This is a genomic window from Leisingera sp. JC11, assembly GCF_040704725.1.
Lineage (GTDB): Bacteria > Pseudomonadota > Alphaproteobacteria > Rhodobacterales > Rhodobacteraceae > Leisingera.
In genome coordinates this window covers 1-56,294 of sequence record NZ_JBFCVS010000005.1, presented here as the reverse complement: position 1 = coordinate 56,294, position 56,294 = coordinate 1, and the positions used below count along the sequence as shown (strand labels likewise).

General features: G+C 65.3%; 50 protein-coding genes and 1 pseudogene (1 of these 51 running past the window's edge). 21 read left to right on the top strand and 30 right to left on the bottom strand.

Annotation, left to right across the window (positions count from 1 at the left end; genetic code table 11):
* From dctP to AB1A62_RS07040, 7 genes are all read right to left on the bottom strand, one after another.
* Nucleotides 1-657: the 5' portion of a TRAP transporter substrate-binding protein DctP gene (gene dctP, locus AB1A62_RS07070; RefSeq protein ID WP_366660826.1), read on the bottom strand. Its footprint begins 405 nt before the window's first position; the window shows 657 of its 1,062 coding nt (coding positions 1-657); its start codon is at nt 655-657; the stop codon falls past the left edge of the window.
* A gap of 65 nt (nt 658-722) precedes the next feature.
* The gene (locus AB1A62_RS07065; RefSeq protein ID WP_366660825.1) at nt 723-1,673 is read right to left on the bottom strand and encodes a proline racemase family protein; all 951 of its coding nucleotides are present in this window, start codon (nt 1,671-1,673) and stop codon (nt 723-725) included.
* Nucleotides 1,664-2,623 (bottom strand): dihydrodipicolinate synthase family protein, encoded by a 960-nt coding sequence (locus tag AB1A62_RS07060; protein WP_366660824.1) that lies wholly within the window; start codon nt 2,621-2,623, stop codon nt 1,664-1,666. The genes AB1A62_RS07065 and AB1A62_RS07060 overlap by 10 nt, the downstream gene beginning before the upstream one ends.
* Nucleotides 2,624-2,688: 65 nt before the next feature.
* A complete protein-coding gene (locus AB1A62_RS07055) occupies nt 2,689-3,411 on the bottom strand; it encodes an amino acid ABC transporter ATP-binding protein (RefSeq protein WP_366660823.1) in 723 nt (240 codons plus the stop codon).
* A complete protein-coding gene (locus AB1A62_RS07050) occupies nt 3,408-4,070 on the bottom strand; it encodes an amino acid ABC transporter permease (protein ID WP_039175009.1) in 663 nt (220 codons plus the stop codon). Before AB1A62_RS07050 ends, AB1A62_RS07055 begins: the two co-directional genes overlap by 4 nt.
* A gap of 11 nt (nt 4,071-4,081) precedes the next feature.
* Nucleotides 4,082-4,744 carry an amino acid ABC transporter permease gene (locus AB1A62_RS07045; RefSeq protein ID WP_366660822.1) on the bottom strand — a complete coding sequence of 221 codons (663 nt, stop codon included), beginning with the start codon at nt 4,742-4,744 and terminating at the stop codon, nt 4,082-4,084.
* Between the two features lie 73 nt (nt 4,745-4,817).
* Nucleotides 4,818-5,618, bottom strand: coding sequence for a transporter substrate-binding domain-containing protein (locus AB1A62_RS07040; RefSeq protein WP_039148525.1), 801 nt, complete (start codon nt 5,616-5,618; stop codon nt 4,818-4,820).
* Nucleotides 5,619-6,019: 401 nt separating this feature from the next.
* On the opposite strand from AB1A62_RS07040, the gene AB1A62_RS07035 reads away from it, so the two are divergent.
* Nucleotides 6,020-7,915 carry a methyl-accepting chemotaxis protein gene (locus tag AB1A62_RS07035; protein WP_366660821.1) on the top strand — a complete coding sequence of 632 codons (1,896 nt, stop codon included), beginning with the start codon at nt 6,020-6,022 and terminating at the stop codon, nt 7,913-7,915.
* A 233-nt stretch (nt 7,916-8,148) separates the two neighbouring features.
* Nucleotides 8,149-9,838 (top strand): annotated as a pseudogene (locus tag AB1A62_RS07030) (methyl-accepting chemotaxis protein).
* Nucleotides 9,839-9,904: 66 nt separating this feature from the next.
* Here the strand turns inward: AB1A62_RS07030 and AB1A62_RS07025 are convergent.
* From AB1A62_RS07025 to AB1A62_RS07015, 3 genes are all read right to left on the bottom strand, one after another.
* Nucleotides 9,905-10,900 (bottom strand): hypothetical protein, encoded by a 996-nt coding sequence (locus tag AB1A62_RS07025; protein WP_366660820.1) that lies wholly within the window; start codon nt 10,898-10,900, stop codon nt 9,905-9,907.
* A 163-nt stretch (nt 10,901-11,063) separates the two neighbouring features.
* The gene (locus tag AB1A62_RS07020) at nt 11,064-13,277 is read right to left on the bottom strand and encodes an NADP-dependent isocitrate dehydrogenase (protein WP_366660819.1); all 2,214 of its coding nucleotides are present in this window, start codon (nt 13,275-13,277) and stop codon (nt 11,064-11,066) included.
* A gap of 292 nt (nt 13,278-13,569) precedes the next feature.
* Nucleotides 13,570-14,034: an SH3 domain-containing protein gene (locus AB1A62_RS07015; RefSeq protein ID WP_241477463.1), complete on the bottom strand. Its 465-nt coding sequence runs from the start codon at nt 14,032-14,034 to the stop codon at nt 13,570-13,572.
* 252 nt (nt 14,035-14,286) lie between these two features.
* Here AB1A62_RS07015 and AB1A62_RS07010 point away from each other — a divergent pair, with 252 nt between their 5' ends.
* From AB1A62_RS07010 to AB1A62_RS06985, 6 genes are all read left to right on the top strand, one after another.
* A complete protein-coding gene (locus AB1A62_RS07010) occupies nt 14,287-15,273 on the top strand; it encodes a D-glycerate dehydrogenase (protein WP_366660818.1) in 987 nt (328 codons plus the stop codon).
* 42 nt (nt 15,274-15,315) lie between these two features.
* The gene (ggt, locus tag AB1A62_RS07005; RefSeq protein WP_366660817.1) at nt 15,316-17,097 is read left to right on the top strand and encodes a gamma-glutamyltransferase; all 1,782 of its coding nucleotides are present in this window, start codon (nt 15,316-15,318) and stop codon (nt 17,095-17,097) included.
* Nucleotides 17,098-17,247: 150 nt separating this feature from the next.
* Entirely contained in the window at nt 17,248-18,651 is a 1,404-nt protein-coding gene (locus AB1A62_RS07000; protein ID WP_366660816.1) for an FAD-linked oxidase C-terminal domain-containing protein, read from the top strand.
* Nucleotides 18,652-18,752: 101 nt separating this feature from the next.
* Entirely contained in the window at nt 18,753-19,766 is a 1,014-nt protein-coding gene (locus AB1A62_RS06995; RefSeq protein ID WP_366660815.1) for a VOC family protein, read from the top strand.
* Between the two features lie 522 nt (nt 19,767-20,288).
* Nucleotides 20,289-20,576: a hypothetical protein gene (locus tag AB1A62_RS06990; RefSeq protein ID WP_366660814.1), complete on the top strand. Its 288-nt coding sequence runs from the start codon at nt 20,289-20,291 to the stop codon at nt 20,574-20,576.
* A gap of 219 nt (nt 20,577-20,795) precedes the next feature.
* Entirely contained in the window at nt 20,796-23,303 is a 2,508-nt protein-coding gene (locus AB1A62_RS06985) for an FAD-dependent oxidoreductase (protein ID WP_366660813.1), read from the top strand.
* 88 nt (nt 23,304-23,391) lie between these two features.
* Here the strand turns inward: AB1A62_RS06985 and AB1A62_RS06980 are convergent, their stop codons facing one another.
* Nucleotides 23,392-24,297, bottom strand: a complete 906-nt coding sequence (locus tag AB1A62_RS06980) for a LysR family transcriptional regulator (protein ID WP_366660812.1) — start codon at nt 24,295-24,297, stop codon at nt 23,392-23,394.
* A 91-nt stretch (nt 24,298-24,388) separates the two neighbouring features.
* On the opposite strand from AB1A62_RS06980, the gene AB1A62_RS06975 reads away from it, so the two are divergent.
* Both AB1A62_RS06975 and AB1A62_RS06970 read left to right on the top strand, forming a co-directional pair.
* Nucleotides 24,389-24,610, top strand: a complete 222-nt coding sequence (locus AB1A62_RS06975; RefSeq protein WP_366660811.1) for a hypothetical protein — start codon at nt 24,389-24,391, stop codon at nt 24,608-24,610.
* Between the two features lie 114 nt (nt 24,611-24,724).
* The gene (locus tag AB1A62_RS06970) at nt 24,725-25,321 is read left to right on the top strand and encodes a class I SAM-dependent methyltransferase (protein WP_366660810.1); all 597 of its coding nucleotides are present in this window, start codon (nt 24,725-24,727) and stop codon (nt 25,319-25,321) included.
* A 359-nt stretch (nt 25,322-25,680) separates the two neighbouring features.
* On the opposite strand, the gene AB1A62_RS06965 is transcribed toward AB1A62_RS06970, so the two are convergent.
* On the bottom strand, nt 25,681-25,869 hold the full coding sequence (locus tag AB1A62_RS06965) for a hypothetical protein (RefSeq protein ID WP_366660809.1): 189 nt from the start codon (nt 25,867-25,869) through the stop codon (nt 25,681-25,683).
* 182 nt (nt 25,870-26,051) lie between these two features.
* Here AB1A62_RS06965 and AB1A62_RS06960 point away from each other — a divergent pair, with 182 nt between their 5' ends.
* The gene (locus AB1A62_RS06960) at nt 26,052-26,957 is read left to right on the top strand and encodes a LytTR family DNA-binding domain-containing protein (protein WP_366660808.1); all 906 of its coding nucleotides are present in this window, start codon (nt 26,052-26,054) and stop codon (nt 26,955-26,957) included.
* A gap of 73 nt (nt 26,958-27,030) precedes the next feature.
* On the opposite strand, the gene AB1A62_RS06955 is transcribed toward AB1A62_RS06960, so the two are convergent.
* The 7 genes from AB1A62_RS06955 to AB1A62_RS06925 all read right to left on the bottom strand — a co-directional run bounded on the left by AB1A62_RS06955 (nt 27,031) and on the right by AB1A62_RS06925 (nt 32,012).
* On the bottom strand, nt 27,031-27,468 hold the full coding sequence (locus AB1A62_RS06955; protein ID WP_366660807.1) for a lipocalin-like domain-containing protein: 438 nt from the start codon (nt 27,466-27,468) through the stop codon (nt 27,031-27,033).
* A 188-nt stretch (nt 27,469-27,656) separates the two neighbouring features.
* Nucleotides 27,657-28,247 (bottom strand): phosphohydrolase, encoded by a 591-nt coding sequence (locus AB1A62_RS06950; RefSeq protein WP_366660806.1) that lies wholly within the window; start codon nt 28,245-28,247, stop codon nt 27,657-27,659.
* A 238-nt stretch (nt 28,248-28,485) separates the two neighbouring features.
* Nucleotides 28,486-28,785: a carboxymuconolactone decarboxylase family protein gene (locus tag AB1A62_RS06945; RefSeq protein WP_366660805.1), complete on the bottom strand. Its 300-nt coding sequence runs from the start codon at nt 28,783-28,785 to the stop codon at nt 28,486-28,488.
* Between the two features lie 123 nt (nt 28,786-28,908).
* On the bottom strand, nt 28,909-29,244 hold the full coding sequence (locus tag AB1A62_RS06940) for a carboxymuconolactone decarboxylase family protein (RefSeq protein WP_366660804.1): 336 nt from the start codon (nt 29,242-29,244) through the stop codon (nt 28,909-28,911).
* Nucleotides 29,245-29,318: 74 nt separating this feature from the next.
* On the bottom strand, nt 29,319-29,975 hold the full coding sequence (locus tag AB1A62_RS06935; protein WP_366660803.1) for a DUF938 domain-containing protein: 657 nt from the start codon (nt 29,973-29,975) through the stop codon (nt 29,319-29,321).
* The gene (locus AB1A62_RS06930) at nt 29,975-31,045 is read right to left on the bottom strand and encodes an FAD-binding oxidoreductase (RefSeq protein WP_366660802.1); all 1,071 of its coding nucleotides are present in this window, start codon (nt 31,043-31,045) and stop codon (nt 29,975-29,977) included. The genes AB1A62_RS06935 and AB1A62_RS06930 overlap by 1 nt, the downstream gene beginning before the upstream one ends.
* A 4-nt stretch (nt 31,046-31,049) precedes the next feature.
* On the bottom strand, nt 31,050-32,012 hold the full coding sequence (locus tag AB1A62_RS06925; protein ID WP_366660801.1) for an aldo/keto reductase: 963 nt from the start codon (nt 32,010-32,012) through the stop codon (nt 31,050-31,052).
* Nucleotides 32,013-32,148: 136 nt separating this feature from the next.
* On the opposite strand from AB1A62_RS06925, the gene AB1A62_RS06920 reads away from it, so the two are divergent.
* From AB1A62_RS06920 to AB1A62_RS06910, 3 genes are all read left to right on the top strand, one after another.
* A complete protein-coding gene (locus AB1A62_RS06920) occupies nt 32,149-32,508 on the top strand; it encodes a hypothetical protein (RefSeq protein WP_366660800.1) in 360 nt (119 codons plus the stop codon).
* A 3-nt stretch (nt 32,509-32,511) separates the two neighbouring features.
* On the top strand, nt 32,512-33,750 hold the full coding sequence (locus AB1A62_RS06915) for a biotin/lipoyl-binding protein (RefSeq protein WP_366660799.1): 1,239 nt from the start codon (nt 32,512-32,514) through the stop codon (nt 33,748-33,750).
* 93 nt (nt 33,751-33,843) lie between these two features.
* Nucleotides 33,844-34,428, top strand: a complete 585-nt coding sequence (locus AB1A62_RS06910; RefSeq protein ID WP_366660798.1) for a hypothetical protein — start codon at nt 33,844-33,846, stop codon at nt 34,426-34,428.
* A gap of 40 nt (nt 34,429-34,468) precedes the next feature.
* Here the strand turns inward: AB1A62_RS06910 and AB1A62_RS06905 are convergent, their stop codons facing one another.
* The 8 genes from AB1A62_RS06905 to AB1A62_RS06870 form a co-directional block, all read right to left on the bottom strand.
* Entirely contained in the window at nt 34,469-34,819 is a 351-nt protein-coding gene (locus AB1A62_RS06905; RefSeq protein ID WP_366660797.1) for a VOC family protein, read from the bottom strand.
* Nucleotides 34,820-35,047: 228 nt separating this feature from the next.
* Complete coding sequence (locus AB1A62_RS06900) at nt 35,048-36,121, bottom strand: BMP family ABC transporter substrate-binding protein (protein ID WP_366660796.1); 1,074 nt, start codon at nt 36,119-36,121, stop codon at nt 35,048-35,050.
* A gap of 72 nt (nt 36,122-36,193) precedes the next feature.
* On the bottom strand, nt 36,194-37,114 hold the full coding sequence (locus tag AB1A62_RS06895; RefSeq protein ID WP_366660795.1) for an ABC transporter permease: 921 nt from the start codon (nt 37,112-37,114) through the stop codon (nt 36,194-36,196).
* Between the two features lies 1 nt (nt 37,115).
* Nucleotides 37,116-38,198: an ABC transporter permease gene (locus tag AB1A62_RS06890; protein ID WP_366660794.1), complete on the bottom strand. Its 1,083-nt coding sequence runs from the start codon at nt 38,196-38,198 to the stop codon at nt 37,116-37,118.
* A gap of 42 nt (nt 38,199-38,240) precedes the next feature.
* Complete coding sequence (locus AB1A62_RS06885) at nt 38,241-39,758, bottom strand: ABC transporter ATP-binding protein (RefSeq protein WP_366660793.1); 1,518 nt, start codon at nt 39,756-39,758, stop codon at nt 38,241-38,243.
* A complete protein-coding gene (gene xdhC, locus AB1A62_RS06880; protein WP_366660792.1) occupies nt 39,755-40,690 on the bottom strand; it encodes a xanthine dehydrogenase accessory protein XdhC in 936 nt (311 codons plus the stop codon). Before xdhC ends, AB1A62_RS06885 begins: the two co-directional genes overlap by 4 nt.
* Entirely contained in the window at nt 40,680-42,974 is a 2,295-nt protein-coding gene (gene xdhB / locus AB1A62_RS06875; protein ID WP_366660791.1) for a xanthine dehydrogenase molybdopterin binding subunit, read from the bottom strand. The genes xdhC and xdhB overlap by 11 nt, the downstream gene beginning before the upstream one ends.
* Nucleotides 42,971-44,332 carry a xanthine dehydrogenase small subunit gene (locus AB1A62_RS06870; RefSeq protein ID WP_366660790.1) on the bottom strand — a complete coding sequence of 454 codons (1,362 nt, stop codon included), beginning with the start codon at nt 44,330-44,332 and terminating at the stop codon, nt 42,971-42,973. The genes xdhB and AB1A62_RS06870 overlap by 4 nt, the downstream gene beginning before the upstream one ends.
* 361 nt (nt 44,333-44,693) lie before the next feature.
* Here AB1A62_RS06870 and dnaE point away from each other — a divergent pair, with 361 nt between their 5' ends.
* The gene (gene dnaE, locus AB1A62_RS06865) at nt 44,694-48,206 is read left to right on the top strand and encodes a DNA polymerase III subunit alpha (RefSeq protein WP_366660789.1); all 3,513 of its coding nucleotides are present in this window, start codon (nt 44,694-44,696) and stop codon (nt 48,204-48,206) included.
* A 76-nt stretch (nt 48,207-48,282) separates the two neighbouring features.
* Complete coding sequence (locus AB1A62_RS06860) at nt 48,283-48,699, top strand: hypothetical protein (protein ID WP_366660788.1); 417 nt, start codon at nt 48,283-48,285, stop codon at nt 48,697-48,699.
* A gap of 61 nt (nt 48,700-48,760) precedes the next feature.
* On the opposite strand, the gene AB1A62_RS06855 is transcribed toward AB1A62_RS06860, so the two are convergent.
* The gene (locus AB1A62_RS06855; RefSeq protein ID WP_366660787.1) at nt 48,761-48,955 is read right to left on the bottom strand and encodes a SlyX family protein; all 195 of its coding nucleotides are present in this window, start codon (nt 48,953-48,955) and stop codon (nt 48,761-48,763) included.
* A gap of 197 nt (nt 48,956-49,152) precedes the next feature.
* Here AB1A62_RS06855 and hisS point away from each other — a divergent pair, with 197 nt between their 5' ends.
* Genes hisS through hisG form a run of 3 tightly spaced genes read left to right on the top strand, consistent with a single transcriptional unit; the run spans nt 49,153 to nt 52,426 of the window.
* Nucleotides 49,153-50,640 (top strand): histidine--tRNA ligase, encoded by a 1,488-nt coding sequence (hisS, locus tag AB1A62_RS06850; RefSeq protein WP_366660786.1) that lies wholly within the window; start codon nt 49,153-49,155, stop codon nt 50,638-50,640.
* A 2-nt stretch (nt 50,641-50,642) separates the two neighbouring features.
* Nucleotides 50,643-51,731 (top strand): ATP phosphoribosyltransferase regulatory subunit, encoded by a 1,089-nt coding sequence (locus tag AB1A62_RS06845; protein WP_366660785.1) that lies wholly within the window; start codon nt 50,643-50,645, stop codon nt 51,729-51,731.
* Nucleotides 51,728-52,426 (top strand): ATP phosphoribosyltransferase, encoded by a 699-nt coding sequence (hisG, locus tag AB1A62_RS06840; protein WP_366660784.1) that lies wholly within the window; start codon nt 51,728-51,730, stop codon nt 52,424-52,426. Before AB1A62_RS06845 ends, hisG begins: the two co-directional genes overlap by 4 nt.
* A 164-nt stretch (nt 52,427-52,590) precedes the next feature.
* Here the strand turns inward: hisG and AB1A62_RS06835 are convergent, their stop codons facing one another.
* Nucleotides 52,591-53,022 (bottom strand): DUF1489 domain-containing protein, encoded by a 432-nt coding sequence (locus AB1A62_RS06835; protein WP_366660783.1) that lies wholly within the window; start codon nt 53,020-53,022, stop codon nt 52,591-52,593.
* Nucleotides 53,023-53,217: 195 nt separating this feature from the next.
* Between AB1A62_RS06835 and AB1A62_RS06830 the strand changes: the two genes are divergently transcribed.
* Nucleotides 53,218-55,503, top strand: a complete 2,286-nt coding sequence (locus AB1A62_RS06830) for an adenosylcobalamin-dependent ribonucleoside-diphosphate reductase (protein ID WP_366660782.1) — start codon at nt 53,218-53,220, stop codon at nt 55,501-55,503.
* A 352-nt stretch (nt 55,504-55,855) separates the two neighbouring features.
* The gene (locus AB1A62_RS06825) at nt 55,856-56,158 is read left to right on the top strand and encodes a hypothetical protein (RefSeq protein ID WP_366660781.1); all 303 of its coding nucleotides are present in this window, start codon (nt 55,856-55,858) and stop codon (nt 56,156-56,158) included.
* 3 nt (nt 56,159-56,161) lie between these two features.
* Here the strand turns inward: AB1A62_RS06825 and AB1A62_RS06820 are convergent.
* The coding region (locus AB1A62_RS06820; protein WP_366661007.1) for an integrase core domain-containing protein at nt 56,162-56,294 on the bottom strand (133 nt) is incomplete at its 5' end.

Below are 56,294 nucleotides of genomic sequence, written 5' to 3'. Positions count from 1 at the left end.
GCCTTCGGAGAAGTTGGCGCCGGGGGTGGACCATTCGATGGCGTCTACGCCCTTGCGCTGCAGCAGGGTGTAGATCTCATTGCCGGGCACCACGGTGGGCACGCCGCCGAAGTCGTCCTTCATCACCGCGGCAAAGGCGCCGGAGGTGCGGTATTTCACGCCCTTCAGATCCTCGACGGTTTTGATTTCGACGTTGGAATGGGCCATCACCTCAGAGGTGCCGATGCCGACGACCAGGCTGTGCAGCCCCATTTCCTCGCGGCGGAAATCCTGCAGCATCTTCTCGCCGCCGCCCTCATAGATCCAGTGCAGGGTGGCCTCGGGCGACATGCCGCCGGGGAAGGAGGCGAAGATCGCGTTGGTCGGGTCCTGGTTCACCAGATAGGAGGGGGTGGAATGGCCCGCCTCGACGATGCCTTCCTGCACCGCTTCATGCGCTTTGAAGGCAGGCACCAGAACGCCCGCGCCGAACGGCTGGATCTCCACCCGGCCCTGGGTCAGGGTTTCGACGTTGCCGGCAAAACGCTCCATGAAGTTCTGATAGAGGAATGAGCCTTCGCCGACGGCGGCTGTCATTTTCCATTCGACCTCTGCCGCGGTGGCGGCGGTGGCCAGAGCCAGGCTGAAGCCGGCAGCGATTGCGGATGTGAATTTCATGTTAGGGACCTCTCTTCTGCTGGAATGCGGCCCGGGTTTCCGTCCCGGGCCCTGGTTGAAATGGTTCAGGCGGTGGCTTCCCCGCTGCTGGAAATGCCGCCGCGGAAGGGATCATCGGGGCTGAAGAACAGCTTGCCCTCGCCCATCACGAAGGCCTGTCCGCTGAGGGTGGGGATCACGCCGCCGTTCACCCCCGGCTGATAAGACAGGCGGTAGGGGGAGCCGATGATGCTTTCCTGGATGATCTCCTCGCCCGGTTGCAGCCGCCCGGCTGCCGCCAGGCAGGCCAGCCGGGCAGAGCTGCCGGTGCCGCAGGGGGAGCGGTCATAGGTGTCGTCCGGGCACAGAACGAAGTTACGGCTGTGGATGCCCGCGCGGGGGGAGGGGCCTTGGAAAATCACATGGTCGATCAGCTCACCGTTTTCGCCGCCAATCCCTTGGGCATTGGCCGCAGTGCGGATGGCGATGGCGTGATCCGTGAGGGCGCGGATGTTCTCTGTCCGCAAGGGCAGCGGGCTAGGCTCGACGATGAAGAACCAGTTGCCGCCATAGGCGACGTCGCCTGTCACCGTGCTGCCGTCCGGCAGGGTGACATTGGCCGTCGCGGTGACGCGGCGGCTTTCGATGTTGGTGACGGTGACGGTATTGGCATCCTCCAGCAGCACCGTTACCACGCCCACTGGGGTCTCGATGCGGTGGCTGCCGGCGGTGATCAGGCCCAGGTGGGCCAGCGTTACCGCCAGCCCGATGGTGCCATGGCCGCACATGCCCAGCACCGCATCGGCGTCAAAATAGATGACGCCGGCGGCGCAGGTGGGATCTGTGGGCTCGACCAGCAGCGCGCCGACCATGGCGGGCTGGCCGCGCGGCTCGCGCATGACGGCGTGGCAGAAACCCATGTGCTGCTCTGCCAGCCGCCGCGCGCGTTCTGCCAGCGGGCCGGTCCCCAGATCGGGGCCGCCCTCCAGGATCACGCGCGTCGGTTCGCCGCCGGTATGGCTGTCGACTACATGCATTCGGCGATGATCCCGCCCTGCGCCGACCAGTCCGCAAACCAGGTGCGGAACAGCTTGTACTGCTGTTCGCAATAGTTGCGCTGGGCGTCCGACAGCTCGTCTGTCTCGTTGAAATGCAGGCGGTAATCGTCCTCGCCGTTCAGCACCAGCAGGTGCTTGTAGTAGAGGATCAGGTCCGGGCCTTCGTCGAAGGTGGACAGGACGTGGATCGCGTCGGTCAGCTCCTGCGCGCGGACGCGGGCTTCGGCGCTGCCTTCAGCCGCCAGCTTGGACAGGCGCGCCAGCAGCAGCGCCTCCTTGGGCAGGGCGCAGCCGATGCCGGTGATGGAGCCGGTGGCGCCGCAGTTCACGAAGCCGTGGTAGACCTCAGTGTCGACACCCACCATCAGCGTCACCTGGTCGTCCTGGCTGGTGATATGCTCCGCCGCATAGCGCAGGTCGTCCTTGCCGCCGAACTCCTTGAAGCCGATCAGGTTCTTGTGCTCGGCGCGCAGGGCAAAGAACAGGTCGGCGCGGGTGGCAAAGCCGTAGTAGGGGCTGTTGTAGATGATCGCGGGCACGTCTGGTGCTGCGTCCAGAATGGCCTTGAAGTGGTTCTTCTGCGCCGCAACGGAGGTGCCGCGGGACAGCACGCGCGGGATCACCATCAGGCCGGCCGCGCCGACCTCCTGCGCGTGGCGGGCGTGATCGACGGCGGATTTGGTGTTGATCGCGCCGGTGCCGACCACAACCGGCAGGCCGGCGGCGGCGAGGCGGGCGACGCCTTCCATCCGCTGTTCATCTGTCAGCAGCGGCCAGTCGCCCATCGAGCCGCAGTAGACCACCGCCGACATGCCCGCGGCGATCATTTCCTCGCCCTTTTTGACCAGCGCGTCGAAGTTCGGCGTGCGGTCCGGGTTGCAGGGGGTCATCAGGGCCGGCATGGTGCCGGTGAAGACGTTTGTAGACATTATCCAATTTCTCCAGTTGGGGGCAGGCCGCCGCTGGGAGGCACGGCAGCCTGCGGGGGAAGGGGTCAGCGCACGTTGGCGAGGAATTTGCGGGTGTGTTCGGACCGGGCGTCGCCGAAGATCTGGGCGGGCGGGCCGATCTCCTCCATCACGCCCTGATGGAAGAAGGCGACCCGGTCGGAGACATCGCGGGCAAAGCCCATCTCGTGGGTGACGCAGATCATCGTCATGCCCTCATCTGCCAAGAGGCGCATGGTATCCAGCACCTCGCCCACCAGTTCGGGGTCGAGGGCAGAAGTCGCCTCGTCAAACAGCATGTATTCCGGCTCCATCGCCAGGGCGCGGGCAATCGCCAGACGCTGCTGCTGGCCGCCCGACAGGGCGCTGGGGTAGACGTTCAGCTTTTCGCCCAGTCCCACATGCTGCAGCTGTTTGGCGGCAATTTCGCGGGCCTCAGCCTTGGATTTGCCTTTGACGATGCGCGGCGCCAGCGCCACGTTTTCCAGCGCTGTCAGATGCGGAAAGGAGTTCCACTGCTGGAACACCATGCCCAGCTTTTGACGCAGCTTGTTGATGTCGGTGCCCTTGGCATGAACATCGGCTCCATCGACGGTAACGGCGCCGTCCTGGATCGCTTCCAAGCCGTTGATGCAGTAAAGCAGGGTCGATTTGCCGGAGCCGGAGGCGCCGATGACAGAGAGCACCTCGCCCTTCTGCACATCCAGGTCGATGCCTTTCAGAACGTGCAGAGCGCCGAAATACTTGTGAAGGTCGCGGATGGAAATCATTGGGCCCACCTGTTTTCGAGATGTGTGGCGTAGCGGGAGACCGGATAGGACAGCGCGAAATAGAAGGCGCCGGCCAGGGCCAGGATCAGGAACGGCTCCTGGGTGCGGGTGATCAGGATCTGGCTGGCTTTCAAAAGCTCGACATAGCCAAGCACGGAAACCAGCGCGCTGTCCTTCATCACCCCCAGCGCGACGCCGACCCAGGACGGGAACACAGCCCGCCCGCCGATCGGCAGCACCACATGGCGCAGGTCCTGCCAGTAGCTCATGCCAAGGCTGCGCGCGGCGCGGCGCATCGGGGCGCCCACCGCCTCAATCCCGCCGCGGGCGACATTGGCCACCAGCGCCGCGGTATAGACGGTCAGGATCACGGTGCCAGAGGCAAAGGGATCGAGGTTCAGCCCGACGATCGGGGCAAAGTTGTAAAACAGCACCAGCTGGATGATCAGCGGCACGGAGCGGAACACGTCCAGCACCGGGGCCAGCGTCAGGGTGGCGGCGCGGCGGCCCTCGTACAGCATCCAGCCGAACAGGGTGCCCAGCACCGTGCCGAGCGAGATCGACAGGACGGAAATCCACAGCGTGCGCAGCGCCGCCTCGCCCATGAACCACAGGTCATTGGGGGCAAAGCCGCTGAAAAACTTGAGTGTCGGTTCCATGAAGCGCCCCCTCAGTACCGGAACAGCCGGGCGGCCATCAGCCGCGAGCTGAGCAGGATCACCTTGACGATCACGTAGTAGATCACCGCCGTGACCGCGAAATATTCAAAGATGCGGAAGGTGCGGGAGGCGAAGAACTGGGTCTCGCCTGACAGTTCGCGGAAGCCCACCAGCATCCCCAAAGAGGACATCAGGACCGCCCAGACCATCTGGTTGGTGATCGGGTGATAGACGATGCGGAACACCTGCGGGATCACCACGCGGCTGTAGGCCTGCCAGGGCGTCATGCCAAGGCTGCGGGAGGCGCGGATCTGGGTCTCCGGCACCGCCTTGAAGCCGCCGCGGAAGTTTTCCGCCAGGTAGCCCGCGCAGTTGAAGGTCAGACCTGCCAGCACGATCAGATAGGGCGACAGATGCAGCCCGAAGGCGCCGAGGCCGAAGCCGAAGAAAAACAGCTGGAACAGCGCGGGCGTGTTGCGGGCCAGCTCCACCCAGGCGGTGGCGAACCAGTAGACCGGCCCCCGAAGGTGCAGCCGCGCCAGCGCCAGGCAGAGGCCGATCACGATGCCAAGCACCATCGCCAGCACTGCCACCTGCAGCGTCAGGGAGGCTGCCTCCAGCAAGTCCGGCAGGCTTTTCATCACCGGCCGCCAGTGAAAATTATAGTCGAACATGTGGGGTTATGCTCCCTAGCCCCTGCCAGCCGCCGGGAGAGCGCGGCAGGCAGGGGCGGGTTTCACCGTTGGATCAGTACAGCACGCCGGGGATGCGCAGCTCAGGCGCGTCACCGCCGACGTATTTGCCCCACAGTTCCGCATAGCGGCCCGAACGCACCTGATGGGTCACAAACAGGTTCAGGAAGTTGATCCAGGTGACATCCTCGCGCTTGCCCACGACCGAGGTGTAGTCGGTGGTCCAGGGCATCCGCGGGCCGGCTGCCAGGGTCTCATACTGCTGGGTCACCGGCAGCACCGCGGTATTGGTGGTCAGGCCGATGTCCGCCTTGCCCTGCGCCACCGCCAGGAACACCTCGTTCTCGGACTGGTAGCCCTGGTAGTTGCCCTCTTCGCCCCATTCGGCGGCGATCTTCAGCCATTCCTGCTCCGGCACGGTGCCGATGGCGCCGGCCACCCGCTTGCCCTTGATGTCCTCAAAGCTTTCGATGCCGCTTTCGGTGTTCACGACGCCCTGGGCGAAATAGATCGCGTAAGGGATGGTGAAGCCGACGGTGCGCGCCCGTGCCAGGCTGTCGGAGGTGGCACCAAAGACCACGTCGGCGCGGCCGGTCACGATGGCGGGCAGGCGCTCTGCCCAGGTCACCGGCAGGATCTCGGCATCAACCTCCAGCGCTGCCGCCAGATCGTTGCAGTAATCGACGTCAAAGCCTGCGGGTTCGTTGTTGGCATCCCGGTAGCCGATCGGCGGGAAATCCAGCACCACGCCGCAGCGCAGGGTGCCGCGGTCCACAACATCATCCAGCGTATCCGCAAGGGCGGGTGCCAAGGGCACCAGGGCAAGCGCCGCAGCCGCGGCCAGCGATTTGAACATGAGATCCTCCTGTCGGTTCGTTGTTGTGGAGAATCAGATACAGGATAATGGATACAAAATCCATAAGGATGTTTGGACGCGGAATTTGCGGCTAGGTTTCACGGTGCCTTGGTACCGGGAATCGCGCTCAAACTGCGCGCCTGTGCGGCAGAACCGGCTGGGCGCAAACCGGCCCGGCGGCGTCGCAAAACGAATTATCTGCGGCATTTTGGGCGTTTTCCGAACAGGGCCGTTTCCCGGTTAAGGCACTGAAAAATATCCAACTCCTGTTCTGGGCGTGACGCAAATGGCGGCATCCGGCAGCTGCTGGGCGCCTCCGGCCCCCCGCGGGCTAGGAAATTCTTAGGAGCAGGTCTCTAGGGAGGGAGGCGAAGGCCTTTAACCAGGGGACCCAAATCAATATGCCTGCTTTTCTCTACCGTCTGCCCGTCCGGATTTACGCTCTGGCCGCTTTGGCGATTCTCTTGTTTGCGATGCTGACCGTTTTCCTGCTGGTCCGCTCGAATAACGATGAATACGCCAGCCGCGAACGCGAACTGCATCAGATCACCGATCTTGCCTTCAGCCAGCTGGATGCGCTGCAAAGCCAGGTCGAGGCCGGACAGCTGGACGAGGCCGCGGCCCGCCAGATGGGGCGCACCGCGCTGGAGACCTTCAGGTTCGGCACCGCCGGCGATTTCCACGCCTTTGATTTCGATCTGGTGATCACCGCGAATGCCTTCCTGCCGGAGTGGGTCGGCACCCGCCAGCCCGGCCTGACGGATGAAAACGGGGTCAAGATCTACCAGGAAATGCTCAAGATCGCCAAGGCCGACGGCCAGGGTTCGCTGATCTACCATTTCACAAACGCCGGCTCCGGCGTGGTCGAGGCCAAGATGGGTTATATCCGGGTTTACGAACCCTGGGGCTGGATCATCGGCACCGGTGCCTATGTGTCCGACATCCAGGCCAAGGTGCAGCAGAACATCATCACAACCGTGACCGGGCTGCTTGTGACCCTGGCGGTCCTGATGATTGGCGCAACCCTTATCACCCGCAGCGTCACCGGTCCGGTGAGCGCCCTGCGCGGGCGGATGCAGTCGATGGCTGACGGCGATACCGCCAGCGCCATTCCGGCCACCGCCAACAAAAGCGAAATCGGCGATATGGCCCGCACCCTGGACGTGTTCCGCCAGGCGCTGATCCGCCAGCAGGAGCTGGAGGACGCCGAGCACGCGCTGAACGAGAAGCGCAGCCGGGTTGTGGCCGCGCTCAGCGCCAAGCTGGCGGACCTGTCGCAAGGCGACCTGACCGCGCAGATCACCGAGGTGTTCCCGGAGGACTACGAGCAGCTGCGCCGGGATTTCAACACTACCGCGCAGAATCTCAGCGGCACGGTGGAGCAGGTGATCGCCGCCGCCGCCAGCATCCGCAACGGCGCCACCGAGATCAGCCAGGCCTCCGACGACCTGTCGCACCGCACCGAAAGCCAGGCGGCGACGCTGGAACAGACCGCCGCGGCGCTGGATGAGCTGACCGCCAGCGTCAAATCCGCCGCCGACGGCGCCCGCAGCGTCGAGGCCACCATGGACGAGGCCAAGGAAGAGGCCCGCAACAGCGGCGAAGTGGTGCAGAGCGCGGTGTCGGCAATGACCGAGATTGAGGAAAGCTCCAACAAGATCAGCCAGATCATCAGCGTCATCGACGACATCGCCTTCCAGACCAACCTCCTGGCGCTGAACGCCGGGGTCGAGGCGGCGCGGGCGGGCGAGGCGGGCCGCGGCTTTGCGGTGGTGGCGTCCGAGGTGCGGGCGCTGGCGCAGCGGTCGTCGGACGCGGCGATGGAGATCAAGACGCTGATCTCCGACAGTTCCGGCCAGGTGGCGCGCGGTGTCGATCTGGTGGGCAAGGCCGGCGATGCGCTGCAAAGCATCGTCAGCCAGGTCACCCATATCTCGCAGCTGGTTTCCGGCATTGCCGAAGGCGCGGCGGAGCAGGCGACCGGCCTCAACGAGATCAACACCGGCGTCACCCAGCTGGATCAGGTGACCCAGCAGAACGCGGCGATGGTCGAGGAGGCCACCGCGGCCGGCCACATGCTGAAGACCGACGCCTCCAAGCTGAGCGACCTGGTCGCCCACTTCAGGATCGCGGGCGGCAGCGGAGCGGCCGCCCCGGCGAAACCCGCCGCCGTCCCGGCCGCGGCGCCGGCCCCGACCGCCCATGGCAGCGATGACTGGGACATGCAGCCCGCGCCGCAGCCCGCCGCGGTCGCGGCCGGCGGCAACGCCGCCCGCGATCTGTGGCAGGATTTCTGATCCAAGGGAAACGCTTGCGGAGAAAACGCCCGGGAAAATCCCCGGGCGCTTTCTGTTTTAGCATAGGATTTCAAAGCATCGGCGCAGGGTTTTGCGGCATTCCAATCAAAATGCGGCAAAAACCTGACGGGATGCGGCGCGAAAGCTCCGGCGGCGCCTTGCGGAGTAGGGTTTTGTTAGACACTGCGGCCTAAACAGACAGGCAATAGACCTGTCATGAAGGCTCTGAATTTATGTCCACAATACCCGCTTTTCTCTACCGTCTGCCCGTCCGGATCTACGCACTGGGCGCCCTTGCGCTGTCGCTGATGGCGGTGCTGACTTTCCTGCTGCTCTCGCAATCCGTCAAAAATGCTTATGAGATGCGCTATACGGAGCTGCACAACGTGACCGACACGGCGGTCAGCCTGCTGCGCGACCTGGAGGAAGGCGTCCAGTCCGGCCGCTTCACGGTGGAGGAAGCCCGCGATATCGGCCGTGAAAGGCTGACCGCGCTGCGGTTCGGCGACTCGGGCTATGTCTTTGTCTTCGACCATGACCTGGTGGTGCAGGCGCACCCCATTGTGCCGGACTGGGTCGGCACCAATCAGGGCGCCTTTGAGGATGTGACCGGCATCAAGGTGTTTCAGGAGCTGGAGAAGATCGCCGCCGCCAAGGGCGCGGGGGAGCTGACTTATTATTTCAAGAAACCCGATTCGGAGGTGATGGAGGCCAAGATCGGCTATGTGCAGGCCTATGAGCCCTGGGGCTGGATCATCGGCACCGGCGCCTATGTCTCCGATATCGAGGCCGATGTCGCCATGATGCGCAACGAGGCGCTGATCGTGCTCGGCATCAGCCTGGTGGCGCTGATGGTTGCCGCCTATTTCATCACCCGCAGCGTCACCGGCCCGCTGAACGGTCTCAAGACCCGTATGCAGACGTTGGCGGAGGGCGACACCAGCAGCGAAATCCCCTCGGCCAATGCCCGCAGCGAGCTGGGCGAGATCGCCCAGAGCGTTGACGTGTTCCGCCAGGCGCTGATCCGCCAGCATCCGCAACGGCGCCACCGAGATCAGCCAGGCCTCCGACGACCTGTCGCACCGCACCGAAAGCCAGGCCGCAACGCTGGAGCAGACCGCCGCGGCGCTGGATGAGCTGACCGCCAGCGTCAAATCCGCCGCCGACGGCGCCCGCAGCGTCGAGGCCACCATGGACGAGGCCAAGGAAGAAGCCCGCAACAGCGGCGAAGTGGTGCAGAGCGCGGTGTCGGCAATGACCGAGATCGAGGAAAGCTCCAACAAGATCAGCCAGATCATCAGCGTCATCGACGACATCGCCTTCCAGACCAACCTGCTGGCGCTGAACGCGGGCGTTGAGGCGGCGCGGGCCGGCGAGGCGGGCCGCGGCTTCGCGGTGGTGGCGTCCGAGGTGCGGGCGCTGGCGCAGCGCTCCTCGGACGCGGCGATGGAGATCAAGACGCTGATCTCCGACAGCTCCGGCCAGGTGGCGCGCGGCGTCGATCTGGTCGGCAAGGCCGGCGATGCGCTGCAAAGCATCGTCAGCCAGGTGACTCATATTTCGCAGCTGGTTTCCGGCATTGCCGAGGGCGCGGCGGAGCAGGCGACCGGCCTCAACGAGATCAACACCGGCGTCACCCAGCTGGATCAGGTGACCCAGCAGAACGCGGCGATGGTCGAGGAGGCCACCGCGGCGGGCCACATGCTGAAGACCGACGCCTCCAAGCTGAGCGATCTGGTCGCCCACTTCAGGATCGCGGGCGGCAGCGGAGCGGCCGCCCCGGCGAAACCGGCCGACGCCCCGGCCGCGGCGCCGCCCCCGACCGCCCATGGCAGCGATGACTGGGACATGCAGCCCGCGCCGCAGCCCGCCGCGGTGGCGGCCGGCGGCAACGCCGCCCGCGATCTGTGGCAGGATTTCTGATCCGCCGGACGGGTCCCGCGCGGTCCTGAGAATCTGAGGCGCCCGGGCTGCAAACCCGGGCGCTGTTCATTCAGGCGGGGCGGGCGCCAGCAGACGGTTCCAGGCGCGGTCCGCGAAGTCCGGTTTCTGCGGCTCCAGCATGTGCATCCCCAGGAACCAGTAGAAATAGCGTTCGAACGGAAACCCGGCAAAAGCTTCCGCGGCCCGTTTCAGGTTCTCCTGCAGATCCGCTGCAGTGCGGCAGACCAGCGTGCCGTGATGATAGTCGGACGCCGCGCAGGTCAGCACGGGCTTGCGGTGCATCAGCGCCTCGAACCCCACCGCGGAGTTCTGCGACACAACCGCGGCTGAGGCCTCGATCAGGTCATGCACGCTGGCGCTGCTCAGCTCGGCATTGGCAATCCCGGCACACAGCTCTTCCAGCCCGCGCATCGCGGCGGCATCCTGCAGCGGGTGCGGCTTGACATAGACCCTGCCGGGCACCGCCGCGCAGGCGGCCGTGATGATCTCTGCAGTGGTGAGGTAATGCACCGGGTCGCGGTATTTCTCGATGTCCTGCACGAAAATGGCGGCATCCGCCGGCGCCAGCCCGCCGGGCGCGCGGTCGCTTTGCGCCCGTTTGGAGACATTGCGCCGCAGCGCATGGCCGCGCACCCCGTTGAAGAAATGCTCTGCCGCGGCGCCATCCACCCTCTCAGGGTCAAAGCTCTGCCCGGCGAGGCTGGAGTTCCAGTAATAGCCCTGCGGGTCCAGATACCAGAAGCCGCGCACATAGCTGGGCTGGGCGTGGAAGATGCGCGGACCTTGGGCGCGTTTGGGGCCGATGACGATTTGCAGATGCTCTGACCCCAGAAGCCCGAAGGACAGCACATCTTCGGTGTGGATCAGCAGCGGCTTGCAGCCCCGCGCATGGGCGCTGGCGCCGATCTTCTCGAAGAACTCGCAGCCGCCCTCCAGGATGTGCCGGAACCAGGCGTCCTCCGCATGCACGATCAGCGGCTGCTTGCGGCTGTCCAGCTGGCGCAAATGATTGAGCTTCTTGAAGCTGCCCCGTTTCTGCATGGGATGCTGTTTCTCTGCCTGCTTGCCTGCCTGTGCCGCGGTGTCGCGCCGCAGGCTCCATTTCTGGGCAGTGAAGACCGGGCGGTCAAGCCGGGCGGCGGTGGCAGGAAAAGAAAATGCCCGGGGAAAGCCCCGGGCATCCGTGTTTTCAGATCCGCCGGGATCAGCCGATGATGGCGTTCAGCGTTGCGCTGGGGCGCATCACCTTGGCCTTCAGCTCGACGCTCGGGCGGAAGTAGCCGCCGATATCGGCGGGCGCGCCCTGGGCCGCGGCCAGCTCGCTGATGATCTGCTCTTCCTTGGCGCCCAGCTCCTCGGCGATGGGGGCGAAATGCGCCGCCAGGGCCGGATCTTCGGTCTGCGCTGCCAGCGCCTCGGCCCAGTAGCGGGCAAACCAGTAGTGGCTGTCGCGGTTGTCGGGCTGGCCGACCTTGCGCGAGGGCGAGCGGTTGTGGTCGAGAATGCCCTGGGTCGCGTCCTCAGCGGCCTTGCCCAGCACGCCGGCCTTGGCGTTGCCTTTCACATCGGCCAGGAAGTTCAGAGACTCGCCGAGGGCGCAGAACTCACCCATCGAATCCCAGCGCAGGTGGTTTTCCTCGACCAGCTGCTGCACGTGCTTGGGGGCAGAGCCGCCGGCGCCGGTTTCAAACAGGCCGCCGCCCTGCATCAGCTTGACGATCGACAGCATCTTGGCCGAGGTGCCCAGCTCCAGGATCGGGAACAGGTCGGTCAGGTAGTCGCGCAGCACGTTGCCGGTGATGGCGATGCTGTCCTTGCCTGCGGTGATGGTTTCCAGCGACTGGCGGGTCGCTTCGCGCGGCGCCATGATCTGGAACTTGTTCGCGACGCCGGCCTTTTCCAGTGCGGGCTGAACGTATTTGATCAGCTCGGCGTCATGGGCGCGGTTTGCATCCAGCCAGAAGATCGCCTCGGAACCGGTCAGCCGCTGGCGGTCCATCGCCAGCAGGATCCAGTTCTCGATCGGTGCCTTCTTAACGGTGCAGGCGCGCCAGATGTCGCCGGTTTCCACGTCATGCGAATGCAGCGTGTCGCCGTTGGCCAGCACGATGCGGATGATGCCGTCGGCGGGCGCCTCGAACGTGGTCGGGTGGGAGCCGTATTCCTCAGCCTTCTGGGCCATCAGGCCGACGTTGGCGACCGCGCCTGCGGTGGTCACGTCCAGTGCGCCGTTGGCTTTGAAGAAATTGATGGTTTCGTCATAGACGGAAGCATAGCAGCGGTCGGGGATCACGCAGTTGGTGTCGCCCTTATTGCCGTCCTGGTCCCAGCCCTTGCCGCCGGCGCGGATTACTGCAGGCATCGAGGCGTCGATGATCACGTCAGAGGGCACATGCAGGTTGGTGATGCCCTTGTCGCTGTCCACCATGTACATGTCCGGGCGTTCGGCGCGCACGGCTTCGATGGCGGCGGTGATTTCGGCGTTGCCCTTGACGCGTTCCAGCAGGTCGCCCATGCCGGAGTTCGGGTTCACACCCAGGGCGTCCAGCTCGGTGCCGTATTTCTCGAACACAGGCGCCAGCCAGGCCTTGACCGCGTGGCCGAAGATGATCGGGTCGGAGACCTTCATCATGGTGGCCTTCATGTGCAGCGAGAACATGGTGCCGTCAGCCTTGGTGTCGGCAATCGCTTCGCCGAGGAAGGAAGACAGCGCCTTGACCGACATGAAGGTGGCGTCGGCCACGGTGCCTTCTTCCAGCGGCCAGCCGTCTTTCAGCACGGTGACGGCGCCGTCCTTGGCCACGAACTCGATCCGCGCGGCACCGGCCTGGGCGGCGGTGATGGTGGCGGATTTCTCGTTGGCATAGAAGTCGTTGCCGGGCATCGAGGACACTTTGGTCTTGCTGTCAGCGGACCATGCACCCATCGAATGCGGGTTCTTCTGGGCAAAGTTCTTCACCGCCTTGGCGGCGCGGCGGTCGGAGTTGCCCTCGCGCAGGACCGGGTTCACTGCCGAGCCCTTGATCGCGTCATAGCGCGCGCGCGCCTCTTTTTCGGCGTCGGTCTTGGGCTCTTCCGGGTAATCCGGGATGTCGTAGCCCTGGCCCTGCAGCTCCTTGATGGCCGCGGTCAGCTGCGGCACCGAAGCGGAGATGTTCGGCAGCTTGATGACATTGGCGTCCGGGGTCTTCACCAGCTGGCCCAGCTCCGCCAGGTCATCGCTCTGGCGCTGCGCCTCGGTCAGGTTTTCCGGGAAGGCGGCGATGATGCGGCCGGCCAGCGAAATGTCCTTGGTGCCGACGGTGACACCGGCGGCGGCGGCGAACTTGCGGATGATCGGCAGGAAGGATGCCGAGGCCAGTTCGGGCGCTTCGTCTACAATGGTATACAATATGTCCGGGGTTTGATTTTCTGCCATGTTCCACAACCTTTCAGCGATCTCGGAGGCTTATAGGGCATCAGCGCGGTCGGGCCGCGCCGGTTTCGGGTATTCCGGTGCTGCTGCGGCGGCGCCCGGATATCGGGCGGGTCCGGCCGGAACAGCCATGTGTGTGGCCCCCATGTAGAACACGATTGCTGCGGGTGCAATGGTTTGGCGCATCCGCACCCCCGCGCGGATTGCCGCGGCAGGCGTGAGGGGCGCTGCCCCTCTTGGGCCGCGGGCCCAATTCACCCCGGAGTATTCGGGGAAAGATGAAGGCGGGAGGGGATTACTCGCGCAGCTCGTCCGGGGCGACGCCCCAGAGCTTTTTCTTCGGCGCCCAGCCGCTGTAGCCGCCGGCCGAGATCTCGCACCAGTCACTTGCGCATTCGCCGAGACGCGCGACCACGCCCAGTTCAAAGGCGGCAGTTACGGGCGCGCGGGTGTCGGGGCGGGCGTGCACGGTCAGCATGTCCTCCTCGACCAGCACGGTGCGCACGCCGGACAAGAGCGCGTAATGCACCCAGCCGCCGGCGCCGTCGCGGTCCTGCACCCGGCGCCAGTGGCCGTATTCGGCGGTGATCTCCAGCGGCATGCCGCGGCGCTTGAACACCCAGTCGATCTTGTGGGTCAGCGACGGGCCGCGGCGCACATTGCCGGTGGCGGCCTTCATCGAGACATAGCGGGGCAGGGGCAGGTTGGTGACCGGGCCGCGGGATTCGGCTGCACAAACCGTGGCGGTCAGCACTGTCATTGCCGCTGCCGCTGCCAGATGGCGCATTGCCATTGCCGCGTTTCTCACTGCCTGCTCGCCTCTTCGTTGCCCAGCCGGGTTATGCCCAGCCTCTTGTTCCGGTCTGCTGCCCGTCTTGTTATGCCCCCGCCGCGCCCGGGAAAATTCCGGTCTCGCGGGCGGGGGAATGCGGTTGGGTTCTTGTGCCTCTGCGCATCCTGCGCCACGATGCCATGGAGGCGTGCGGATTGAAAAGCCCAAGGGAGAGCACAAGTGCCAAGAGACCGACTGAGTGTTGTCGTTACGCGACGGTTGCCGGAACCTGTGGAAACCCGGCTGAGCGAGCTGTTCAATGTGCGCCTGCGCGAGGACGACACGCCGATGACCCGGAGCGAGCTGGCCGCGGCGCTGAAGGATGCCGATGTGCTGGTGCCGACCGTCACCGATAACATCGACGCAGGCCTGCTGGGGCAGGCCGGCGAGCGGCTGAAGCTGATTGCCAACTATGGTGCCGGGGTGGACCACATCGACGTCGCAACCGCCCGTCAGCGCGGCATTCTGGTCTCGAACACGCCCGGCGTGCTGACCGATGATACTGCGGATATGACCATGGCGCTGATCATGGCGGTGGTGCGCCGGATGCCCGAGGGCCTGGCGGTGATGCAGAAGGGCGACTGGCAGGGCTGGGCGCCGACCGCGTTCCTCGGCGGGCGGATCGCCGGGCGTCGGCTGGGCATCCTCGGCATGGGCCGGATCGGCCAGGCGGTGGCCAAGCGCGCCGCCGCATTCGGAATGCAGATCCATTACCACAACCGCCGCCGCCTGCGCCCGGAGGTCGAGGAAAAGCTGGAGGCCACCTATTGGGAGAGCCTCGACCAGATGGTGGCGCGGATGGATGTGATCTCCGTCAACTGCCCCTCGACGCCTTCCACTTTCCACCTGATGAACGCGCGGCGGCTGAAGCTGATGAAACCCTCCGCGGTTATCGTGAACACGTCGCGCGGCGAGGTGATCGACGAGCACGCGCTGACCCGGATGCTGCGCTCGGATGAGATCGCGGGCGCGGGATTGGACGTCTATGAGCACGGCACCGACATCAACCCGCGCCTGCGCGAGCTGCCCAATGTGGTGCTGCTGCCGCATATGGGCTCGGCCACAATCGAGGGCCGGATCGAAATGGGCGAGAAGGTGCTTTTGAACATCAAGACCTTCGAAGACGGCCACCGGCCGCCGGATCAGGTGGTGCCGTCAATGCTGTAAGCGCACGGGCTGCGTGGCCGGAGTTTTTAGGGAGGACTTTTCATGAAGTATCTGATTCTTGCCGCTGCCGCACTTGCTGCAGGCCCTTCCGTTGCGCAGGAGGCCTCGGACGCGGTTGCGCCCGAAGCCGCAACTGCAGGCGCCTTTGAGGCGATTTCCCCCGAAGTGGCCGCCGCGCTGGAGGCCAAGGCAAGCGGCGAAGCGGTTGAAGCCGAAAACTGGATGGTCGCCGCCGCCAACCCGCATGCTGTGGAGGTCGGCGCTGCGGTCTTGCGCGCAGGCGGCAGTGCGGCGGATGCGATGGTGGCAGTGCAGACCGTGCTGGGGCTGGTGGAGCCGCAGTCTTCGGGTCTCGGTGGCGGCGCTTTTCTGGTCTGGTATGACGCCGCAACGGGCGATCTGACCACGCTGGACGGACGCGAAACCGCGCCGCTGGCTGCCACGCCGACCCTGTTCCAGGATGAAAACGGCGAGCCGCTGAAGTTCTTCGACGCGGTGGTTGGCGGCCGTTCCGTCGGCACCCCCGGCACGCCAGCGCTGCTGGAGGCGGCGCACCGCCGCTGGGGCCGCGCCAACTGGCCGTCGCTGTTTGAACCGGCGATCAAGCTGGCAGAGGAGGGGTTTGCCGTCTCGCCGCGTCTGGCCGCGCTGGTGGAGGCCGATGCCGAGCGGCTGGCGCGCGCCCCGGCGACAGCCGCTTATTTCCTGCCGGATGGCGAGCCCATTGCCGAGGGCGCAACGCTGCTGAACCCCGGTTATGCCGCCACCCTGCACGCGCTGGCTGAGGGCGGGGCCGGGGCGTTCTATTCCGGCCCCATCGCAGCAGAGATCGTGCGCGCCGTGACTGGCGCCGAGGGCAACCCCGGTGTGCTGTCCGCCACCGATCTTGCGCTCTATCAGGTCAAGGAACGCCCGGCGGTCTGCGCCGCCTACCGCGATTTCGAAGCCTGCGGCATGGGGCCGCCGTCCTCCGGCGCGCTGACCGTGGGGCAGATCCTTGGGATGCTGGGCAACTACGATCTGGCGGCGCTGGGGGCGGAAAGCGCAGAGGCCTGGCGGCTGATCGGCGACGCCTCCCGCCTCGCCTTTGCCGACCGGGGCCGCTACATGGCGGACAGCGACTATGTGCCGGTGCCCAGCAGCGGGCTGGTGGCGGCGGATTACCTGGCTGCGCGGGCAGAGCTCTTGCAGGGGGACGACGCGCTGCCCGAGGCGGCGCCGGGTGCGCCCGAGTTCGACCATGCGCTGATGCTGGCGGACGACGAGTCGATTGAGCTGCCCTCGACCTCGCATATCTCGATCGTGGACCAGTACGGCAACGTGCTGTCGATGACCACGACCATCGAGAACGCCTTTGGCTCGCGGCTGATGGCAGGCGGGTTCCTGTTGAACAATGAGCTTACGGATTTCTCCTTCCGCACCCATGCGGACGGGGTGCCGATTGCCAACCGGCTGGAGCCGGGCAAGCGGCCGCGGTCCTCGATGGCGCCGACGATTGTGCTGAAGGACGGCAAGCCGGTGCTGGCCATCGGCTCCCCCGGCGGCAGCCGCATCATCGGCTATGTGGCGAAGTCGATCATTGCCTGGGCCGACTGGGGGATGGATATCCAAGCGGCGCTGGCGATGCCGCATCTGGTGAACCGCTTCGGCACCTATGACGTGGAGGCCGGCACCAGTGCAGAGGACCTTTCGGAGGCGCTGACGGAGATGGGCTATGAGGTGGAGGCCCGCGACCTGACCTCCGGCCTGCATGCGATTGAGATCGGCGAAGGGCTGAAGGGGGCCGCCGACCCGAGGCGCGAGGGGATTGCGCTGGGCGGCTAAGGGTTCCGCCCGGTCCGCCGGCCGGGCGCTGCCCGCAGTGCAATACGGGAGAGCTACGGGGTTCTGGGTATTGCTTGCCCTCGAGCCACGCGCGTAGGTTAACAGGTGAATTGTCCAGGGGCCGGCGCCCCGCTGCCAGGGGAGGCCGTCATGGTCCAAGCCACATCACTGCCGCGCAACGAGGCCGGGATCGCCGCCGCCATCGAGGCGCTGTCCGGGCAGTTCGGCGACCGGCTGCAAACCGGCCAGGCGATCTGCGAGCAGCACGGCCACACCACCACCTGGATCACCAACCAGGCCCCGGACGCCGTGGTTTTCCCCGCCTCCACCGAAGAGGTGGCGGAGATCGTCAAGGTCTGCGCCGAACACGGCGTGCCGGTCATTCCCTTCGGCACCGGCACCTCGCTGGAGGGGCATGTGAACGCGCCCGCCGGCGGCATCTGCGTGGACATGATGCGGATGGACAAGATCCTGGCGGTCCATGCCGAGGACCTCGACGTGGTGGTGCAGCCCGGCGTCACCCGCGAGCAGCTGAACACCTATCTGCGCGACCAGGGCCTGTTCTTCCCCATCGACCCCGGCGCCAATGCCTCGCTCGGCGGTATGGCTGCGACCCGCGCCTCTGGCACCAACGCGGTGCGGTACGGCACCATGAAGGACAATGTGCTGGCTCTGGAGGCGGTGATGGCCGACGGCGGCGTGATCCGCACCGCGCAAAGGGCCAAGAAATCCTCCGCCGGATACGACCTCACACGCCTGCTGGTCGGCAGCGAGGGCACTTTGGGGCTGATCACCGAACTCACCCTGAAACTGCAGGGCATCCCGGAGGCGATCCGCTCCGCCCGCTGTTCCTTCCGCAGCGTGGATGACGCCTGCCGCGCGGTGATGATGACCATCCAGTACGGCATCCCTGTTGCCCGGATCGAGCTGCTGGATGCGCTCAGCGTACGTGCCGCCAATGCCTATTCCGGGCTCGACCTGCCGGAAACGCCGCTCTTGCTGCTGGAATTCCACGGCTCCGACGCGGGCGTGGTGGAACAGTCGGACATGTTCGCCTCCATCGCCGGGGAATTCGGCGGTTTCGACATCGCCGCCACCTCGACGCCCGAGGAGCGCAGCAAGCTCTGGCAGGCGCGCCACGATATGTACTGGGCCTGCCTGCAGCTGCGCCCCGGCGCCAAGGGGATCTCCACCGATGTCTGCGTGCCGATCTCCAAGCTAGCGGAATGCGTTGCCGCTGCACGGGAAAAGGCCGAAAACATGGGGCTGCTGGCACCGATGGTCGGCCATGTGGGCGATGGCAATTTCCACGCGCTCCTGCTCATTGACATGGACAGCGACGCGGAACGCCAGAAGGCGGACGAATACATCGGCTGGCTGAACGAGATGGCGATCGGGATGGACGGCACTTGCACCGGCGAGCATGGCATCGGCCAGGGCAAGCGCCCCTACCTGCAGCAGGAGCTGGGCGAGGCCACCCGTTACATGGCGGCGATCAAGGCGGCGCTGGATCCGGAGAACATCATGAACCCCGGGAAGATCGTGGAGATGTAGGCAACCTGCCCGCCGCAGCTGCAAAACAGCAAGATTTGTGTGTTCTGATTGCGCTCCGCAATGCCTAGATCAAGGTCAGGCACAACAAGGGGCAGGCCTTCATGACCATCGGGCATTTCATCTGGACGGATCTTTCCACCTTCGACATGGCGCTGGCGCGCAAGACCTATGCGGATCTGTTCGGCTGGTCGTTTGACGGCGATGGCGGCTACGATTTCGCCCGGGACAAGGCGCAGGCTGCCGCGGCGGTGTTTCCGATGCCGGAGTATCTGGCCAGGATAAACATGCCCTCCTTCTGGATGTCCTATGTCCATGTCGAGGATCTGGATGCCCGGGTCGAAGCCGCCCGCGGCCACGAGGGCGCGATCATCGAGATCGAGCCGCAGCCGTTTGACGAACACAGCCGCATCGCGCTGGTGCGCGATCCCTCCGGCGCCGGCTTCACCATGGTGGAGGGCAGCAGCCTCACGCCGCCTCAAAGGCCGCCGCAGCCCGGCCATGTGGTCCGCCGCTGCCACCACCTGCCGGACATCGCGCTGATCGAGGGGTTCTACAAGGACCTGTTCGGCTGGACCTTCCATAAGACGGCGGACACGCCCTGGCCGGTCTGCGAAATCCGCCACCCGGACGGCAGCCTGGTGGCCGTCGCCGAGGAGGTGCCGGAAGAGATCCGCGGCAAGTTCCGCTACTGGATGCCCTGTTTTGCCGTCCGCTCGCTGGGTGAGGCAGCGCAGACGCTGTCCGTGCTGGGCGGCGAGGTCACGGTGGAGCTGCCAGACGGCCGTCTGATGGGGGCCGATCCGCAGGGCGCGGCTTTCATGATCCAGGCGCTGGAGGCTGAAGACAGTACCGGTGCCAAGGCCGGGCAGGGCGCCAGGCTGCCGTGGAAGGCCGGGCTGGGCCTGCTGTGCATCTGGCTGGCGGTGGTGCTGGATGTCCCTTTGTTCTGGGGCGTGCTTTTCCTGCTTTGGAGCTGGCCCGCGTTGCGCACGGGACGGGCCGATTTCATCGAACCCGTCCGCCGCAGCACCCATCCGCTGCTGTTCTGGGGGCTGACCGGCACCTGGATCGGGCTAAGCCTCTGGGTGATTGCCGGGGCGCTGGCCGCGCTTTAGCCCGCGCCCGCAGCAGGCTGCCGCAGCGGGCGGGAAATTGAGTATTCGGGAAAAGAAGAAGCCCAGCCCCGTCTCTTCTTCTTTGCAGAAATACTCACTGCGGCACAGCCGCCGCAATGACAACGGCCCAAGGTGTTGCGCACCCGGCGTACGCTGGCCTCACGCGATCTTAAGCTGCCAATGGCACACTCTCCCCTGATCGCGGTCACCCGCCGGGCCTGACACCCCCGGCACCCAGGAACAGGGCCCTTTGGCAAGGGCGCGCAGAGACAACGTTCAGCGTGCGGGAGGAACCTCCCGTCCCGCCTCCGCCCCTTGGCGGCGCCGCCATCCTTACCGCTGGCCACAGCACATAAGGCACAGACCAAACAGCAGCAGGCAGCAACCGGCAGGGCAGGGCCCCTGGCCGGGTAGTCGCAATTGCACCGGCTTTTCCCCGAATTGCCGGAATGCTGCCGCAATTCTGCGCCAGGTTTGAACCTGAGGTGAACAGCAAGGCACATGCGGACCCGGAGGGCAGAAATGGGACTGAAGAAAGCAATGGGCATCCTGGTGTTCAGCACCCAGGCGGTGATTGGCGCCGACTATTACTTCCAGACCCGTGACGCAGGCCTTGGCTGGGGCGATCTCAGCGCCACTGATTACGGCACCATCGTGCAGGAGCGCCTTGCCCGCGCCCGCACCGCCAGAGAGCAGGCCGCCCGCCGCGGACAGGATACTGGCGGCTGGGACCGGCTGGCGGCGCTTGGCAACGGTGCGGATGGCGATCAGCCCGTCTGCGTCCGCCGCGGTTCCGAGGCCGGGTGCTGACGCCCGGCAAGACAGCATGAACAACAGATAGCAGGGGGCCGCGGCCCCCTTTTGCTTGCGCAGAAAAACGCCATTCCCGGCAAAACCGGCGCCAGAATCCGGTATGCTGTGGCGCGCAAGGTCGGTTTTGGGTGTTTTTGCGTCGGCCTGATTTTGCGCGGATTTCAATGCGCGGGCATAACCGTCGCCAAGAATCTCATTAAGCTGGAGAGCGGGAGAATGAAAACCCAAGTCAAAGCACTTGTTGTTGGCGGCGGCGCCGTCGGCACCTCGATTGCCTATCACCTGGCCAAAGCCGGCTGGGAAGACGTCATGCTGATCGAGCGTGACGAGCTGACCTCCGGCTCCACCTGGCACGCAGCCGGCCTTCTGCCGCTGTTCAACATGTCCTATGCGACCACCCACATCCACAAGTACTCGGTCGATTTCTACAAGACCCTGGAAGAGGAAACCGGCCTGAACGCCGGCTTTGCCGTGGTGGGCAACCTGCGTATGGCGCAGACCCAGGAGCGCATGGACGAGTACATGCTCTATGCCTCCACCGCAGAGACCTGCGACGTGGACTATGAGTGGCTGACCCCGGATCAGATCAAGGAACGCTGGCCGCTGATCGAGACCGGCGACCTGAAGGGCGCGATCTACCACACCGAGGACGGCTACATTAACCCGGCAGACGTGACCCAGGCGATGGCCAAGGGCGCCCGTCAGCGCGGTGTCGACATCGTCCGCAAGATGCAGGCCGATGCCTTCCACTGGAACGGCACCCACTGGGAAGTCACCTGCACCAAGATGGTCGAAAAGGGCGGCAACCTGGTGCCCTCCGACGAGCAGGTGGTGATCACCGCCGAGCACGTCGTGACCGCATCCGGCAACCACGCGCAGCGCACCGCCAAGATGCTGGGCATCAAGATGCCGGCGATCCCGGTCGAGCACACCTTCATCGTCATGGATAAAGACCCCGAGCTGGTCAAATGGCGTGAAGCCGGCAACCCCGAGCACCCCGTTGTGCGCGACGCCGACAATGAATCCTATGCCCGCGAAGAGCGCGGCGGCTGGATCCTGGGCATCTACGAGCGCGGCGCGCCCGCACAGTTCGAGCACGGCGTGCCGGACAGCTTCCGCGCCGACCTGTTCCCGCTGGATCTGGACCGGATCGCCGAGCAGTACATGGCAATGGCAGAGCGCGTGCCGTCCTGTGCCGAAAGCGGTCTCAAGGACGACTTCAACGGCCCGATCTGCTACACCCCCGACGGCAACCCGCTGGTTGGCCCGGCCCCGGGCCTGCGCAACATGTGGCTGGCAGAAGGCTTCTCCTTCGGCATCACTGCTGCTGGCGGCACCGGCTACTACCTGGCGCAGATGATGGTGGACGGCGAGGCCGAGATCGACATGGCGTCGCTCGACCCGAAACGCTACTCCTCCAACTGGATGACCACCGAGTTCGCGGCCCGCAAGAACGAAGAGTGCTACGAGCACGTCTACATCCTGCACCACCCGGACGAAGAGCGCGAAGCCTGCCGTCCGCTGCGCACCGCACCGGCCTACGACCGCCAGAAGGCCCGCGGCGCACAGTTCGGCTGGGTCAACGGCTGGGAACGCCCGAACTACTTCGGCCCGCTGGACGCGCCGGCAAACTTCGACCACGATGCCCGCTCCTTCCGCCGCGGCGGCTGGTGGCAGCATGCCGTGGACGAGGCGAAAGCCGTGCGCGAAGGCGTTGGCCTCATTGACGCGACCGCCTTCACCAAACATGTCGTCAAAGGCCCCGGTGCCACCCAGTTCCTGGACTGGTTCACCTGCAACAAGTTGCCGAAGGTCGGCCGCATCAACCTGACCTACGCGCTGACCGCATTCGGCACCACCCGGACCGAATACACCATCGTCCGCAACGGCGAGAACAACTACTACCTGGTCTCCGCCGGTGCCTGGTCCGAGTACGACGCCGACTTCCTGCGCAAGGCGGCCGAGGACAAGATGGAGGAGTTCGGCTACATCGAGATCCAGGACGTGACCACCCAGTGGGGCGTCTTCGCCATCGCAGGCCCCAAGTCCCGCGATGTGCTGAAAGAGGTGATCGTCGACGCCGATCCGGAAACCGCACTGTCCAACAAGCGCTTCCCCTGGCTGTCGGCCAAGCAGATCGAACTGGGCATGTGCCCGGTCAATGCGATCCGCGTTGCCTACACCGGTGAACTGGGTTGGGAACTGCATCACCCGATCGAGATGCAGAACTACCTGTTCGACCTGCTGGAAAAGGCCGGCGAGAAGCACGGCATGAAGCTGGTCGGCGCCCGCGCCCAGAACTGGCTGCGCCAGGAGAAATCCTACCGTGCCTTCGGCAACGAACTGGGCCGCGACGCGACCCCGCTGGAAGCCGACCTGCCGCGCTTTGTCGACCTGGAGAAGGACTTCCACGGCAAGGACAAGCTGGTCGAGACCGGCGTCCGCGTGAAGTGCTGCACCCTGCTGATCGACGGCCCTGCCGATGCCGATCCCTGGGGCCGCGAGGCGCTCTATGCCGAAGACGGCACCCGTGTGGGCCGCCTGACCTCCGGCGGCTACTCGGTGGCCTTCGAGAAATCCATCGGCATGGGCTATGTGAAGCCCGACTACGCGGTGGAAGGCACCAAGCTGCAGGTCAAGATCCAGGACAAGCTGTGGGATGCGGTTGTCACCTGCGACAGCCCCTATGATCCGAAGAACGAGACCATCCGTCAGAACGGCTAAGGTCTGACGGAAGAAATGAAGAAGCCCCGGTCATTGGCCGGGGCTTTTTTGTTGGGGCGCTACCGGCAGAAAAGCTTCCCCAACCGTATCAGCTGTCGCCGTCTCCCTCTCTGTAAATTGCCGCATAGCGGGGGGCGAAGTATTTGACGAAAGCGCGGACCTCTGCCCGCCGGTAGGCGTCCGGCGAGATGAGCATCAGATGCGGAACGGAAAGTTCCTTGATCTCGTCGAAGCACCGGATCAGGGAGGTGTCCGGCTCAACCAGTTTGACGTTGGTTATGCCCAGCCCTTGCCCTGACCTGATGGCCGCGTGCATCAGGTCCAGCTCGCTGTAGCTTGCCGCGATCTGCTTTGGGTCGACCCGTTCCATCAGCCATTCGTGAAACACGTTCGGGACATCGCCGCGCTGGAAGGTGACAAACCTGTGGCCCTCCAGATCCTTTGGGGAGGCGGGCAGCCCGAAGTGCGCCGCATAGGCCTGGCTGCCGAACAGAGACCATTTGGCGTCGCTGATCTTCCGCGCGATCAGGCTGGGGGAGGGCTCGGTGCGGGCCAGCCGCAGCGCAATGTCCGCCTCGCCCGCCATCAGGTCCAGCGTTTTGACCGAAGGCAGGAACTCAAAGGCCACACCCGGGTTTTCGGCGGAGAACCCGTTCACGATATCAATCATCCGCGGGGAGAAATTCGCCGAATAGGCGGTGATGCGGATCGGCTTTGTCTCCGCCAGGTCAGCCGCCTGGCTGGCAAAGGCCCGGGCCGCGGTTTCAACGGCCTCGGCGCAAGGGACCAGATCCTGCCCGTTTGCCGTCAGCCGGAAGCCGCGGGTGTCCCGCTCAAACAGCACCAGGCCGGTTGCATGTTCCAGCGCATCGATCCGCCGCGCCACGGTTGGCTGCGCCATGCCGAGCTTGCGGGAAGCGGCCAGGGTCGACCCTTCCCTGACAACGGCCAGGAAGACGCGGAGGTCCGACCAGTTCCAGTTTTGGCTCTGCATTTTTGAAGAACAGCACAATTTCACGGCTGATACCAGACGCCCGCGCCGGCGCGTAGACTCATGCCCGAGCCCATCATAAGGAGGACCGACCATGATCTCGCCCGGCATCCCTCAGGTTGGAAACTGGAATTTTCTGAAGCTTCTGTTCAAGGCATCTGCTCCTTCAGCCAAGCCTGCACAGCAGGCAGCACCAGCAGAAGACACCCTGCATGAGCGGGAATTCATCCTGGACATAATGCAAAGCCGCCCTGAGGCCTTTCAAAGCGACTTGGACGTTCAATACGTCATGCAATACTACCCGTCCCGGTTCTGAGCGCAGCCGCGAGGACCAGTGGTATTCCTTCCTGCTCCAGGTGCCCTGCCTGTTGACGCCGCCCGCCTGCCGCTCCACTGTCCCGGGCCGGAGCAACCACGGCAGGACAGGCAGATGAGCGACGACTGGAACGATTACGCGGACGGATGGGACGGCAACAGTGATGTCCGCCATTATGCCACCCGGGCCTTTGCCGCGCTCGACGCCTTGGCCGGCATCACCGGCGGCGGCTGGCAGGACAAGCGGGTGCTGGACTTCGGCTGCGGCACCGGGCTGTTGAGCGGGAAACTGGCGCCGCATGTGCAGGAGGTGGTGGCCACCGACACCTCGGAGCGGATGATTGCGGTGCTGGAGGAGAAGGCGCTGCCCAATGTGCGGGCGCTGCATACGGACATTCTCGACGGCAGCGCCGCCGCGGACGGGGTAACCGGCTTTGACCTGATCTGCGCCTCCTCCGTCTGCAGCTTCCTGCCGGACTACGCGGGTGCCGTGGCGGCGCTGGCGGGCCTTTTGAACCGCGGCGGGATGTTTGTGCAGTGGGACTGGCTGGCCCCGGAAGCAGGCTCCTCCGGGCTGACCGTGCAGCAGGTGCGGGAGGCGCTCCGCGATGCCGGCCTTGGCGCGATCCGCGTGGAGCAGGCCTTCGAGATGGAGAGCGGCGGCCAGGCAATGCCGGTGCTGATGGGATCGGGCGTCCGCCAGAACGGCTGACAGGCGGCTGAACGGCGCAGGCCCCCGTGGCGGCGCGCTGCGCGCGGCGCAACCGTTCCGGCTGCGGGTGCGTCCCGGCACGGGCGCGTGTCCCGCAAGCGGGGTGCAATGGGGGACAGTGTTTCGGAAATTATTTGATTGAGGCGGATTTTACCACAATCAAATAATTCCGCCAGTGGGAAATTCCGGTCAGTTTCCCTGCGAAAACATGCATTTAACCATTCGCAATCCGGAATGCCTCTGGCTAAGATCATGTAATGGACAAGAATGGCGTCAGACCGCGGAAACAGAGCCCCACCGCGGCGGGGCACGTGTTGCGCCGTCCGCCCGGCAGCCTTGCAGCACCGCAGGCGCAGGGCCTAGTCCCGGCGCGCATCCTGCGGCGGGTAGCTGTCCAGGGCGATCCCGATCCAGCGCAGGGCCGCGGCCAGGGCCGCTTCGGCGGTGTCGCGCGCGGCAGGGTCGGCGCCGGCCGCGAAATAGACCTCCTTGAGACGGGTGAGGTCGGCGGCGGCTTTGTCGAAATCTGCGGGGACGAACTGGCGCATTCTGCAACTGCCATTGACAGGGAAAGGAAATAACGACGGCTAGCGGGTGAGCGCGGAGACAGCTTCCTTTGTGCGGCAATACAAGGAAAGAAGCCATCTCCGGCCACTCATCAACAGACAACCTGATAACGGAGGGGCTGATAGGTTTGGGGACGATCAAGGACAATCTCCAAAGCCGCGAAATGCAGCTTTTTGACATGTTCGGTGAGCCGCCGCAGTTCACGGTACATGAAATGACGCTGGTTTTACGCAGCGGAGTGTTTCTGAAATATGCTGCGGCAGTGGCCGTTCTGCTGACAGCGTTCGACACGCATGGCTACCGGGAGGCGGGGATGCCGCTGGCCGCCAACATGCTGCTTTGGACGGTCTGCGTCGTGGCATTCATTTCGGTCTATGCGGCGGTGGTGCTGGCCTGGTTCGCGCTGGCACCGGGCGGGCGGCAGCTGCGGATGCTGCGGCTGGTGCCGAATGCAACTGCGATGGCGGTGGTCACGGTCCTGGTGCTGGCCATGGCGTCGCTGTTTGCAGACGTGGAGTTCAGCAGGCGGGTCTTACTGCAGCATCTGCCCTACAACATCGCCCTGAGCTATATCTTCGAGACCCTGATGTTCGTGTTCATCCTGCCGCAGGCCGATGCGGCGCTGGGGCTGGACCTGTACCGGCAGCAGGCCGCAAGCAGCGCGGCGCCCGCGGAAAGGCCGCCCGGGCAGGAGCCGGCGGAGCAGCAGGCCGGCGATGCTGCGGCCGGGTTCAATGGCGCTGCGGTCGTGGTGCTGGGCGGGCAGTCCTTCCGGCTGGATCAGCTGCGCTATGTGAAATCGGAGGAGCACTACCTGCGGATCTCTGCCGGGGACAGCGAGCTGACGCTGCGCGGGCGGCTGGCCGATCTGCTGGCGCAGGTGCCGCAGGAGGCGGGTCTGCAGCCGCACCGCTCCTGGTGGGTGGCCCGCGATGCGGTGGCGGGGCTGAAGCGGGGCGGGCAGAGCGATCTGCTGCTGCTGGCGGACGGCAGCGAGGTTCCGGTGGCCCGCGGGCGGCGCACGCATGTGCGGGAGACCGTGCAGGCCTGGCTGGGCGGCCCGGGCTGACCCCGGGCCGGCAGCGGGCGGATCTACCGCCCGCGCGCGGCGCCGCAAGGCAAAGCGGGAGACTGCCGGGCAGTCACGGCTGATCAGCCACCTTGCGGAACTCCATGTTGTAGATGACGTCCTCACCCGTGGCCGGGTCCACGCCCGGCGCGCCGCCGATGCTCAGCCGGTCGCCTTCCAGGGTAAAGGGGCGTGACAGATCGCCTGCCCAGTTCGGGTTCCAGGCGCCTTCCACATGGTGAACCACCCGGTTGCCCTCCAGCGTATAGGAGGCGACGTAGGCCAGCATGCCGTCAAACAGCGCCGCTTTCTCCTCCGTGCTCCAGCTCCCGCCGCTTTGGCTGATGCGGTCGCGCCGGAACACGGTGGCCATCATCCGCCCGTCGCGGTGATAGGCGATATAGCCGATGGGAGACGGTCCCAGGGCATCCACGGTTTCCCCCGTGGCGACAGAGGTGCGGGTCCATGAGATCATGCGCCAGGATCCGATCAGCGCGCTGGTATCCGGCATGCGGTTTCCTCCACGGGACAGGATGCTTCACCTTGCCAGAAACAGGGCGGATCACCTAGGGGCAGGGCTTTGGCTGCGCTCGATTGCGGTTTGCAGCAATGAAAGCGCCCCTCCGGCCGGGGGAGCCGGGAGGGGCGCAGCCTGGCTCATGCCAGGGAAAGGACGCGGAGAGAGGGCGTCCCGAAGTGTCAGTCCTCAGCGGTTTCCGCCAGCTCCATGTGGCCCCAGCCGCGCGACAGCACCTTGCGCAGGATCGGCTCGAAAAACTCCAGCGGCTTGGTCGGATACTCCGGGTCAAAGGCGCATTGGTCGTATTTCTCGCAGAAATACCGGCAGTCCTCCCAATAGGGGCTGTCGCGGTACTTGTCGCGCGCGTTGCGGTCGCCGCCGAAGTGGTGGTTGTAGTAGAAGCCCTGGAACACGCAGTGGTGCTTGAGGATCCAATAGGTCTTTTCGCTGACATAGGGCTTCATCATCGCCGCCGACAGCTCGCCGTGGTTGTAGGGGGACAGGATGTCGCCGGTGTCATGCACCAGCGCCGCCACGATGATCTCGTCATCGGCGCCGTCCTCATAGGCGCGGGTCGCGGCCTGCAGGCTGTGCTGGTACCGGTTCACCGGATAGGGGGTCCAGTCCTCGTCCAGCGAGCGGATGGCGTCGAGGATCCGCTCCGGCAGGGCGGCGTTGTATTCTTCCTCGTATTTCTCCACCGCGGCCCAGTCCTCGGGCGTGGCTTCGGTGAAACTGGTCCAGGTTGGCTTGTGGCTTTTGTCCAGCATCGGCGCGAGTCCTTTGGTTTATCTGCGGACAGCGTAGCGCCTTCGGGCTGGTTAGGGATAACGAATTGATTTGCTCAGACTGATTGGAAAAATAGTTCGCTGTTCAGATCGGTGCTGATGCACCGGTTCCGGCGGTTGAGGCCGCCGGCAGTTTTACGGCGGGGCGCTGATTTTCCCCGCGGACCGCCGTCAGCTACCGGATCGGGGCGCGGCAGAGCCGCGCGCCGCAGCCGGTGCTTCAGGCTGTCAGTTCATCGAAACGGTCCATCGCCCGGGCGGCCCCCATCATGGCAAGCGGCCCGGCGGCATCGATGGATTTCTGCAGCGCCTCGCAAAACGCGGCGCGGGGTGTTCCGCTGTTCACCAGAACGCCTGTCTGGATGCTGATGCAGTCAGGGCAGCCCAGGGCGACGGCCAGCTCCAGCACCGCCAGTTCCGCCTTTCTGGAGGCCGCGCTGCCATCCGGGACCGGGTCCGGCGCGGCCCCGGCGGGGAGAGGCGGGCTGGCCAGCGGCGCCTCGGGATCACCATGCAACATCACTTTCAGGTCCTGCTTTACGTAAGGTCAGCAGGAGCTGTAGCGGAGCCGGGCGCAGCTGCCTTGATCCAGGTCAGGCAGCTGGAAATTCCGCAACCGGCGCCGCTTGAGGGCGGCGGCTGATCAGCGGGTCAGCTGGTCGTAGCACTCCATCGCCTTGGCGGCGTACATCATCGCCGGGCCGCCGCCCATCTGGATCGACATCGCAAGCACGTCGCCGACCTCGGCGCGGCTGGCACCGGACTTGACCAGCGCCTCGACATGCAGGCCGATGCAATCATCGCAGCGCAGCGCCACCGCGATGCCCAGGGCGACGAATTCCTTCTGCTTGAACTCCAGCACGCCGCCCTGTTTCACCGCCTTGCCAAGAGCACCGAAGGCCTGCGCGGTTTCCGGGATCGCGCCGTTCAGATTGCGCAGGCCCTTGCGGGTTTCACCGAGTTTCTCATGCCAGTCCATGTGCTGTTCCCTCAAAAATACATTCGATTTACTGAAGGTGTATGGGCGGCAATTCTGTGCGGCCTTGATCCAGGTCAGGCGGGTGGTTTTTCCGTGACCAGCGCCAGGTTGTTGGCGGGCATCTCCACCGCCTGCAGTAGTTCCAGCCCGGCGCCGTGCAGCCAATCGATCACGTCGAAGTCATCCTTGTAACCGGTCTCCGGGTCGTGGGCGGTGAGGGCGGCATGGAAGGCGCGGTCGCCGTCGCTTTTGAGCTCGCCGCCGCGCATGAAGGGGCCGTAGATCACGAAGCGACCGCCGGGGGCGAGGGCGGCGGCGGCCTCCTGGATCAGGGTGCGGGCTTCGCCCTCGCTGATCAGATGCAGCAGGTTCACCAGCACGATCAGGTCCTGGCCCGCGTGACCGGCGCCCCAGCCGGGCGCGGTGGCGTCCAGGCCGGCCGGGGGCAGGATATTGGCAAGGCCCGCTTCGTCGGCATAGGCTTGGATGCTGGCGCGGCGGGCGGCGTCCACTTCCGTCGGCTGCCACATCAGGCCGGGCAGGCGGGCGGCATAGGCCGCCGCATGCTGGCCGGTGCCGCTGGCAATTTCCAGGGCGCGCCCCTGCGGCGGGGCCACTTGCTCCAGCAGATCGCAGATCGGGCCGCTGTTGCGCGCGGCGGAGGGGGCAAACAGCTTGCCGCCCTGCGGTTCTGCGACAGATGCCGCGCCGGGAACTGAGCGCACCGGCATCAGCGCAGCCGTGCCGGCGAGAGGGCAGCGACCACGGCGGCGTCCAGAGCGGGCGCGCGGCCGGCCGCAAGGTCGGCAATCAGCTGCGAGGCGGCGGGCGCGGTCATGATGCCGTAGCCGCCCTGGCCCGCGCACCAGATGAAATCCGGCTGGTCCGGGTCCGGGCCCAGCACCAGGGTGCCGTCGCGGACAAAGCTGCGCAGGCCGGCAAAGTTGCTTTCGACGCGGGTGACCGGCTCTGTCACCATTTCCTCGTAGCGCGCCAGCCCCTCGGCCAGCACCATGTCGTCGGCATAGGCGTCATGCGGCTCCACCGGGTCGGCATCGGCGGGGGAGACCAGCAGCTTGCCGGCATCGGGTTTGGCGTACCAGGTTTCGCCCACGCCCAGCAGCATCGGCCAGCCGCTGACGTCATGGCCGCCGGGCGCGGGCAGCCGTGCCATCGAGCGGCGCTTGGGCTGCAGGCCGATGGCGGCGACCCCGGCCAGGGCTGCGATATGATCGGCCCAGGCGCCACCCGCGTTGACCAGGTTGCGGGCCTCGTAGGTTTCACCGCCCGCGGTGACCTGCCAGCCGCCGCTGATGCGGGTGATGGCGGTCACCGGCGCCTTGGTCACGATATGGCCGCCCGCGGCGCGCAAGGATTTGGCGAAGTCCTGCAGCATCCGGTCGGTGTCGATATCCTCAGCCGCGCCGCTGATGGCGGTATAGCCCACGGTCTCCGGGTTCAGGATCGGCACCATGGCGCGGGCCTCGTCCAGCTCCAGCGTGGCCATGCCCAGCTCATCCACGTCGCGGGCAAAGCCGTCGGCGTCATCCTTGGCCCCGACCAGCATCAGCCCGCGCGGCGACAGGTAGCCGTTGCCGCGCAGATGCGCGGCGCTGGCGCGGTTCAGGTCGATGGTGGGGCCGTGGCCGTAGTTTTCCTCGAACAGCGCGGCGGAGCGGCCGGAGGAATGGTAGCCGAGCGCGTCCTCCATTTCGAGCAGGGTGACGCTGCCGAGGGCGGCCAGCCGTGCGGCGGCGCTGGTGCCGGCCATGCCGCCGCCTATGACGATGAAATCCTGCATGGGTCTAGTCCTTGTGGTCTTCTTGTTCTTCCAGCCGGTCGGTGGCCGGTGCCGGCCGCGGGCTGAGCGCCTCGATCGCGCGGTAGAGCTCTGCGTCCATCGGGAAATCCAGCGCTGCCAGCGAGGGCTGCAGCTGCTCTGCGTTGCGGGCAGAGATGATCGGCACCGGCGCGGACGCGTGGGCAGCGGCCCAGGCCACGGCAAGGGTCGCCGGATGGGTGCCGCGCTGGGCAGCCAGCTCGGTCAGCGCGGCGGCAGTCTGATGCATTGCGGCGGGGCTGTAGCGGACGCTGTAGCCCTTGTCCTCGGTGATGCGGCCGCTGCCGCCGGCGGCGTATTTGCCGGTGAGGAGGCCGCCGCCAAGGGGGGAGTAGGGCACCGCGGTGATGCCCTGGTCGGCGCACATCGGCAGGATCTCCACCTCCGCCTGGCGCTTCACCAGCGAATACATCGGCTGCAGCACGTCGACGGAAATGCCGGAGGCAAGACCCGCCATCTGCGCCTTCATCACCTGCCAGGCGGCAAAGTTCGACAGCGCCGCATAGCGGATGACACCTTCCGCCTTCAGTGCCGCGAAACAGTCCATGGTTTCGCGCAGGTCGGTGTCCGGATCGAAGCGGTGCAGGTAGAAGACATCGACCATGTCCAGATCCAGCCGGCGGCGGCTTTCGTCCAGCTGCGCGCGCAGGTTGGCGGCCCCGGCGCCGCCCTCGTAGCCGGCCTTGGTGGCGATCAGCAGCTGGTCGCGCTCATCCCTGATCAGGCGGCCGAGGATCTGTTCCGAGCGGCCATCGGTATAGACCCAGGCGGTGTCGAAATGGGTGATGCCGGCGGCGCGGCAGGCGGCGTACATCTCTGCCGACTGCGCCTCAGTGGCGCGGCCGCCGAACTGCATGCAGCCGAAGGCAAAGCGGCTGGCGGGGGTGCCGTCGGGGCTGGTGAGGGGCGTGCGCTGGGTCTGTGTCATGGCGGCAGAGTGGCACGCAAGGCCGGGCAGGCAAAGGGCAATTCCGGCGCCAGCCTGACAAAAAGCTTGGTCAAATGGCGGTACAGTGCAACTATTGGATGCAGTTAATAAGTTCACTGATGACGGGGGAAAGACAATGTCGGCATCCAACGCCCATCCGATGGCTTCCGGGCATGTGCCCGCATATCTGCCGGGGCCCGACGGCAGCGACCCGCTGTTCACCTTTATGGCGGTGACCACAATCCTGCTGATCCTCGGCATCGGAGCGCTGTATCTGACGCTGCACGCCATTCCCGAGAAGATGGCGCATACTGACAACCACACGCAGTTCCAGGTGATCGGCATCCTGGCCCTGCTGGCGCTGTTCACCCACAACAACCTGTTCTGGGTCGCGGCGCTGCTGCTGGCGGCTTTCCGGATGCCGGATTTCCTGACACCGATACAGTCGATCGCGGCGTCGCTAGAAGAGCTGAAGCAGCGCGCCAAGGAGGAGTGATCCATGCTGGAACTGATGATCTGCTCCCTGCTGACGGTGCTGCCGGATTTCCTGTTCCGCCGGTACGTCCAGGGCAAGCGCCTTGGCAAGGAAATCAACTTTTTCTCGGTCTGGTACGAATTGCGCTGGGGCATAACCGCCTGCGCAGTGCTGACCATCTCGCTGATCACGGCGATTTTCTACTATCATCCGGCCACCACCAGCGTGGCCTCTTACTTCCGCACCGTGACGATCCTGCCCGAGACCGGCGGGCGGGTGTCGGAGGTGCTCGTCGAGAACAACCAGAAAGTGGAGGCCGGCGACGTTCTGTTCCGTCTGGATGACTCCAGCCAGCAGGCCGCGGTGGAGACCGCGAGGAAGCGCATTGCCGAAATCGAAGCGTCTCTGGCGGTTGCCGGCGCGGAGCTGGCGGCAGCCGAAGCGGGCATCGAACAGGCGACCGCAGCCCTGGCCCAGGCGCAGGATGACCTGGACCGCAATCTGGAACTGCGCGACCGCGGATCAACCGCCGTGCGCGAGGCGGAGATCGAGCGGCTGCAGAACCTGGTTGCCCGCCGCGAGGGGGAGCTGGATGCAGCCGAGGCCGGCAAGACGTCGGTGGAAGAGAATATCGGCGTTCTGATCCCGGCCCAGCGGGCCAGCGCGCAGGCGGCACTGGAGCAGGCGGAGGTCGAACTGGCCAAGACCGTTGTGTTTGCCGGTGTCACCGGGCGGGTTGAGCAATTCGCCCTGCAGCCCGGGGATTACGTGAACCCGATCCTGCGCCCGGCCGGCATTCTGGTGCCGTCGGAATTTGTCGAGCGCGACCGCTTTGCCGCCGGGTTCGGGCAGCTGACTGCGGGGGTGATCAAGCCCGGCATGTTTGCCGAAATGGGCTGCCTGTCGAAGCCTTTCACCGTCATACCGATGGTTATCGTGGAAGTGCAGGACGTGATCCCCTCGGGCCAGGTGCGGCCCAGCGATAACCTGCGCGACCCGCAGGACAACCGGCGCCCCGGCACGCTGACCGTCTTCATGGAGCCGCTCTATGAAGGACAGACGGATGATATCCCGCCGGGCAGCAATTGCATCGCCAACGCCTATACCAGCAATCACGACATTCTGGATGATCCCGGGCTTGGCTTCGGCAGATGGCTGTTCCTGCATGCGGTGGATACGGTCGGGCTGGTGCACGCCCTGCTGCTGCGCATCCAGATGCTGTTGCTGCCGGTGCAGACGCTGGTGTTCTCAGGCGGCCATTAACGGGATGCCGGACCTCAGAAAACGGGGCGGCAGAGGCCATATTGCCGCCCCGTTTGCTTGCTATCAGGCTGTCAAGCGGATTGGAGGTTTATGGTGAGACAGTTTCTGATGATCGGGGCCGCGGCCCTGCTGGCGGCCTGCACGGCACCGGAAAAACCGGATTACTGGACAGCGACACGGACGGGCTACGGCCCCCAGCCCGCTGCGGCGGCAGCTGCATCAGGCGGGCCGGATTACCGGACCGCAGCGCTGGCTGAAGCCGGGCAGTACACCAGCGTCATGCGCCCCGGTCTGCACAAGACCCGCACCGGCGCGCCCTGGCTGGTGTTTCACTCCTCCAGCTACCGGAACGGCGGCACGCCGCTGACCGGCCGCACCGCGGCCCAATCCGCACTGACCTACGCCAGCTCGAAATGGACGTCGCCCTATGCGGCGCAGACGCATGCGGGAGGCGCCAAAACACGGTTCCGGATCGTGACCGCCGATGGCAGCAGCTTTGCGGTGCTGAACAAGATCCGGCTGCCGCTGAAGCATCTTGCGGTGTCCGACAAGGAGGCGCTGAAACAGCTGTACGGGCATGTGGCGCAGCTGTCCGGCTGCACGGTGACCGGCCCGGCCCTGACCCAGCGTGTCAACGGAACCGTGGAACGGCTGGCGGCGCCGGTGGCCTGCTCCTGAACTGACGAGGCCGGGCGGCGGCACTTGCCGCCGCTGCCTTTCAGTCCGCAAAGCAAAGCTTGTTTCCGTCCGGATCCCGCACATAGGCCGAAAACCGCGGTCCGCGCTGGCCCGGCTCACCCTCGCAAGTGCCGCCCAGCTCAATCGCTTTCGTGTGCAGCCTGGTGACTTCGGCTGCGGAGCCAAGGCTGAACCCCACCATGGTTCCGTTGCCATTGGAGGCCGGTGCGCCGTCAAAGGGGAGGGCTGCGGCAAAGGCAAAATCGTCCCGCAGCCAATAGGTCATTCGTTCGCTTGGCCGGACCTGCGACAGCCCCAGGTTCTCAAACAGGGCGTCATAGAATTCGACCGATGCGTCCATGTTGTTGGTTCCAACAACGAAGTAATTCATCTTCAAAGGCAATCTCCAATGTGCTTTGGGGTTTCCCGGGCAGTTTCCCGCCGGTGCAAAAGCCGGGCCAGAGATATTGCCGGCCGGCTTGTGGAGCAGGGTGTACATCAGGGCAGTGACAGGGCGTGTCAGCAGGCTTCGGGAAAATCAGGGGCCTGCCCGCAAATGAACCCGCAAAAGAAAAGGCCCGCCGGATGGCGGGCCTTTGGTTTGTCCGGAAGGGGCCGCTTACTGCGGGATGTCGCCTTCGATGCCTTCGACATAGAAGTTCATGCCGGCCAGGGTGCCGTCATCGGCGACCTCGCCCTCGGCCAGCCAGGCGGAGCCGTCCTGCTTGTTCAGCGGGCCGGTGAAGGCGTGGTAGGTGCCGTTGGCCTGGGCGTCGCGGATCGCCAGAGCGGCCTCTTTCACCTCGGCCGGAACCGCGTCGGTGATCTCGCCGATGCCGACCATGCCGGCGCCGATGCCGTCCCAGGTGTCAACCGACTCCCAGGTGCCGTCGATCACGGCCTTGGTGCGGGCGATGTAGTAGGGCGCCCAGTTGTCGATGATCGAGGAGACGCGCGGCTTCGGGGCGTATTCCGACATGTCGGAGGCCTGGCCGAAGGTGATCACGTTGCCCGCCGCCTGCGCAGCCGCCTGCGGTGCGGTGGAGTCGGTGTGCTGCAGGATCACGTCGGCGCCCTGTTCGATCAGCACTTTGGCAGCGTCCGCTTCCTTGGCCGGGTCGAACCAGGTGAATGCCCAGACGATCTTGAACTGGACGTCGGGGTTCACCTTCTTGGCGTGGATATAGGCGGAGTTGATGCCGCGGATCACTTCCGGGATCGGATAGGAGCCGATGTAGCCGACGATGTTCGACTCAGTCATGTGGCCCGCGATGGTGCCCTGCACCGCGCGGCCCTCATAGAAGCGGGCGGAATAGGTGGAGACGTTGTCGGCGCGCTTGTAGCCGGTGGCGTGCTCGAACTTCACGTTCGGGAACTTCTTGGCGACGTTGATGGTCGGGTCCATGTAGCCGAAGGAAGTGGTGAAGATCAGGTCGGCGCCTTCCAGCGCCATCTGGGTCATCACCCGCTCTGCGTCCGGGCCTTCGGCCACGTTTTCCACATAGACGGTTTCGACCTGGTCGCCGAATTCGGCCTCTACCGCCTTGCGGCCCTGGTCGTGCTCATAGGTCCAGCCGCCGTCGCCGACAGGGCCGACGTAGACGAAGCCCACCTTGGTGGTGTCGGCCATCGCCGCGCCTGCGGCCAGGCCAAGCGCCACGGCGGCGCTGGTCAGGAGGTTGGTCAGTTTCATGTTTGGGACTCCCCGTTTTGGTTGAAACGCCCAGGAGAGGACCCTGGGCGGGATTTTGTGCCGCCCGCCGGTCTAGCGGGAGGCATGGAAATTGCGGCCGAGCGAAGCGGGTGCGCCGCTTTTGTCTGCAGAAAGGATAACAAGCACAAGGATCGTAATCAGATAGGGCGACATTGCCAGATACTCGACCGGGATGGCAACGCCTGCCGCCTGCAGATTGAGCTGCACCACGGTGACGCCGCCGAACAGATAGGCACCCAGCAATGCGCGCCAGGGTTTCCAGCTGGCGAACACCACCAGGGCGAGTGCAATCCAGCCGATGCCGGCGGTCATGCCCTCGGTCCACTGCGGCACCCGGATCAGGCTGATGTAGGCGCCGCCAAGGCCCGCGCAGGCGCCGCCGAACATGATCGCCATCAGGCGGATCTTCAGCACCTTGTATCCCAGCGCGTGGGCGGCGTCGTGGTTTTCGCCCACCGCGCGCAGCACCAGGCCGATGCGGGAATACTTCAGCACCCACCAGACCGCGGCGGTCAGCGCGATGCCGAAATAGAGGATGATGTCATGGCCGAACAGGATCGGCCCCACCACCGGCAGGTCGCTCAGGACCGGGATGTGGATGTCGCCCATCTGTGGCGGCTTAATGCCGACGTAGGACTGCCCCATCAGCGCCGACAGGCCCAGCCCGAACAGCGTCAGCGACAGGCCGGAGGCGACCTGGTTTGCCTGGGCAAACTGGGTGAGGATCGCGAACAGGATCGACAGCGCCGCGCCTGCAATGGCGGCGGCGATGAAGCCGAGGAACGGCGAGCCGCTTTCCACCGCGGTGGCAAAACCCGCGATGGCGCCGACGATCATCATCCCCTCGACCCCGAGGTTCAGCACGCCGGCCTTTTCGACCACCAGCTCGCCGATGGCCGCCAGCAGGAGCGGGGTTGCCGCCACCATCAGCGAGGCGATGAGCAGGACCGGGTTGATTGCAGAAAGATCCATGTTACGCCACCTCCGGCTTGCCGATTGCGATGCGGAAATTGGTGAGCAGGTCGAAGGCCAGCAGGAAGAACAGCAGCATTCCCTGGAACACCTGAATGGCGGCGGCCGGCAGCTGCAGGTTCGACTGGGCGATGTCGCCGCCAATGTAAGTCAGCGCCATCAGCCCGCCTGCCAGCAGGATGCCGACGGGGTGCAGGCGGCCCAGGAAGGCGACGATAATGGCGGTGAAGCCATAGCCCACGTTGAAGTCGATGGAGATCTGGCCGGAGGGGCCGGAGACCTCGAACAGGCCGGCAAGGCCTGCCAGCGCGCCGGAGGTGCCGAGGCAGAACAGCACCAGGCGGGTGGGGTTCACGCCGGCGAACTTCGCGGCGCGCGGCGCCTCGCCGGTGAGGCGGATGTGGTAGCCGGTCATGTGGCGGTTCAACAGCACATAGGCAAAGATCACCGCGATCAGCGCCGCCACCACGCCCCAGTGCATGCCGGTGCCTGCGATAAGCTCAGCGTTATGGGCGGCCTCCCAGGACTGCAGGTTGCGGGAGCCGGGGAAGCCGAAGCCCTCGGGGTTCTTCAAAAGGCCCAGGGAGACCGAGGCGAGGAACTGCTCGGCCACATAGACCAGCATCAGCGACACCAGGATTTCGTTGGTGCCGAAGCGGGTTTTCAGCACCGCCGGGATCATTGCCCAGATCCAGCCGCCAAAGGCGCCGGCGATGACCATGAACGGGAAAATCAGGAACGACTCTGAGGGGTAGAAGGCAAGGCCCGCCCCGGCGCCGAAGATGGCGCCCATGATGTACTGGCCCTCGGCGCCGATGTTCCAGATGCCGGCGCGGAAGCCCAGCGACAGGCCGATGGCGATCAGCACCAGCGGCGCGCCTTTGACCAGCAGTTGCGGGCGGTAGTAGAAGGCGAACTCGCCGAACAGCGGTTCCCAGAAAATGGTTCGGATCGCCTCAACCGGCGGTTTGCCAAGCGCCGCGAACAGCAGCCCGCCGACGATCATGGTGGCAATCACCGCCACCAGCGGCGTGGCCATCGACCAGGCGCGCGACGGCTGCGGCCGTTTCTCAAGCCGGATCATGAAGCGGCTCCCTGTTTCTTCTTTTGATTTCTGTTGCGGAGGTCAGACATGCGCCACCTCCATGCCGTGGGCGCCGCCCATCATCAGGCCGATCTCGTCCACCGTCAGGCCCGCGGCCTCGCGCGGGGCGCTGAGGCGGCCTTCGTTGAGCGCGGCAAAGCTGTCGGAGATTTCCATCAGCTCATCCAGATCCTGGCTGATGCAGATCACCGCGGCGCCCTTGGCGGCCAGGTCAAGCAGCGACTGGCGGATGGCGGCGGCGGCGGCGGCATCGACGCCCCAGGTCGGCTGGTTCACCACCAGCACGTCGGGGTCCTGCAGCACCTCGCGACCGATGACGAATTTCTGCAGGTTGCCGCCGGACAGCGACCGCGCGGCATTGCCGGGCCCGGGGGTGCGGACGTCAAACGCCTTGATGATGCGCTCGGCAAAGTCCTTGGTAGCACCCCAATCCAGAAAACCGTTCTTCTCCAGCCCTTCGCGCACCGAGCCGGTGAGCATGGCGTTTTCGGTCAGGCTCATGTCCGGGGCGGCGGCGTGGCCGAGGCGTTCCTCCGGTGCGGCCAGCACGCCGAGCTTGCGCCGCGCGGTGGGGCCCAGCTTGCCGATCGGTTCCCCGTGCAGCTTCACCGCGTCGGCTTCGGTCAGGGTTTCACCCGACAGCACGCCCAGCAGTTCGTCCTGGCCGTTGCCGGCCACACCGCCGATGCCGAGGATCTCGCCCTTGCGCACGGTCAGATGCACGTTCTTGAGCGCGGTGCCAAAGGCCGAGGGCGCCGGCACCGACAGGCCGGAGATGTCCATCGCCACGGCGCCGAACTCGCGGCTGCCGCGTTCGGGGGTCTGCAGGGTGCTGCCGACCATCATCTCCGCCATGTCGCGGGCGGAGGTATCGGCGGGGGTGCATTCGCCGACGTTCTTGCCCAGGCGCAGGATGGTGGCGTGGTCGCACAGCGTGCGGATTTCCTCCAGCTTGTGGGAGATATAGAGGATCGAGGTGCCCTCGGACTGCAGTTTCTGCAGGGTCTTGAACAGGATCTCCACCTCCTGCGGGGTGAGGACCGAGGTCGGCTCATCCATGATCAGCAGTTTCGGGTCCTGCAGCAGGCAGCGGATGATCTCGACCCGCTGGCGCTCGCCCGCGGAGAGGTCGCCGACGGTGCGGTAGGGGTCGAGCGGCAGGCCGTAGGTTTCCGACACCTCGCGGATGCGGGCGGCGAGGTCGCGCATCTCCGGCGGGTTTTCCATGCCGAGCGCGATGTTCTCCGCCACGTTCAAAGCGTCAAACAGCGAGAAATGCTGGAACACCATGGCGATGCCGTCGGCGCGCGCCTGGCGCGGTTCGGCGGGCTCAAAGGGCTGGCCGCGCAGCAGCATCTTGCCGCTGTCGGGCTTCACCAGCCCGTAGATCATCTTGACCAGTGTCGACTTGCCGGCGCCGTTTTCGCCGAGCAGGGCATGCACCTCGCCCTCGCCGATGTCAAAGGAGACGGAGTCGTTTGCCACCACTCCGGGGTAGGCCTTGGTAAGGCCCTGCAGGCTCAACAGTGGTACAGTCACGCGCGTGCGCCCTCTCTCTGTTCGTCTTCTTTTCCGTGCCGCAGCAGCTGCGCCGCCACGCCGACCGCAATCATCTGCGGATGTTTTCCAAGGTCCGGATCGCCGATCGGGCAGGTGATCCGGGAGATCTGTTCCGGGCTGTGGCCCAGGGCCGCCAGGCGCGATCGGAACCGCGCCCATTTGGTTCTGGAGCCGATCAGCCCGGCGAAGGCAAAGCCGCGGCCCAACAGAGCGTGGCATAGCGCCAGATCCAGCGCGTGGGAATAGGTCAGCACCAAATGCGCAGCGTTTTCAGGTGCATGCGGCACAAGGAGCGCAACGTCAGCTGCCGGAACCGTGGTGACGCCTGCCGGGATGTCCGCCGGGAACCGCTCTGGCGCGGTGTCGGCCCAGGTGATCTGCAGGTCCGGCAGCGGCGCCAGCACGTTCACCAGCGCGCGGCCGACATGGCCCGCGCCCCAGATCCAGACCGGGCGGCTGGGACGGTGGACCGGTTCGATCATCCAGCCGTCCACCAGCTGCGGCTCGGGGGGGACGCCCTGGCTGCGGGCGGTGGCGAGAATGCGTTTCACCGCCATCGGCACCGGCGCGGGGGAGGCCGGGCGGGCGATGACTTCGCTGTCCAAGCCGTCCAGGTCCGCGGCCTCGTAAACTTCGCTCAGCAGGGTGACGGCGCCGCCGCAGCACTGGCCCAGGTCCGGCCCCAGCGCGTGGGTGCTGAAGTGCTTGGGCACCATCTGCGCCCGCGCGGCTTCTGCGGCCTCATACTCCAATGTGCCGCCGCCGATGGTGCCGCTCTGGCCGTCCTGCCAGACCAGCATGGCGGCGCCGGGTTCGCGCGGAGAGGAGCCGCGGATGGCGGCGATCACCACCCGGGTCACGCGGCCGTGCGCGGCGACCGCCTCGCGCAATGCCTGAACGTCAAATCCCATCGCGCACCCTCCGGATCGCGCGCCAGATTTCCTCTGCCGTGGCGGGGGCGTTCAGCGCCGGGTAGGCATCGCCAAAGGCGGAGACCGCATCGCTGAGCGCCAGCCAGGCGGAGATGCCCAGCATGAAGGGCGGCTCCCCCACCGCCTTGGAGCGGTAGATGGTGTCCTCGCGGTTCTGCCCGTCCCAGAGGTTCACGTTGAACACGTCGGGCCGGTCGGAACAGGCGGGGATTTTATAAGTGGAGGGCGCGTGGGTGCGCAGGCGGCCGACGTCGTCCCAGACCAGCTCCTCGGTGGTCAGCCAGCCGGCGCCCTGGACATAGCCGCCCTCGATCTGGCCCACGTCCAGCGCCGGGTTCAGCGAGGCGCCGGCGTCATGCAGGATATCGCAGCGCAGGATGCGGTTCTCGCCGGTCAGGGCATCGACGGCAACTTCGGTCACCGCGGCGCCATGAGCGAAGTAGTAGAACGGGCGGCCCTGGCCCCTGATCCGGTCCCATTCCACCTTGGGCGTCTTGTAGAAACCGGTGGCGGACAGGCTGACGCGGCCCTGGTAGCAGAGCGCGGCGGCCTGATCGAAGGTCATCTCATCCTGGCCGATGCGGACCTGGCCGTTTTCGAACACCACGTCGCCGGGGCGGGCCTGATGGTGCAGCGCCAGATGCTCGGCCATGCGGTCGCGGATGGTGTCGCAGGCGGCCTTCACCGCCATGCCGTTGAGGTCGGAGCCGGACGAGGCGGCGGTGGCGGAGGTGTTGGGCACCTTGCCGGTGTCGGTGGCGGTGATCTTGACCTTCTCCAGCGGGATGCCGAAGCGGCTGGCGGCGACCTGCGCCACCTTCTGGAACAGGCCCTGGCCCATCTCGGTGCCGCCGTGGTTCAGATGCACCGAGCCGTCCTGGTAGACATGCACCAGCGCGCCGGCCTGGTTGAGATGGGTGAGGGTGAAGGAAATGCCGAACTTCACCGGCGAGAAGGCGATGCCGCGCTTTAGGTGGGTCTGGCCCTTGTTCCATTCGGCAATCTCCGACTTGCGGGCAGCGTAGCCGGAGGAGCGCAGCAGATCCGCGGTCATCCCGTGCAGCTCGAAATCCGTGACTTCCATGCCGTAGGGCGTGGTGTTGTCCGCCTTCGCCTCTGCCGGTGCCGCATAGTAGTTCCGCTGCCGCAACTCTGCCGGGTCGATCCCGAGGTCATGGGCGATGTGGTCCATCACCCGCTCGATCCCGACCATGCCCTGCGGGCCGCCGAAGCCGCGGTAGGCGGTGGCGCTTTGCCGGTTTGTGCGCAGCCGGTGGCTTTCGATGCGGATGCTGGGGATCAGATAGGCGTTGTCGCTGTGCAGCATCGCCCGGTCAGCGACCGGCAGCGACAGGTCCTGGGCCCAGCCGCAATCGACCAGATGCAGAAACTCGATGCCCTGCAGTCTGCCGTCGCCGTCGAACCCGGCGCGGTAGGAAATGCGGAAGGCGTGGCGCTTGCCGGTGATGACCATGTCGTCGTCGCGGTCATAGCGCATCTTGCAAGGCTTGCCGGTCAGCCGCGCCGCGACGGCGCAGGCGACGGCGAGCGCGTTGCCCTGGCTTTCCTTGCCGCCGAAGCCGCCGCCCATGCGGCGGGTCTCGACCCGGACGGCATGCATCGGCAGGCCGATGGCATCGGCCACCTTGTGCTGGATCTCGGTCGGGTGCTGGGTGGAGGAGAAGACAAGCATGCCGCCATCCTCCTGCGGCCAGGCCATCGCCGCCTGGCCTTCGAGGTAGAAATGCTCCTGGCCGCCGAGCTCAAACGTGCCTTCAACTGTGCGCGGGGCGGCATCGATGGCGGCAGCGGCATTGCCTTTCTGATAGATGCGCGGGCCTTCCTCGAACCGGCTGTCTGCGGCCAGGGCCGCGTCGAGGGTCAGGAGGGCGGGTTCTTCCTTGTAGTCGACCTTGCCCTTGCGGGCAGCGATGCGGGCGTTGCGGTGGCTGTCCGCCACCACCAGGAACACCGGCTGGCCGACGTAGTTGACGGTGCCTGCCGCCAGCAGCGGCTCGTCATGGATCGACGGGGAGACGTCATTGGAGAACGGCAGCCCCTTGGCGGTCATCACCGCCGCCACGCCGGGGCTGTGCTGCACATCGGTCAGGTGCATGCCGGTGATATGGCCGCGGGCGATGGGGGAGATACCGAAGGCCAGATGCAGGGTGCCGGCAGGGGAGGGGATGTCGTCGACGTAGCGGGCGGCACCGGTCACATGCAATTCGGCGGCGTCGTGGGGGAGGGGTTTGGAGACGCTCATGACCTCACCTCCAGCACCGAGACCGGGGTACCGTTCAGCTCGTCGAAGTAGCGCAGCAGCAGGTTCTTGGCGGTCACCATCCGGTATTCGGCGGAGGCGCGCATGTCATCCATCGGGGTGAAGTCGCGCTCAAATGCGGCGCAGGCGGCGGAGACGGTGGCCCGGGTCCAGGGGCGGCCGGTCAGGGCTGCCTCAACATGGGCGGCGCGTTTCGGGATGCCGGCCATGCCGCCGAACGCTATGCGGGCGGCGGTGACGGTGCCGTCCACCACGGTCACGTTGAAGGCGCCGAGCACGGCGGAGATGTCCTGGTCGAACCGCTTGGAGAGCTTGTAGACCTTGAGCGTGTCGGGGTGGCGCGGGAAGCTGACGGCCTCGACGAACTCACCCGGCTGGCGGTCCTGCTTGCCGTAGTCGAGGAAGAAGTCCTCCAGCGGCAGTTCGCGGCGGCTGTTGCCCTTGCGCAGATGCAGGGTGGCATCCAGCGCGATCAGCGCGGGCGGGGTGTCGCCAATGGGGGAGCCGTTGGCGATATTGCCGCCGACGGTGGCCGCAGCGCGCACCTGCTGGGAGGCAAAGCGGCGCAGCATCCCGGCAAAGGAGGGGTGCAGAGGCTCAACCGCCATGCGCAGCCGGTTCAGGTCCGCCATGGCACCGATGCGGACGGTGCTGTCCGTGACTTCGATGTCCTTAAGGTCCGTGCAGCCGTCAAGGAAGATCATCTGCGGCAGGTGGCGCAGTTGCTTGGTGACCCAGAGGCCGACGTCGGTGGCGCCGGCGATCAGCGTTGCGTCCGGATTGGCGGCGTAAAGCTCCGCCAGTTCATCCGCCGATTGCGGAATCAGCGGCAGCGGGCCGGGTGCAACCGGGCTGTCGCCGCTGATCCAATCCGGCACCGGGGCGTCTGCGGCGGCCTGCGCGGCGCGGATGATCGGGGCGTAGCCGGTGCAGCGGCAGAGGTTGCCGGCCAGCTGGTCGTCGAAATCCGTGGCGCCGTTGGTATGGGCGGTCACCATCGACATGATGAACCCCGGGGTGCAGAAGCCGCATTGGCTGCCGTGATGGTCCACCATTGCCTGCTGGACGGGATGCAGGGTTCCGCCGGGGCCTGCGGCGCCCTCGACGGTGCGGACGGATTTGCCGTTGAGCTGCGGCAGGAACAGGATGCAGGCGTTCAGCGCCTTGGCGCCGCGTTCGTCGGTGACCATGACGGTGCAGGCGCCGCAATCGCCTTCGTTGCAGCCTTCCTTGGTGCCGGTAAGCCCTTTTTCCTCCCGCAGCCAGTCCAGCAATGTTGCTGACGGGTCTGCGTCCGGAATGCGGACTTCTTCACCATTCAGACGAAAGGTGAGTGCCATCTTCCCGATACCGCCGCTTTACCCTGTTGACCCGATGTGCCGCCCCCTCGATGCGGCGCAGAGGGGGAAGCGGGCTGTTTTTTTGCTTGCTGACAACAGCCTAGGGAGCAGGCCGTTGTCAAAGCAAGGAAAACCCGTGCTGCAGTGCAGTATTCTGCGGAGCAAGAATATTGCGGGCGATGCGGGTAGGGCATTAATATTTATGCGTTTTATCCGCATCTTTGCGGTGGCTTTACGCGCCTGCGGCGAAAGAGTTTCAACAAAATGGATAAAATGCGGGGTTCACCGCACCGGTTTTGGCGGGTGTTCGGCGCGCAGATCGCCCTTTCACCCCTGCGTGTCAATAAGATAGCGTGGCGGCATGACAAGCTCTCCCCGATTCATTCACCTGCGTACCCATACCGAATACTCGCTGCTGGAAGGCGCCGTGCGGCTGAAGAAGCTGCCGGACCTGTGCAAGAAGCACGAGATGCCCGCGATTGCGGTGACGGACACCAACAACCTGTTCTCGGCGCTGGAGTTTTCGGTGTCCGCAAGCGGCGCCGGGGTGCAGCCGATCATCGGCTGCCAGGTGGATCTGCGGTTCACCGAGCCGGCGCCGGGGGAACGGCCCAAGCCGCCCGCGCCGCTGGTGTTGCTGGCGCAGAGCGAGGCGGGCTATGAGCATCTGATGAAGCTGAACTCCTGCCTGTATCTGCGGCAGGGGGGCGAGCTGCCGCATGTGACGCTGGAAGAGCTGGAAGAGAACGCGGGCGACGTGATCTGCCTGAGCGGCGGGCCGGACGGGCCGGTGGGGCGGCTCTTGCGGATGGGGCAGCGGCCCGCAGCGGAAGCGCTGATGCAGCGGCTGAAGGCAATTTTCCCCAACCGCCTGTATGTGGAGCTCCAGCGCCATCCGGGCGAGCACGGCCAGCCGGAGGCGGAGAAGCAGACCGAGCGCGGCCATGTGGAGATGGCCTATGCCATGGACCTGCCGCTGGTCGCCACCAATGACGTCTATTTCCCCAGCACGGAAATGTTCGAGGCCCATGACGCGATGATCTGTATCGCCGAAGGCGCCTATGTCGACCAGGTGGAGCCGCGCCGCCGCCTGACCGCGCAGCATTACTTCAAGAGCCAGGAGGAGATGGTTGCGCTGTTTGCCGACCTGCCCGAGGCGATTGAAAACACGGTGGAGATCGCCAGGCGCTGTGCCTTTATGGCGTACCGGCGCGACCCGATCCTGCCGAAGTTTGCCGATGACGAGGTGGCCGAACTGCGCCGCATCGCCAACGAGGGCCTGCAGCAGCGTCTGGCGGTGATCCCCCATGCGGTGAGCGTGGAGGAATACCAGGAGCGGCTCGATTTCGAGCTGGGCATCATCGAGGGGATGGGTTTCCCCGGCTACTTCCTGATCGTTGCCGACTTTATCCAATGGGCCAAGGACCACGACATTCCGGTCGGGCCGGGGCGGGGCTCCGGTGCGGGCTCGCTGGTGGCCTATGCGCTGACGATTACCGACCTTGATCCGCTGCGCTACAGCCTGCTGTTCGAACGCTTCCTGAACCCGGAACGGGTGTCGATGCCCGACTTCGACATCGACTTCTGCATGGACCGCCGGGAAGAGGTGATCAAATACGTGCAGGAGAAGTATGGCCGCGACAAGGTGGGGCAGATCATCACCTTCGGCGCGCTTCTGTCCAAGGCGGCAGTGCGCGACATGGGGCGGGTCTTGCAGATGCCCTATGGCCAGGTGGACCGGCTGTCTAAGCTGATTCCGGTCGAGGGCGTGAAGCCGATGTCCATCGCCGACGCGCTGAAGGAAGAGCCGCGGCTGAGCGAGGAGGCGCGGAACGAGCCGGTGGTGGACCGGCTGCTGACCTACGGCCAGCAGGTCGAGGGGCTGTTGCGCTCGGCCGGCACCCACGCGGCGGGTGTGGTGATCGGCGACCGGCCGCTGGATGCGCTGGTGCCGCTCTACCGCGATCCGCGCTCTGATATGCCCGCCACCCAGTTCAATATGAAATGGGTGGAACAGGCAGGGCTGGTGAAGTTCGACTTCCTTGGCCTCAAGACCCTGACGGTGATCCAGAACGCGATGGACCTGATCTTCCAGTCGGGCCGCGACCTGCATATCGCTGCGGACGGCACCCAGCTGTATGAGCCGCCGGAGGGGGCGGAGAACCAGATCAACGCCATTCCGCTGGACGACAAGGTCACTTACGATCTCTACTCCCGGGCCAAGACGGTGGCGGTGTTCCAGGTGGAATCCACCGGCATGATGGATGCGCTGAAGCGCATGAAACCCACCTGTATCGAGGACATCGTGGCGCTGGTGGCGCTGTACCGTCCGGGTCCGATGGAGAACATTCCGGTCTATTGCGAGGTGAAGAACGGCCAGCGCGAGATCACCTCTGTTCACCCGCTGATCGACCATATCCTGGAAGAGACCCAGGGCATTATCGTCTATCAGGAGCAGGTGATGCAGATCGCCCAGGTGATGGCGAACTACACGCTCGGCGGTGCGGACCTTTTGCGCCGGGCGATGGGTAAGAAGATCAAGGAGGCGATGGACGCCGAACGCCCGAAGTTCGAGAAGGGCGCGGCGGAAAACGGGGTCGACAAGAAGAAGGCCAGCGAGGTTTTCGACCTTCTGGAGAAATTCGCCAACTACGGCTTCAACAAATCGCACGCGGCAGCCTATGCGGTGGTGTCGTACCAGACCGGCTGGCTGAAGGCGAACCACCCGGTGGAATTCATGGCCGGCGTCATGAACTGCGATATCCATCTGACCGACAAGCTGGCGATCTACTTCGAAGAGGTGAAGAAAGGGCTGGGGCTGAAATACGTGCCGCCCTGCATCAACCGCTCCTTGGCGACGTTTAACGTGGTCAACGGGGAGCTGGTCTATGCGCTGGGCGCGCTGAAGAACGTCGGCCTGGACGTGATGCGGCTGGTGGCTGAGGCGCGCAAGGAAGGCGAGTACGAAAAGCCCTTTGTCAATGTCTACGACTTTGCACGCCGGGTGAACCTGAAGAAGGTCGGCAAGCGGCCCTTGGAGATGCTGGCGCGGGCCGGCGCCTTTGACCAGCTGGACAGCAACCGCCGCCGGGTGTTCGAGAGCCTCGGCGCGCTGGTGGATTACTCCGCCGCGGTGCATGACCAGAGGAATTCCAGCCAGGTGTCGCTGTTCGGCGAGGCGGGCGAGGACCTGCCGGAGCCGCGGCTGCCCAATGTGCCGGACTGGCTGCCGGCGGAACGGCTGAGCGAGGAGTTCAAGGCGATCGGGTTCTACCTGTCGGGCCACCCGCTGGACGACTACATGCCCGCGCTGAAGCGCAAGGATGTGATGACGCTGGACGAGGTGACGGCGAAGGCCGAGCGCGGGCCGTTCATGGCCAAGATGGCCGGGGTTGTGGCCGGGCGGCAGGAGCGCAAGTCGGCGCGCGGCAACCGCTTTGCCTTTGCCCAGCTGTCGGATCCTTCGGGGGCGTTTGAGGTGACGCTGTTCTCGGAAGTGCTGGAGAAGTCCCGCGAGTTCCTGGAGACCGGCGCCAAGGTGGTGATCACCGCCGAGGCGACAATGGAGAGCGATCAGCTGAAGCTGCTGGTGCGCTCGGTTGGTCCGGTGGACAGCGCCATTGCCGACGCCGGACGCAGCAGCTTGCGGGTCTACCTGAGCGATGCGGCCGCCGTGGGTACCGTGGCGCAGGTGCTGGAGGACGCCAAGGCGGCGGCCCGCAATGCGTCCCGCGGCGAGGTCTTCATGTACCTGCAGGATCCCGGCCTGCCCGGCGACGTGGAGATGGACCTGGGCCAGCCGTTCCCGATCAACCCGCAGATCAAGGGCGCGCTGAAGTCGCTGGACGGGGTGATGGATGTGGAGGAGATTTGAGGGTGCGGAAGCTGCGGGCTTATTGGCCAGCTAGTAATTTGCTATTCAAGAGTATTTCCAAAAGAGATGAAGTTATATGATCAGATCATTCTGGCACGGTCTGCTGGCCTTGGTGCTTATGGTATCAGTGGTTCACGCAGATTGTCTTGAAAACGAAAAGATCCCGGTTTTCCGGGAGCTAAAGGAGCATATGCTGTCTGGAAATTATGATGCTTTCTTTGAGGCATCCGATCATACAAAGGCGCTTTCGGAAGCAACATTAAATGAAACCAAAGTTAAGTTGGTACAATACCTTGGTGTGCCAAAAACTTGTGTGATGATGGCAATGCGCCGTTATTCGGAGAATTTTGTTGCCAGTTTGACTGCGTTCGTAGGAAGCAACGGTCAGTATCTATATGCTTATTTTGCTTCAGTTCGAATTGAAGGTGAAGACGAACTGGTCTGGGTTCAGATCTCTACGGATTTCAGCGAAATCCTTTCTTTCGTTAATTGAACGACCTGAAACAGTCAGCTTTCTCGTTGGCCTGAAACAATGGTGCGGAGCGTCCTGGGGCTCAGTAATGCGGCGGGCGCTCGTCGGCGAAGACCACGCCGCCGGTGCCTTCCTGTTCGCGGGTGGCCTCGCGCTGCATCAGCATGGCGACGCGGCGGGTCAGCACGTCGATCTCCTGCTGCTGGCGGGCGATCACGTCGCTCATCTCCTCCACGCTGCGGGTCAGATGGGCGATTTGCTCTTCCAGATGCTGCATGGGTCAGGCCTTTGATAGCGGATGCGCCTAGATAGGCGCTTTGGCGGGCTGCGTCCATCGTCAAGCTGCGCGCATATTCAAGATGAGAATTTCGGGTGAAAGGACGCAGGCGTTGGACCCTTCGCAGCCTTGCCGCGCGGGGCGGCATCCGTTAGACCGCCACGCGAGTGAAACCGCTACCCGTGAGGAGGCCGCAGATGGCCAAAGTGAAGAAACAGCCCCGCCCCAAGGCGCAGACGCCGAAGGGGTTCCGTGACTATTTCGGTGCGGAGGTGACCCAGCGCAGCGAGATGCTGCGGGCCATCGCGGGTGTGTATCATCACTACGGGTTCGAGGCGCTGGAGTCCTCGGCGGTGGAAACCGTTGAAGCGCTGGGCAAATTCCTGCCCGATGTGGACCGCCCGAACGAGGGCGTGTTTGCCTGGCAGGAGACCGAAGAAGACGGCAACGGCGACTGGATGGCGCTGCGCTATGACCTGACGGCGCCGCTGGCGCGCGTCTATGCGCAGCACCGCAACGACCTGCCGACCCCCTACCGCCGCTATGCGATGGGGCCGGTCTGGCGCAACGAGAAGCCGGGGCCGGGCCGCTTCCGCCAGTTCTACCAGTGCGATGCGGATACCGTGGGCACCGCTTCGATGGCGGCGGATGCGGAAATCTGCGCGATGCTCAGCGACACGCTGGAGACCGTCGGCATTCCGCGCGGCGACTATCTGGTGCGGGTGAACAACCGCAAGGTTCTGAACGGTGTGCTGGAGGCGATGGGCCTCGGCGCGGAAGACAGTAAGCGTGATGACGTGCTGCGCACCATCGACAAGTTCGACAAGGTGGGCGAGGCCGGCGTGCGCGAGCTGCTGACCAAGGGTCGGCTGGATGCCTCCGGTGCCTTTATCGACGGGGTTGGCCTGTCGGACGATCAGGCAGCGCCGGTGCTGGCGTTCCTGACTTCCAAGGCGGCAGATGCGGCGGGCACCATTGCCAACCTGCGTGCAGCCGTGGGCGACAGCAAGGTGGGCCAGGACGGTATCGCCGAGCTGGAGCAGATCGGCGAGCTGCTGGCGGCGGGCGGTTACGGCAAGGACCGGATCGAGATCGACCCCTCCGTGGTGCGCGGTCTGGGCTATTACACCGGGCCGGTGTTTGAGGCGGAGCTGACCTTTGAAATCCTCGACGAGAAGGGCCGCAAGCGGCAGTTCGGCTCGGTCTCGGGCGGCGGGCGTTATGACGGGCTGGTCAAGCGCTTTACGGGCCAGGAAGTGCCTGCGGTGGGCGTTTCGGTCGGCGTTGACCGGCTGCTGGCGGCGCTGCACGCCAAGGGGCGGTTGTCGGCAGAGGCCACCGGCCCCGTAGTCGTCACCGTGATGGACCGCGACCGGATGGCGGATTATCAGGCGATGGTGGCAGAACTGCGCAATGCGGGCATCCGGGCCGAGGTCTATCTGGGCAACCCCAAGAACTTCGGCAACCAGCTGAAATACGCGGACAAGCGCAATTCTCCGGTTGCGGTGATCGAAGGCGGCGACGAGAAGGCCAACGGCGTGGTGCAGATCAAGGACCTGATCCTGGGCGCCAAGATCGCCGAAAGCGCGACGCTGGAAGAGTGGAAGGAACGCCCGAGCCAGTTTGAGGTGCCGCGCAACGAGCTGGTCGCCAAGGTGCGTGAAATCCTGGACGGGCAGGGCTGATCATGACGCTCCGTTCTGACATTCAGGCCCGCGCCGCACAGCTGCGGGTCCGCTTCGAGGCCGCTGGCGCGCAGGTGGTGGACACTCCGCTGCTGCAGCCTGCGGGCACCTTGCTGGATCTTTACGGCGAAGACGTCCGTGCCCGCGCCTATGTGACCTCTGACGCCCTGCGCGGCGAGCAGATGCTGCGCCCCGACTTCACCGTGCCGGTGGTGGAGGCGCATATGCGCCATGGCGCCGAGCCTGCGCGCTATACTTATTCCGGCGAGGTGTTCCGGCGCCAGGAGATCGATCCGGACCGGCCCAACGAGTACCTGCAGGTCGGCTATGAGGTGTTCGAGCGCGATGATGCCGCGGCGGCGGATGCGGAGGTGTTCTCGCTGTTCGCGCTGCAGGTGCGCGGCCTGCCGCTGAGGGCGGCAACCGGTGACATCGGCATTCTGATGGCGGCGGTGCAGGGGCTGAACACCACCGGAAAACGCAAGGCGGCGCTGATGCGCCACATCTGGCGGCCGCGCCGGTTCCGCTCCTTGCTGGACCGGTTTGCGGGGCGCACCCCGGTGCCGGAGAGCCGCAAGAAGCTGCTGTCGACCGAGGGCGACCTGACCGGCTCTGCGGTGGAGATCGGCAAACGCCGCGCGGCAGAGGTGCAGATGCGGGTGGAGGCACTGCGGGAAGACGCCAAGGAACCGCCGGTTTCCGAAAACGAACTGCTGGCGCTGGAGGCGCTGATGGCAGTGCGGGAAACCGTGCCGTTTGCCACCGAGCAGATGCGCGACATCGCGGTGGACCTGCCGCAGATCATTCCGGCGCTGGACCGGCTGGATGCGCGCACCGCGGCGATGAAGGCGCGCGGCGTGGATGTGGAGAACCTCGACTTCGAAGCCTCCTACGGGCGCACTTCGATGGAGTATTACGACGGGTTTGTCTTCGGCTTCTACGCCGAGGCGCGACCCGATCTGCCGCCGGTCGCCAGCGGCGGGCGCTATGACGCGCTGACCCGGCAGCTGGGCGAGGGCGAGGAGATTCCGGCCGTGGGCGGCGTGCTGCGCCCGGACCTGATGCTGCAGCTTGAGGAGACCCGCAAATGACCCTGAAGCTGGGTGTGCCGTCCAAGGGGCGGCTGATGGAAAAGACCTTTGACTGGTTTGCCAAGCGCGGCGTGACGCTGTCGCGCACCGGGTCGGACCGGGAATATGCCGGTGCTGTCGAGGGCGTGTCGAACATGGAGCTGGTGCTGCTGTCGGCGGGCGAGATCCCGCGCGAGCTGGCGGCGGGGCGCATTCATCTGGGCGTCACCGGCACCGATCTGGTGCATGAGAAGCTGCCGCGGTTCGAGCAGCAGGTCGAGGAACTGGCGGAGCTGGGGTTCGGCCATGCCGATCTGGTGCTGGCGGTGCCGCAGTTCTGGATCGACGTGGACACGCTGGATGACCTGGATGCGGCGGCTTCGGCGTTCCGCGCGGTGCACGGCCACCGGCTGCGGATCGCCACCAAATACCACCGGCTGGTGCGCGAGTTCCTGACCGACGCCGGGGTGGCGGATTACCAGCTGGTCGACAGCCAGGGCGCCACCGAAGGCACGGTGAAGAACGAGACCGCCGAGATGGTGGCCGACATCACCTCCACCGGCGAGACGCTGCGCGCCAACCACCTGAAGCTCTTGAGCGACGGGCTGGTGCTGAAATCGCAGGCGACCCTGTGGCGCAGCCGGGTGGCGAAATACGGCACTGACGAGAAGGCGGCGCTGAACACGCTGCTGGATCTGCTGGAACACCGCAAGTAAGCACTGCCGACCGCGCGCCGGCGCGGGCCATGCCCAACACCTTCAAGGCATCTGTGATGCCTGCAACGGGGCAGGAGGGTTATCCTGTTCCTTGGTGCGTGGCGCCAGCCGAGACGCTCCCGCCCGGCGCTGGCGAAACATGCCGCGGGGGAGTGCGGACAGCCTCAGATAACGCCGATTTCCGCCAGTGCCTGTGACAGTTCCGGCGGCAGCGGCTCCTCCTGTTTTTTGCCTGCGGTCAGGTCGGCAGGAGAGTCTTCGGCCTTGAGGTAGCGCCAGCCCTGGAACGGGCGTTTCGGTGCTGTGTGGGTGCGGTGCAGTTCCGGGTCCAGGATGATGGCGCAGCGGCGGATGCCGTCCTCGCCTATGACCTCATCCAGGCGCAGCACGCGCTGGCGGCATTGGATCAGCCCCTTGATCACCCAGTAGATCGAGCCGCCGTTCAGGATCTCCGCCTCGCGCTTGGGCCACATGCGGGTGACGTGGCGGGGCAGGCCCTCCGGCAGTTCCCGGCGGCGCATCTCCTGCCAGGCCATCAGGCTTTCGACGCTTTCGGTGCCCACCGAGAGCTTTACGAGATTCACGCGCTTATCCACAGGTTCCCCACAGAGTCGTCCAGAGCTTTGACAGTATATAGTAGTTTACGGGCCGCCGACTTCAAGGTATTGTGTTCTCCCACGCTTTTGCTGCAAGAAAGCATTCACAATTCGCGGATTCGCTGCCGGGGTCATTTCCGGTGCCGGTGCCGCTTTTCCGACGCTAAGACGCCACACGACTCAAAGGACCGACACATGAGCCGCTTTGCCGCCCCCATCGCCGAGCAGATCTGGGATATGAAATACCGTTTCAAGCAGGCCGATGGCGCGCCGATCGACGTGACCGTCGAGGACACCTGGCGGCGCATCGCGCGCGATCTGGCGCGGGCGGAAAAGAAGCCGGAAGTTTGGGAAGAGAAGTTCTATGGCGCGCTGGAGGATTTCAAATACCTGCCGGCGGGCCGGATCACCGCAGGGGCCGGCACAGCGCGCCAGGTGACCCTGTTCAACTGCTTTGTGATGGGCACTGTGCCGGACAGCATGTCGGGGATCTTCGATATGCTGAAAGAGGCGGCGCTGACCATGCAGCAGGGCGGCGGCATCGGTTACGACTTCTCCACCATCCGGCCGCGCGGCGCCGATGTGAAGGGCGTGGCGGCGGATGCCTCCGGCCCGCTGTCGTTCATGGATGTGTGGGACGCGATGTGCCGCACCATCATGTCGGCCGGTTCGCGCCGCGGCGCGATGATGGCGACCATGCGCTGCGACCACCCGGATATCGAAGCCTTCATCACCGCCAAGTCCGACCCGGCCCGCCTGCGCATGTTCAACATGTCGGTGCTGGTCACTGACGACTTCATGGAAGCGGTCAAGGCGGACGGCTCCTGGGAGCTGCAGTTCGACGGCAAGGTCTATCACACCGTCGAGGCGCGCGACCTGTGGAACAAGATCATGCAGGCGACCTATGATTATGCCGAGCCGGGCGTGATCTTCATCGACCGCATCAACAAGGCCAACAACCTCAGCTATATCGAGAACATCTGCGCCACCAACCCCTGCGGCGAGCAGCCGCTGCCGCCCTACGGCGCCTGCCTGCTGGGTTCGATCAACATGGCGCGGCTGGTGGCCAGCCCGTTCGAGAAAGACGCGCATCTGGATCAGGCGGCGATGCAGGAACTGGTCGCCACCGCGGTCCGGATGATGGACAACGTGGTCGACGTCTCCAAGTTTCCGCTGGAAGCACAGGCGCAGGAAGCCAGGAACAAGCGCCGGATCGGCCTGGGCGTCACCGGCCTGGCGGATGCGCTGCTGATGCTGGGGCTGGAATACGGCTCCGACGAGGCGGCGCGTCAGACCGATGAATGGCTGCATAGCATAGCCCGCGCCGCCTATCTGGCGTCGGTGGACCTGGCCAAGGAAAAGGGCGCCTTCCCGCTGTTCGACGCCGAGGCGTACCTGAATTCCGGCAACATGCTGAACATGGACGACGATGTGCGCGACGCCATCCGCGAGCACGGCATCCGCAACGCGCTGCTGACCTCCATCGCGCCGACCGGCACCATCTCGCTTTATGCAGGCAACGTGTCCTCGGGCATCGAGCCGGTGTTTGCCTATGCCTATACCCGCAAGGTGCTTCAGAAGGACGGCTCCCGCACCGAGGAGGAAGTGGTCGATTATGCGGTGCAGATGTACCGCGAGAAGTTTGGCGCCGACGCCAAGCTGCCGGAGTATTTCGTCAACGCCCAGACGCTGAGCCCCGCAGCCCACGTCAAGATGCAGGCGGCGGCGCAGAAGTGGATCGACAGCTCGATCTCCAAGACCATCAACTGCCCGGAAGACATCTCCTTTGATGACTTCAAGGATGTCTACATGCAGGCCTGGGACCAGGGCTGCAAGGGCTGCACCACCTACCGCCCGAATGACGTGACCGGCTCGGTCCTGTCGGTGAGCGAGAGCGCTGACACCGCGCCGGGCGAGACCGCGCAGGCGCCGCATGAAAGCGACAGCGCGGAAGTGGTCTACATGTCGGAGCCGCTGGACCGCCCGCAGTCGCTGGAGGGCCATACCTACAAGCTGAAGTGGCCGGACAGCGAGCACGCGATCTACCTGACCATCAACGACATCATCATCAATGGCCACCGCCGCCCGTTCGAGGTGTTCATCAACTCCAAGAACATGGAGCACTACGCCTGGACGCTGGCGCTGACCCGGATGATCTCGGCCGTGTTCCGCCGCGGCGGCGACGTGTCCTTTGTCGTCGAGGAGCTGAAAGCGGTGTTCGACCCGCGCGGCGGCGCCTGGGTGCAGGGCAAGTACATCCCTTCGATCCTGGCGGCGATCGGCGGCGTGATCGAGACGCATATGGTCAAGACCGGTTTCCTGGAGGGCGAGGGCATGGGGCTGAAATCCGACCCGCAGGCGCAGGTGGTGAACCTGAACCAGCCGCGCGGCAAGGCCTGCCCCAGCTGCGGCCAGTTCGACATGCAGATGGTCGAAGGCTGCATGACCTGCCGCAGCTGCGGCCATTCCAAGTGCGGGTGATTGGGGCAGTGTAACTGTTTGATGCACCAAGCAATTGAGACCCAAATCGGCGATTTTTTCGCCCAAAAGCAAGGTCATTGCCGCCCAAGGTTCGAATAATCCTTGTTTTCATAGGGTTGGGAAAGCGTCTGAAGTTTCCTTCAGGCGCTTTCCGTCTTCTCATCCTGTGGCACGAGGGTATTGACGCGTTTCTTCTTTTCGTGCTGTTTCATTCTATGACCTCAACGCAGCAAACCTTTCTCATACGGTTCTTCTGATCTGCCCTTCTTCGGGCCGACCGTTGGCTGCTTCTGTACCTTTTCACGCACAGTTTTCGGTCGGTTTGTCTCACTGGATAGATGAGGAAACTGCTGTGAAGACTATCAGACTCCTACTCGCTGCTGACCCCAATGGGGAAAAAGATGCTCTCACGCGCCGGCTGACTGAATACCTGAAAAACCTGCGCAAGACCCGGCTTGCCAAGGAACTGATCGGTGATGACGAACACTCAGTCGATCTTGGCGGAGATGATTTCGAAAAAGTTGCCACCGAACTGTCCGATGGGGTCGCGCTAACCTGGGACGACAAGCGGCGTATCAAGAAACGGGTTCAGAGGATCCTGCAACTTAGAACCGAAGCCTCTGGTGGGGAGCCTGATCTGACTGGTCCGGTTTGATTGTTAGTGCATGACTGGCCTTTGGTCCATCGGGACGATGGTTTCCGGCGCAGGCGGCCGGTATCCCAAGGCGCTGTGAGGCCGCTTAGTGTTGTAGTGTTTCCTCCAACTTTCGATGATGATCTGAGCCTCCCTC

Excerpts from the sequence above, each read along its gene's own strand:
- AB1A62_RS07065 (WP_366660825.1), bottom strand. The coding sequence starts at position 1,673 with ATGCATGTAGTCGACAGCCATACCGGCGGCGAACCGACGCGCGTGATC.
- AB1A62_RS07060 (WP_366660824.1), bottom strand. The coding sequence starts at position 2,623 with ATGTCTACAAACGTCTTCACCGGCACCATGCCGGCCCTGATGACCCCC.
- AB1A62_RS07055 (WP_366660823.1), bottom strand. The coding sequence starts at position 3,411 with ATGATTTCCATCCGCGACCTTCACAAGTATTTCGGCGCTCTGCACGTT.
- AB1A62_RS07050 (WP_039175009.1), bottom strand. The coding sequence starts at position 4,070 with ATGGAACCGACACTCAAGTTTTTCAGCGGCTTTGCCCCCAATGACCTG.
- AB1A62_RS07045 (WP_366660822.1), bottom strand. The coding sequence starts at position 4,744 with ATGTTCGACTATAATTTTCACTGGCGGCCGGTGATGAAAAGCCTGCCG.
- AB1A62_RS07040 (WP_039148525.1), bottom strand. The coding sequence starts at position 5,618 with ATGTTCAAATCGCTGGCCGCGGCTGCGGCGCTTGCCCTGGTGCCCTTG.
- AB1A62_RS07035 (WP_366660821.1), top strand. The coding sequence starts at position 6,020 with ATGCCTGCTTTTCTCTACCGTCTGCCCGTCCGGATTTACGCTCTGGCC.
- AB1A62_RS07025 (WP_366660820.1), bottom strand. The coding sequence starts at position 10,900 with ATGCAGAAACGGGGCAGCTTCAAGAAGCTCAATCATTTGCGCCAGCTG.
- AB1A62_RS07020 (WP_366660819.1), bottom strand. The coding sequence starts at position 13,277 with ATGGCAGAAAATCAAACCCCGGACATATTGTATACCATTGTAGACGAA.
- AB1A62_RS07015 (WP_241477463.1), bottom strand. The coding sequence starts at position 14,034 with ATGACAGTGCTGACCGCCACGGTTTGTGCAGCCGAATCCCGCGGCCCG.
- ggt (WP_366660817.1), top strand. The coding sequence starts at position 15,316 with ATGAAGTATCTGATTCTTGCCGCTGCCGCACTTGCTGCAGGCCCTTCC.
- AB1A62_RS07000 (WP_366660816.1), top strand. The coding sequence starts at position 17,248 with ATGGTCCAAGCCACATCACTGCCGCGCAACGAGGCCGGGATCGCCGCC.
- AB1A62_RS06995 (WP_366660815.1), top strand. The coding sequence starts at position 18,753 with ATGACCATCGGGCATTTCATCTGGACGGATCTTTCCACCTTCGACATG.
- AB1A62_RS06990 (WP_366660814.1), top strand. The coding sequence starts at position 20,289 with ATGGGACTGAAGAAAGCAATGGGCATCCTGGTGTTCAGCACCCAGGCG.
- AB1A62_RS06985 (WP_366660813.1), top strand. The coding sequence starts at position 20,796 with ATGAAAACCCAAGTCAAAGCACTTGTTGTTGGCGGCGGCGCCGTCGGC.
- AB1A62_RS06980 (WP_366660812.1), bottom strand. The coding sequence starts at position 24,297 with ATGCAGAGCCAAAACTGGAACTGGTCGGACCTCCGCGTCTTCCTGGCC.
- AB1A62_RS06975 (WP_366660811.1), top strand. The coding sequence starts at position 24,389 with ATGATCTCGCCCGGCATCCCTCAGGTTGGAAACTGGAATTTTCTGAAG.
- AB1A62_RS06970 (WP_366660810.1), top strand. The coding sequence starts at position 24,725 with ATGAGCGACGACTGGAACGATTACGCGGACGGATGGGACGGCAACAGT.
- AB1A62_RS06965 (WP_366660809.1), bottom strand. The coding sequence starts at position 25,869 with ATGCGCCAGTTCGTCCCCGCAGATTTCGACAAAGCCGCCGCCGACCTC.
- AB1A62_RS06960 (WP_366660808.1), top strand. The coding sequence starts at position 26,052 with ATGCAGCTTTTTGACATGTTCGGTGAGCCGCCGCAGTTCACGGTACAT.
- AB1A62_RS06955 (WP_366660807.1), bottom strand. The coding sequence starts at position 27,468 with ATGCCGGATACCAGCGCGCTGATCGGATCCTGGCGCATGATCTCATGG.
- AB1A62_RS06950 (WP_366660806.1), bottom strand. The coding sequence starts at position 28,247 with ATGCTGGACAAAAGCCACAAGCCAACCTGGACCAGTTTCACCGAAGCC.
- AB1A62_RS06945 (WP_366660805.1), bottom strand. The coding sequence starts at position 28,785 with ATGTTGCATGGTGATCCCGAGGCGCCGCTGGCCAGCCCGCCTCTCCCC.
- AB1A62_RS06940 (WP_366660804.1), bottom strand. The coding sequence starts at position 29,244 with ATGGACTGGCATGAGAAACTCGGTGAAACCCGCAAGGGCCTGCGCAAT.
- AB1A62_RS06935 (WP_366660803.1), bottom strand. The coding sequence starts at position 29,975 with ATGCCGGTGCGCTCAGTTCCCGGCGCGGCATCTGTCGCAGAACCGCAG.
- AB1A62_RS06930 (WP_366660802.1), bottom strand. The coding sequence starts at position 31,045 with ATGCAGGATTTCATCGTCATAGGCGGCGGCATGGCCGGCACCAGCGCC.
- AB1A62_RS06925 (WP_366660801.1), bottom strand. The coding sequence starts at position 32,012 with ATGACACAGACCCAGCGCACGCCCCTCACCAGCCCCGACGGCACCCCC.
- AB1A62_RS06920 (WP_366660800.1), top strand. The coding sequence starts at position 32,149 with ATGTCGGCATCCAACGCCCATCCGATGGCTTCCGGGCATGTGCCCGCA.
- AB1A62_RS06915 (WP_366660799.1), top strand. The coding sequence starts at position 32,512 with ATGCTGGAACTGATGATCTGCTCCCTGCTGACGGTGCTGCCGGATTTC.
- AB1A62_RS06905 (WP_366660797.1), bottom strand. The coding sequence starts at position 34,819 with ATGAATTACTTCGTTGTTGGAACCAACAACATGGACGCATCGGTCGAA.
- AB1A62_RS06900 (WP_366660796.1), bottom strand. The coding sequence starts at position 36,121 with ATGAAACTGACCAACCTCCTGACCAGCGCCGCCGTGGCGCTTGGCCTG.
- AB1A62_RS06895 (WP_366660795.1), bottom strand. The coding sequence starts at position 37,114 with ATGGATCTTTCTGCAATCAACCCGGTCCTGCTCATCGCCTCGCTGATG.
- AB1A62_RS06890 (WP_366660794.1), bottom strand. The coding sequence starts at position 38,198 with ATGATCCGGCTTGAGAAACGGCCGCAGCCGTCGCGCGCCTGGTCGATG.
- xdhC (WP_366660792.1), bottom strand. The coding sequence starts at position 40,690 with ATGGGATTTGACGTTCAGGCATTGCGCGAGGCGGTCGCCGCGCACGGC.
- xdhB (WP_366660791.1), bottom strand. The coding sequence starts at position 42,974 with ATGAGCGTCTCCAAACCCCTCCCCCACGACGCCGCCGAATTGCATGTG.
- AB1A62_RS06870 (WP_366660790.1), bottom strand. The coding sequence starts at position 44,332 with ATGGCACTCACCTTTCGTCTGAATGGTGAAGAAGTCCGCATTCCGGAC.
- dnaE (WP_366660789.1), top strand. The coding sequence starts at position 44,694 with ATGACAAGCTCTCCCCGATTCATTCACCTGCGTACCCATACCGAATAC.
- AB1A62_RS06860 (WP_366660788.1), top strand. The coding sequence starts at position 48,283 with ATGATCAGATCATTCTGGCACGGTCTGCTGGCCTTGGTGCTTATGGTA.
- AB1A62_RS06855 (WP_366660787.1), bottom strand. The coding sequence starts at position 48,955 with ATGCAGCATCTGGAAGAGCAAATCGCCCATCTGACCCGCAGCGTGGAG.
- hisS (WP_366660786.1), top strand. The coding sequence starts at position 49,153 with ATGGCCAAAGTGAAGAAACAGCCCCGCCCCAAGGCGCAGACGCCGAAG.
- AB1A62_RS06845 (WP_366660785.1), top strand. The coding sequence starts at position 50,643 with ATGACGCTCCGTTCTGACATTCAGGCCCGCGCCGCACAGCTGCGGGTC.
- hisG (WP_366660784.1), top strand. The coding sequence starts at position 51,728 with ATGACCCTGAAGCTGGGTGTGCCGTCCAAGGGGCGGCTGATGGAAAAG.
- AB1A62_RS06830 (WP_366660782.1), top strand. The coding sequence starts at position 53,218 with ATGAGCCGCTTTGCCGCCCCCATCGCCGAGCAGATCTGGGATATGAAA.